This is a genomic window from Shewanella sp. CG12_big_fil_rev_8_21_14_0_65_47_15, assembly GCF_002783505.1.
In the GTDB taxonomy this organism is placed as follows: Bacteria; Pseudomonadota; Gammaproteobacteria; order Enterobacterales; family Shewanellaceae; genus Shewanella.
In genome coordinates, this window is the sequence record NZ_PFGL01000001.1 from 1 (window position 1) to 57,671 (window position 57,671).

Here is a 57,671-nt window from a genome sequence, read left to right on the forward strand (position 1 = left end):
ATTTTTGCATTTAATTCTAATTATCTACACTAGCCACACCATACCCACTTGTTACCCCCAGACTTATCCACAAAAGCTTATTTTTAAGGCGCTGCTGATCACTTTTATATGCTTATATAAGGTAAGAGGCTGTCCAATGGTGCTTAAATTTAGGAGGAATTGAACGAAGAGCTTAACTTGCACTCCAGAGTAATTGTCCGCAGTCGGTAAGATCATAGCCGCCGAGTAGCGCCGCCATTTGCCTTGCGTGCCCGCCCGCTAACATAGTAAAGAGTTGTTGTAGCTGTCGGCGAAAGTAAATGCTTTGCGGCATAACGAAATCGAATGACTCTTTTATGAGTGGCACGAAGCTTAAGCCACTCTCCAAAGCCACCGATTGACAACCAAAACCGATATCCGCATCACCTCTGGCAATATACCCCGCAAGTTCACGTTCACTATAGGCGGTGAGCACGACATTGAGCTGATCTAAACGCGCGCCCTGCTTTAATAACCAATGCTCTAAGTGTTGCTGACTCCCAGCCCCTCCCTGACGGCTCACCCAACGCCAAGGCATGCTGGCCACTTTATCTTCCTCTTGGCATCTGTGGTGCATATCGGCACGCATGATTAATCCTTGTTGACGGGAATAGCCGTGCACCATGATCCACTGTTGGTGGTTGTTATAACCTTTAAGCAATGCGGGATGGCGAATATTTCGATCCTCCATACTCCCCCAATGTAAAGTGCACACATCGGCATATCCCTTTGCCAGCAACTCTAAGCCAAGACGCGAGCCCGTTGCACTATAGCTAATGAGTTCACGACTACCGACCTGCGCCATTAAACGTGCAACTAGCATAGATAAGAGTGGATCATCACTGCCAGTGATCAATAAACGGTCGGTAAGCATGCCACTATGGCATGAATCCATTACCCAACGGTCAATCAATACCTTGGGAAATAGCCATTTACCGGTAATTTTAGTGGCGGGCAGGATCCTATCATTCGCCATGGCGTAGACTTTTTTCTCATTAAGATCTAAATACTCGGCCACCTGCTTCGCACTCATGTAGACCAATTCACTGGCAGAAGTCATCTTGTGTCCTTATCCTTCGATTCACTGTTAGTTCTATACCTATATTGCAGATCAGTTTGTTGAGCAGGTATTCGCATCAAACTCAAGATTCTCACTGCCGTGATAGACTAAAAAATGCCGTCCCTTAGCACGGGCGATAATGGTAATCCCTAATTGCTGCGCTAGCTCCAATCCCATTTGGGTGACACCACTGCGAGATAGCAAGACAGGAATCCCCATCTTAGCGACTTTAATCACCATCTCTGAGGTTAAGCGCCCAGTTGTGTAGAAAATTTTGTTATCACCGCGATCCTGCGCCAGCCACATATCACCCGCTAGTGTATCTACTGCATTGTGGCGACCTACATCCTCCACAAACGCTCTGATTTGGTCCGCTTCGCACAAGCCACAGCCATGCACAGCCCCAGCATTTTTATAGGTTTCATTATATTCATTGATATTTTTCAGCAGGCTGTACAGTGTGCTTTGCTTAAGCTGAGGAATTGGTAAGCGAATATCATCCAAGTCTTGCATAAAACTGCCGTAAACCGTGCCTTGACCACAACCTGAGGTCACTGTTTTTTCAGCGAGTTTCTCATCGAGATCGGCGGTTTGTTCACGGGTGATCACTGCCGCAGAACTCACATCCCAATCGACAATAACAGAGTCCAATAGGCTCACATCCGAAATAAAGCCTTGGTTCTTAAGATAACCTAATGCCAGTGACTCAGGTTTTGCACCTAGGGTCATCAGCGTGACTATCGGGCGCCAGTTCAAATAAACCGTAAGAGGCCGCTCACAGGCAACAAACTTATCCAGTATTTCCCCGGTTTCATCGACGGCTTTTACGGCAATAGTTAATGGCACTTCGGCCTGGGTTTTAACGAAAGTAAACTGACGCCTTGCTGGCAAATGGCCATTATCTGCATGTAACTGCTTGTCTAGGCTAGTGCTGTTATCAGAACTCATAGTGCTACCGCTTAACGAATGATGGCCAGAGCATAGCAATATTTGTACCTAGGTATAAAACTAGGGGTTAAATGCGTGATCTGCCGCAATTCAGGCTAAACACTTGGACGTTTATGTCCCAGACAAAATGACCAACTAGACAAAATGTCTCAAGCTTATGCTTATTTTGATGATCTACTTCAAACTAATACCCCATGTTTGCTGGCACCAATATTGCAGTGACCTTTTATCCTAGTTTGTTGGTGAAAACGATCCGCAATTTAATGGAGCGTTCGCCAACTCAGTTGAAACGGAGACACAATGCAACATACAACGAGTGTTTGGCCCATGTACGTTTCACTCCGAAAAGTAGAGAAACTGATTGGCCGCTGGACTTCAGTACAGTGGGAAATTGAGCACTTACTCCCAGCTACCCACGAAGCTCCCAAAGGCTCAACCTTAGTGTTACTTGAGCTGCATAAGGATGAGCGCGCTAGCTATCGCATCAATCTCGATATGGATAATGCCATGTTGTACTTAGTCTGCGATGAAAAGGCAGACGGTACTTGGGTGCCAGCTTTACTCTCTGCGGATCAAAACGTCGCGGCGGGATGTCTCGAGGGCAACACTCCCGTGATTAATATGCCCATGCCAGAGGCGATTGCCTGTTGGATAGAAGCTTTTATCACTCAGTATGGCGAAGTCGAAATTGCAGCCTATCGTCGTAAGCATGTCGATGGACGCAATAATCAAGGCCCGAGTCGCGATCCTTTGCGGAGTGATACATGACTGACACAGCACCTAAAGCCAGTGGTTTTTTGAGTCGTTGGACTCAGCGCCGTGAACAAGTTACCGCAGAGGAAGCCGCACTCTCGCTCAAACAACCACAGACAATCCTTTCTGCACCTCCCGTTGAGTCTGAGTCCGAAGTCGGGGCTAGCATCACAGCCGACACAGTTACAATACAACAACCATTGGACGAGCCAAACCGCATTCTAACGGCTGAAGATCTGCCTAATCCTGAAGAGATCGAAATTGGCGGTAGCTTTGCCAGCTTTATGGGGACCAATGTTGACCCTGCTGCAAAAACAGCAGCCCTGCGTGCACTATGGAAACAACCACATTTCAATGAGATAGATGGCCTTTTAGAGTATGCGCTCGACTACAGCAATCAGCCTAAGCTCAGCCCCGAAGTTTCAGCCGAATTGGCACAGAAAGTATTTCGTTATATCACCAAAGACAGCAATGAATCAGACGAAGAGTCGATCTTAGCCGAAAATGTGGCGTCAAACGTCCCAGAAAATGCAATGGAATCAAAAAACAGTGATGTCGAAACCGAATTAGCAACAGCTACGATTGCGGACAATTTGGATGGGGAGACTGATGACCTACCCCAAAATGCACCAGAGCCCTCAGCGCAAGTGCAAAAGCCAGTTGTTTAATGTCAGTTTAGCTAATTTTTATGTCCATAACTTTGGTATGTGAATTGCTGTGCTAAGGGATAAAACTTAGATAAAAGCAGAAAAGGCAATGACTTACTATCAAATTACCGCCTAAATCTGCAGTGATACAGCTAAAGGAACAGCCAAAGTACTGTTCAGGAACGCAATGTGAGCACTCATTTGATAACCAATCAAAACCAAGACGCACTCAAACAAGTGCGGCAACATGTGTTAGCACAGACACAGATTTTACAGAATCTGATCCCACCCACGGTGAGTTACGCCACCGAGGGTACTGTGCTCATTATCGGTCCAGAGGATCTTGCACGCCTAGCCGCGGACAAATTGTCCACTATGGCAAGTCGAGTGATTTTGGCTAACGAAGCGATTACCAGTCAGGATGAAGCCCACCTCGAACGCGTGATGGCGGCGGCAACCGCTGTCGAAAGCTACTACAACAAACTCATTGGCGTAAAAGGCTTTTTAGGCCAATTCCAAGTCAGTGTTGAACATCAAGATGGCGCGGCCGAACTCAGTTTAGTTGCCATTCGCAAACCCCATTTCGATATAGTGCTCGATTTGAGCAGCACAGCTTGCTTGAACTTAGAAATGCTGCCACCCGGTTATTTCTACGTAGGCCAAGACGCCGCGAAACTCGAAGATGCGCTTGCGCAAATTCCTGAATTAGTCGGCCAATTTGATAAACCGCGCTACGTGAAAATCAATGCCGATCTATGTGCCCACGATCGCAATGGCATTAATGGTTGTAATCGTTGCCTTAACTTCTGCCCAGCCGATGCGATCAGCAGTATCGCAAAGAAAATTGAAATCGACCCCTATCTTTGCCACGGCGCGGGCAGTTGTACCAGCGCTTGCCCAACGGGTGCTATCAGTTACGACTTACCGACGCCACAGGCTTTACACTCATACCTGAATAAAATCGTCAGCCGCTTCCGCGAGCAAGCCCAAACCGCACCGGTGATCTTGTTCCACGACAATGCCGTCGGCGCCGACTTTATTACCGCAGAGTTAGCCGGTGACATCATTCCCGTCGCCCTTGAAGAAATAACCGTTGCTAGCCTAGATCATTGGCTGTCGGTCCTCGCTTGGGGCGCGCGCCAAGTGTTAGTCCTCAACACCGACGCGACGGCACCAACCCTAACGCAAATGCTTAAAGGCGAACTTTCGTTAGCCAACAGTATTTTAGATGAGATGGGCCAGCCGCAACGTATCAGCCTTATCGATCCGAGCATGCTTAGTAATTTACATCCAATGCTCGATATCAGTTTAGATTGGCCCGTGATCGTGCCGGCTGCATTTGCCTCGACCACCAAACGCAACACACTATTTGAGGCGATAGACCACCTCAATAGCCAAGCGGGTGAAATCGATACTTGTCTGGGGCTCAGCAACATCCCCTTTGGCAAAGTCAGCGTCAATGTCGAGAAATGCACTCTCTGTATGTCCTGCGTGGCAATTTGCCCAACCATGGCATTACAGGATGGTGGCGACAAACCTGCGCTACACTTCATTGAACAAAACTGTGTGCAATGTGGTTTATGTGAGGCGGCCTGTCCTGAGAAAGTGATTAGCCTAACTCCGCAAATTAATTTTGATAAAGCTGCCCGTCAGCAACAACACACCCTGAAAGAAGAAGCTCCCTTCGAATGCATTCGCTGCGGCGCTCCTTTTGCGACCCAATCTATGGTGCATCGGATGCTGGATATGGTCGGTGCACACAGCGCATTTTCAGCCAATATCGAGCGCTTGAAGATGTGTGGCGACTGCCGGGTAAAAGACATGTTTGAAGACATTCTTCAAGATCCTGAAAAGCAACTGCGATAAGAGATCCGCTATGACCGAATCAGTAAGACAAGTTTCAGAAAACGATCAGTTGAGAGCCGATATCTATCAACTGTTAGCCGCCCTATTACGCCGCCATCCCAGCCCTGAATTGCTGCACTTTTTGGCTAATCTTGAAATCGATGCCAATGAAGACAACGAGATGACCAAGGCTTGGCTATCCCTGCAGCTCGCGGCGCAACAGTTCAGCAGTGAACAGCTAGAAGACGAATATTTTGCCCTATTCCTCGGCGTGGGTTGTGGTGAGATCTTGCCCTATGGCAGTTGGTTTATGACAGGCTCATTAATGGATAAACCCCTAGCGCTGCTGCGCCAAGACTTAATGCAATTGGGGTTTGAGCGCGAAGACAATGTCAAAGAACCCGAAGATCATGTTGCCGCCCTGTGTGAAGTCATGGGGACTCTGATTTTAGAAGCACCGAGTTATCGCCAACTCTCCTTTTACCAGCGCCATATCGGTAGTTGGATCGGCCGTTTCTGTGACAATTTAGCCAAGGCGCCAAGTGCGGCGTTTTACGCCACGGTTGCACAGCTGGCAAAAGCCTTTTTCGAGATGGAAGCCAGCGCGTTTGAGCAATTGAGTTTAGATATCCCCGTCAATTGCCCGGGCAGTGCCGACTTACAACCGGCCACAAGTGATTTAGAAAAACAAGTGGAATTCGTTAACTAGACCCGATAGCGCGCACTATGCGCTTTGGTTCCACTTGCCATGTTTTTGTACAAAGGTGAGCACATTCACCTTAGACAGAAGAAAGAAAGCCTAAGCTTTCGCAATAACCGAGGTGGTCACGCTTGTACCACCTTATCTAGTAACACAAGGAGACACTATGAAGAAGCAAGCTTCCGACATGGGCCGTCGCCAACTGCTTAAAGCATTGGCGCTGGGCAGTGCGGCGGGGGCGGTAGCCACTGTGAGCGGTCAGGCATTAGCCTCAACGCCAACGGTCGCCCCTACCGAACCTAAGAGCGAGAACTATCGCGAAACCGACCATATTCGTAGTTACTATGCGTCGCTTAAAAACTAACGAGAGGAGAGTATGTGATGCGATTAACCCGCAAAACAGACCAGGTTGTTGAGCCTAAAGCGCCCGCCCTAGGTCTTAATCGTCGCCAATTCTTAAAATCCGCAGGTCTTGCCACCGGTGGTATCGCCGCAGCATCTATGCTGGGCACAGGCATGATGCGTAAAGCAGAAGCTAAAGATATCCCCCACAATGCCCCAACTGAAGTCAAACGTACCATTTGCTCCCACTGCGCCGTGGGTTGTGGTATCTATGCTGAAGTGCAAAACGGCGTGTGGACAGGACAAGAACCCGCATTCGATCATCCCTTCAACCAAGGTGGGCACTGTGCCAAAGGTGCGGCGCTACGTGAACATGGCCACGGTGAAAAACGCCTGAAATACCCGATGAAGTTAGAGGGCGGTAAATGGAAAAAGATCTCTTGGGATCAAGCGATTACTGAAGTCGGCGATAAGATGGCAGCGATTCGTCAAGAGTCTGGTCCTGATTCAGTCTACTTTATGGGTAGTGCCAAGTTTTCTAACGAACAAGCCTATTTATATCGCAAATTAGCGGCACTGTGGGGCACGAACAACGTCGACCACTCAGCCCGTATTTGTCACTCTACCACGGTAGCCGGTGTTGCTAACACTTGGGGTTACGGTGCGCAAACTAACTCAATCAACGATATTCGCAACTCAAAGTGCATCATGTTTATTGGGTCAAATCCAAGTGAAGCACACCCAGTTGCCATGCAACATATTTTGATTGGTAAAGAACGCGGCGCTAAAATCATCGTTGTCGATCCCCGTTTCACCCGTACTGCGGCTAAATCCGACGAGTACGTGCATATTCGCCCCGGCACAGATATTCCCTTCATTTATGGCCTGTTATGGCACATATTTGAAAATGGCTGGGAAGATAAAGAGTTTATCAAGCACCGCGTCTATGGCATGGATCGTATCCGCGAAGAAGCCAAAAAATACACCCCAGAAGAGGTTGAACTGGTTGCAGGCGTGCCTAAGGCACAAATGTACCGCATCGCCAAGATGATGGCCGAAACCAAACCCGGCACTATCGTTTGGTGTATGGGTGGTACTCAACACCACGTGGGTAATGCTAACACCCGTTCATACTGTATTCTACAGTTAGCCCTTGGCAACATGGGGGTTTCTGGTGGTGGCACTAACATCTTCCGTGGCCACGATAACGTGCAAGGCGCAACCGACTTTGGCTTGTTATTCGATAACTTACCCGGTTACTACGGTTTAACGACGGGCGCTTGGGCACACTGGTCAAATGTATGGGACTTAGATCCTAAATGGGTGGCGAGTCGTTTCGACCAAGGCGAATACTTAGGTCAAAAACCACAAACCTCAACGGGTATTCCTTGTTCGCGCTGGCACGATGGCGTGTTAGAAGATAAATCAAAGATAGCGCAAAAAGACAACATTCGTCTGGCGTTCTTCTGGGGACAATCGGTCAACACTGAGACCCGTGGCCGCGAAGTGCGTGAAGCGTTAAACAAGATGGATACCGTTGTCGTTGTCGATCCTTTCCCAACCATGGCAGGTGTGATGCACCAACGTCAGGACGGTGTGTATCTGCTACCCGCCGCGACCCAGTTTGAAACCTACGGTTCGGTTTCTGCCACTAACCGCTCTGTACAATGGCGCTCCAAAGTCATCGAGCCACTGTTTGAGTCCCTGCCAGACCACGTAATTATGTACAAACTCGCGAAGAAGGTTGGGATAGATCAAGAGCTGTTTAAACATATCAAAGTCAATGGTGAAGAACCTTTAATTGAAGATATCACCCGTGAATTTAACACAGGTATGTGGACTATCGGTTATACGGGGCAAAGCCCTGAGCGTTTGAAAATGCACCAAGAAAACTGGGGTACTTTTGATGCTGACAGCTTAGAAGCTCCCGGCGGCCCAGCCAAAGGTGAAACCTACGGTTTACCTTGGCCATGTTGGGGCACGCCAGAGATGAAACATCCTGGCACCCAAATCCTGTACGATCAATCAAAACACGTGAAAGACGGTGGCGGTAACTTCCGCGCCCGTTACGGTGTTGAGCACGATGGCGTCAACATTCTTGCCGAGGGAACTTACTCCAAGGGCAGTGAAATTCAAGATGGTTACCCTGAGTTTTCCGCCGACATGCTCAAGCAACTCGGTTGGTGGGATGAACTCACAGATGCAGAGAAACAACGCGCCGAAGGCAAAAACTGGAAAACTGATATTTCCGGTGGCATCCAGCGCGTGGCGATCAAGCATGGCTGCATTCCATTTGGTAATGCGAAAGCCCGTTGTATCGTTTGGACTTTCCCAGATGATATCCCGAAACATCGTGAACCACTCTACACGCCTCGTCGTGACTTAGTCGCCAAGTACCCAACCTATGAAGACCGTATGGTTGCGCGTTTACCAACACTGTATAAGTCTATTCAAGACAAGGACTTTGCTAAAGACTTCCCTCTGGCGCTCACATCGGGCCGCCTAGTGGAGTACGAAGGCGGTGGCGAAGAAACCCGTTCTAACCCTTGGCTTGCAGAGCTGCAGCAGGAAATGTTCATCGAGATGAACCCGGCTGACGCTGCAGACCGTGGTATTCGTGACGGTGACAATGTCTTTGTTCATGGCCCTGAGGGCGCCAAAATCACGGTTAAGGCTATGGTCACACCGCGCGTTATTGCCGGTGAATGCTTTATGCCATACCACTTTGCTGGGATGTTTGAAGGTGAAAGTCTCGCGAAAAACTATCCTGAAGGTACAGTGCCTTACGTGGTAGGAGAATCGGCAAACACCATTTTAACCTATGGCTACGATGTTGTGACTCAGATGCAAGAAACTAAGTCCAGCCTCTGCCAAATCAGCAAAGCCTAACCTACTTGATGAGGAGATAAGCCATTATGGCAGTCATGAAATTTCTATGTGACACCAAACGCTGCATCGAGTGTAACGGTTGCGTCACTGCATGTAAAAACGAAAACGACTCCGCTCTCGAGTGGGGTATCCAACGTCGCCGCGTGGTGACGATTAACGATGGTCAACCCGGTGAAGCCTCGATTTCAGTGGCATGTATGCACTGTACCGATGCTCCTTGTATGGCCGTATGTCCGGCAGATTGTTTCTACCGCACCGACGATGGCATAGTGCTGCACAACAAAGATACCTGTATCGGTTGTGGCTATTGCTTCTATGCTTGTCCGTTTGGTGCACCACAATTTCCGAAAAAGACCGCCTTTGGTAGTCGCGGCAAAATGGATAAGTGTACTTTCTGTGCCGGTGGCCCAGAGGAAACCTTCTCCGAAGCCGAGCATAAAAAATACGGCGCCAACCGTATTGCCGAAGGCAAGCTACCTATGTGTGCAGAGCTTTGTGCAACCAAAGCGCTGCTTGCGGGTGATGCGGAAGTGGTATCAAACATTTACCGTCAACGTACGGCCTCTCGAGGCAATCCTAACGTGATTTGGGGCTACAACCCCAAAACAGGTGAGATTAACTAAGCAGAGCGAGGGTTAGGGAGTGATCCCTAACCTCTGGCAAGGAGTGACAATGTTAAACAAACAGTTCAACAAATCACTGCGTAGTCTGTTTGCTCTGATGGTACTCGTGATGGGATTGGGTCTAGGTTCAGTAATGAGCGCAAGCCCAGTGTACGCAAGCGATCAGCAATCGAGTCAACAACAGGCGAAAGCGCAAACCAGTGATGCCGATCTTTGGCGCGCGGTAAAAGCAGGCGATGCCGGCTATACCACGGCCAAAGGCGTAGAAACTGGGGTGTTGATTAATGTTGCCGGCAACCAAGGTAAAGAACTGAGAAATCAGTACATCACCCCGATTATGGCCTTAGCCGTTACGGGCGTTTTCGGTGCTTTCTTATTGTTTTACCTGGTTAATGGTCCCTCAAGACTCAGCCACGGCTTCTCGGGTAAGATGGTTGCGCGTTGGTCAAAGGCGGATCTGTGGATCCACTGGATCATGGCAATCAGTTGCCTAGCGCTAATGTTTACTGGCTTAACCATTATGCTCGGTAAACATGTAGTGCAGCCAATGTTAGGGCCCGATCTTTGGGCGCCATTGATCTACGGCAGCAAAACTATCCACGATTGGGCGGGTCCCATCTTTATCGCGGCTTGGATTGTCTGCGTGGTGAAATGGATGCCACTACAAACCTTCAAGATGTACGATCTTAAATGGTTTTTAGTGGTCGGGGGCTATATCAACTTTGGTCCCTTCAAAGGTAAGCACCCCGACAGTGGTTTTGCCAACGCGGGTGAGAAAATGTGGTTCTGGACATTGACCCTATTCGGGTTATTTATCAGTGTCTCTGGCATCATGTTAGTACTACCAGGCCTCGACTTACCCCGTGAAGCTTCTATGGGTGCACTGCTGATCCACGCGATCAGCGCCGTTATCCTAATTGCCTTTACTATTGTGCATATCTGGATGGCGACCGTGCTCAGCGAAGGCGGCATGGAGTGCATGAAGTCAGGCTATTGTGATGAAAACTGGGCAATCCAGCACCACAATCTCTGGTATGACGAAATCAAAGAGAATGGCAGTCTGCGTTATAAAGACTAACTAAAGCGTGATGCTTTAATCCGATAAAAACACCTCGCACTGCGGGGTGTTTTTTTATGGTAGAAGATCAACAGAAACAAAGAATTAACATTAGTACAAATAACCCCGCTATCTCCTGCGCCCATACAGCTATACAAACTATGAGCAAGTTAACGCTTTTGCATTACAGGCCGCCATTTCAGGGTCGCAAACTGTTCTAGATCAATTCCGCCCCAATCCTTTCCCATTATAGTGCCGGCACGCGCGATGATTAACGGCAAACAAGATGATTTCATTATCTTTTCCACCTCTAATCTTCACTTTTTGATAACAAGTTATATCCCTCGGAAAGCCGCGCCATCCCAAGAACCATAACCCCTATTTCAGGAGTCAGCATGAAGCAACAACCTAGCGATTTATCTCGCCGTTCTTTGCTTAAAGCGCTCACAGTTGGCAGCGTTGCCGGCGCCGCCATTGCCGCAACTGGCATGAGCGCAGCCCAAGCCAGCGAGAGCAGCAAGGTAACAACCAAAGAGCCTAAGGGTTACCACGAAACTGCGCACATTATCAGCTATTACGATAGCCTGCGTAGCTAATCTAGGAGAAGTCAGCGATGAAGTTAACTCGCAAGTCCGATGTCGCCACAGTGGCCGACAAACCGACGTTAGGCATTAGCCGTCGTCAATTTATGAAGCAAGCAGGTATTGCCACCGGTGGTATCGCAGCCGCTTCTCTGATGGGCACAGGCATGATGCGCCGCGCAGAAGCCAAAGATGTGCCACACGACGCGCCAATCGAAGTTAAACGTACGATTTGTAGTGCCTGCGCCGTCGGTTGTGGTCTGTATGCCGAAGTGCAAAATGGCGTGTGGACGGGTCAAGAACCCGCATTCGATCACCCATTCAATGCCGGCGGTCACTGCGCTAAGGGTGCTGCACTGCGTGAGCATGGCCACGGTGAAAAACGCCTGAAATACCCAATGAAATTGGTTGATGGCAAGTGGAAAAAAATCTCTTGGGAAGATGCGATTAACGAAGTGGGCGACCAAATGCTCAACATTCGTAAAGAATCCGGCCCAGACTCAGTGTACTTCATGGGTAGCGCTAAGTTCTCTAACGAAGGCTGCTATATGTACCGCAAACTGGCGGCCATGTGGGGTACAAACAACATCGACCACTCGGCTCGTATTTGTCACTCTACCACGGTAGCCGGTGTTGCTAACACTTGGGGTTACGGTGCGCAAACTAACTCATTCAACGACATTCAGAATGCCAATGCTATCTTCCTGATCGGGGCCAACCCAGCGGAAGCACATCCAGTTTCTATGCAACATATTCTGATCGCCAAAGAGAAAAACAACGCGAAAATCATCGTCGTTGATCCCCGTTTCTCCCGCACTGCGGCGCACTCAGATCTGCACTGCGCGATCCGCCCAGGTACCGACATTCCCTTTATCTACGGTATGTTATGGCATATTTTCGAAAACGGTTGGGAAGATAAGACCTTTATCCAACAGCGCGTATTCGAGATGGAAACTATCCGTGAAGAAGCGAAAAAATTCCCACCTAAAGAAGTGGCGAATATCACTGGTGTGAGTGAAGCCGATGTTTATCAAGCGGCTAAACTGATGGCTGAAAACCGTCCAGGTACCGTTATTTGGTGTATGGGTGGTACTCAACACCACGTCGGTAACGCGAACACCCGCGCTTACTGTATTTTGCAATTAGCCCTAGGCAACATGGGCGTTTCTGGCGGCGGTACTAACATTTTCCGTGGTCACGATAACGTACAGGGCGCGACTGACTTAGGTCTGTTATTCGACAACCTGCCAGGCTACTACGGTTTAACCTCTGCCGCTTGGACTCACTGGACCCATGTGTGGGATCTGGATATGGAGTGGGTGAAGAGCCGTTTCGATCAAAACGCCTATTTAGGCAAAGATCCTATGACTACACCCGGTATTCCTTGTTCTCGCTGGCACGATGGCGTGTTAGAAGACAAGAGCAAACTGGCACAGAAAGACAATATCCGTATGGCCTTCTTCTGGGGTCAATCGGTCAACACTGAAACCCGTCAACGTGAAGTGCGTGATGCCTTAGACAAGATGGACACAGTTGTGGTTGTCGACCCATTCCCAACGATGGCGGGTGTGATGCACCGTCGTAAGAATGGCGTGTATCTGTTACCTGCTGCGACTCAGTTTGAAACTCAAGGTTCAGTGTCTAACTCAGGCCGTTCTATCCAATGGCGTGAGCAGGTTATCCAACCTTTATTCGAGTCAAAAACCGACATCGAAATCATGTACCGTTTAGCGCAAAAACTCGGTATCGCCGAGCAATACACTAAACGTATCGCCAAAGAAAACGGCTTACCCGTTATCGAAGACATCACCCGCGAAATCAACCGCGGCATGTGGACTATCGGTATGACAGGCCAAAGCCCAGAGCGTATCAAGCTGCACACCCAAAACTGGGGCACTTTCAGCAATAAGACGCTCGAGGCCGCTGGCGGCCCAGCGAAGGGTGAAACCTATGGTTTACCTTGGCCATGTTGGGGTACACCTGAGGCGAAACACCCTGGAACCCAAATTCTGTATAACCAATCCAAACACGTTAAAGACGGTGGTGGTAACTTCCGTGCTCGTTATGGTGTTGAATACAATGGTAAAAACCTGCTGGCTGAAGGCTCTTTCTCTAAAGGTGCCGAGATCCAAGACGGTTACCCAGAATTTACCGACAAGCTGCTCAAGCAACTCGGTTGGTGGGATGATCTGACTGCGGCAGAAAAAGCCGAAGCCGAAGGCCGCAACTGGAAGACCGACTTATCAGGCGGTATCGTGCGCGTGGCAATCAAACACGGCTGTATTCCCTTTGGTAACGCCAAAGCCCGTTGTATCGTTTGGACTTTCCCTGATCAAGTACCAGTTCACCGCGAGCCGTTATACACAGCACGTCGTGACTTAGTATCCAAGTACCCAACCTACGACGATATGCAGGTACACCGTCTGCCAACACTGTACAAGTCTATCCAAGACAAAGACTTAAGCGGCAAATACCCACTGGTACTGACCTCTGGTCGTTTAGTGGAATACGAAGGTGGTGGTGAAGAATCTCGTTCTAACCCATGGCTGGCTGAGCTTCAACAGGAAATGTTTGTTGAAATAAGCCCAGCGGATGCTGCCGACCGCGGTATTCGCAACGGCGAGTTTGTGTGGTTAGAGGGCGCCGAAGGTGGCCGCATTAAAGTACAAGCTCTGGTAACGCCACGGGTTAAACCGGGTGTGACCTTTATGCCATACCACTTTGCGGGTGTGATGCACGGTGAAAGCTTAGCGCCTAACTACCCTGAGGGCACAGTGCCTTACGTTATCGGTGAATCCGCTAACACGGCACTGACCTATGGTTATGATCCTGTGACTCAGATGCAGGAAACCAAAGCGTCGCTCTGTCAGATCGTTAAAGCATAAGTGCAGCTTAAGCTAGGAGAATTGCCACTATGGCTACAATGAAATTTTTGTGTGATACCAAGCGCTGCATCGAATGTAACGGCTGTGTCACCGCATGTAAAAACGAAAACGACTCCGCTCTCGAGTGGGGTATCCAACGCCGCCGCGTGGTGACTATCAACGATGGTCAACCCGGTGAAGCCTCAATCTCTGTCGCCTGTATGCATTGCTCCGACGCGCCATGTATGGCGGTTTGCCCAGCAAACTGCTTCTACAAAACCGAAGACGGCATAGTGCTACACAACAAAGATGCCTGTATTGGTTGCGGTTACTGCTTGTACGCCTGTCCATTTGGCGCACCACAGTTCCCGAAAAAAGGTGCCTTTGGTAGCCGCGGTAAGATGGATAAATGTACCTTCTGTGCCGGCGGCCCAGAAGAAAACCACTCAGAGGCAGAGCGCCAGAAGTACGGTTCAAACCGTATTGCCGAAGGCAAACTGCCAATGTGCGCAGAACTCTGTGCGACTAAGGCCCTGTTAGCGGGTGATGCAGAAGTGGTTTCTAGCATCTTCCGTGAGCGTGTGGCTTACCGTGGCGCTAAAAACGCGGCTTGGAATTAATTCAGGTCACAGGATCTGTCCACAGACTTAGCTTGGCGCCTGCTAGCAGGCGCCACTAAGCGAGAGAGGATGTATGATGAACAAATGGTTCAAACACATAGGTTTAGCCATAGCACTGCTGTTTAGTGCCGTGTGTCTAGCCAATGGTGGTGATGAACAGGCGCTCCAACCTCAAGCCTCTGATGCCCAAATTTGGGCACAGCTGAAGGACGGCGCCACGGGATACACTACCTCCCAAAGCGAGTTCCACGCACAGCCGATCAATACCTATGATCTGCGTGTGCTGAAGCTGCGTAGCGACTGGTTGGCGCCGGCCTTAATGGCGGCGTTATTCGGCATGATCATTATCTTTGTCTTATTTATCAAGGTGAACGGCATCTCCAAGCTACACCATGGTTTTTCGGGCAAACTAGTGCATCGCTGGTCAAAGTTTGACGTTTCAATCCACTGGTTAGGCGCGATCCCGTGCTTAATGTTGATTTTAACGGGCTTAACCTTATTAGCGGGTCGTTTCTTCTTCCAACCTTGGTTAGGCGAAGGCATCTGGGAAGCCATCGTTTATGGCGCTAAGCAAATCCACGATGTGATGGCGATTCCGTTTATGCTCGGCTGGGCATTGATGACAGTGTTATGGACGAAGAACCAGCTGCCAAAAATGTACGATGTGAAGTGGTTCCTGGTTGTCGGTGGTTACATCAACTTTGGTCCCTTCAAAGGTAAGCACCCTGACGCAGGTTTTGCTAACGCTGGTGAGAAAATGTGGTTCTGGGCCTTTGCCCTGTTTGGATTAGTGATTTCAGCCTCGGGCATGTTGTTACTGTTCCCAAATCTTTTCGAACCAAGCCGTACCTTAAGCTTGATCGCACTGGTACTGCACTCAGTGAGCGCTATCGTGATCTGCGCTTTCTCTATCGTGCACATCTTCATGGCAACCGTGATGTCAGAAGGCGGTATGGAGTGTATGGTGTCTGGTTATTGTGATGAAAACTGGGCAAGCCAACATCACAACCTGTGGTTTGACGAAATCAAAGCCAACGGCACTTTGAAATATAAAGAGTAAAAGTCGCTAAAAACAAAAAACCTCCACAGCATGCTGTGGAGGTTTTTTTATGGGTAAAATAAGTGTGTTAAATCGTGCGGTTAGAAGCGATACATCACAGAGACACCGATATTTCTTGGGTCGATAATCGCCGCATAGCCATCGGTATAAGTACTGCTTGGGGGTTCATTCACTGTCATGGCTTGTTCATCAAATAGGTTATTTACAAAGCCGCTGATTCTCCAGCTATCGGTTTGGTAATCGAGGCTTAAGCGGGCAACAACATAATCGCCAGCCACCCGTGATTCGGTATTATTGATATCCGCAAAATATTCGCCAACATAATGGCCTGAAAAACCAAAGGAAAACGCATCACCCAACCAATATTTTAAGCCCGCATTGGCGGTCACATGCGGCGCTGAGTTCAGCTGATTACCGATAATGTCACCATAGCTTGGATCCGCCTCTTTGATTTCGCTATCGAGCAAACCTACGCCCGAAATGAACTGCAGGTTTTCGGTGAGCATGGCGCTAAATTCAGCCTCAATACCGTAACTGACGGCTTTATCGATATTAGTGATTTTACGTGCGCTGTTAGACGCTTGATAACCATCAAAATCGTTGTAGAAGAGGTTGGCACTTAAGTTAACATCGCCATTGGCAAATGAACTGCGACTACTGAGTTCATAGGTATTGACGTACTCTTCGTCGTAGTAGTAATACTCACTTTCGGCTAACGACAGTGCACCGCCGCCCGAGTTATAACCACGACGCACGCTGGCCGCTAAGGTCGTATTCTCATTGAGAGCATATTGTAAAACCAATTTAGGCAAGGTCACTGTGCTAGCGTCATCGAGTTTCTCTTCAAGCTGGCTGCCTCGGTATAGCATAGTGAAATTACGCAACTGCTCTTCGCGCATCACGCGCCCGCCCACAGTAAGCCAAAGTGACTCGGCGAGGCCATAGGTCACTTCACCGTATACCGACATTGACTTACTACTATCATCACCACTGTAGACTGAGCTGCCGGTGCTCCCAAAATCTTGGCTACGCTTGAAATAGGCTAGCCCAACAAAACCGTTGAAATCCTTATCTTTTAGGCCAAAGCTGTATTTGCCGTCAACAGTGTAACTCTCGTCGTTCATATCCACATATTGCTGGGCAGTGACGAGCGCCTCATAGGATTCAAAGCCCCAGTCATAATCCATATAGGCGACGATAAGATCTAAGGCTCGCCCTTCCCCGAGGTCATAATCCGCTTTCACTGAGTGGGTCGTGGATTTAGTCTCGATATAACGCTGGAAAATAGGCTTGTAAGCCCAGGGATCATCGCCGGTAAAATAGTTACGCCCAGAGTCACCTTTCTCATCATTGTATGAAAAGCTGTAGAGCACTTTTAGGTCCTCAATCGCACTCGGCTGCCACAGGAATTTGCCGCGCCAGCGATTGGTGATCAGTTCATTTTGGTCAAAGGTGGCGGGATTGGTTTCATATTCAAAACCTTTATTGTAGGTTTCACCCGTCACATTTTGCCCACTCACCCTAAATGCCAATTCATCATCGAGGATCGGACCCGAGAGCATAACGGCGCTATCGATAAAGTTATCTTGATCGCGATAACCAACCCGGGCCGCTCCTTGCCAATCGAAGGTCGGATCTTCGGTTTTAATAAACACAGTACCGCCAATGCTGTTACGACCATTGATGGTGGACTGCGGACCACGGAACACTTCAATTTGTTGAATATCCCATAGGCCAGTGTCACCGGTGAGATCGGCAACAAAAGGCTCGGCAACACCATCCACCAGTGTAGACACCCGTGCTCGAGCACCACCGGTAAAAGAGTTAAATCCAGAGGCTGAACCATTACCTGAAACACCCCGAATATCGGGTACAGACCCCGAGAGCACCACCACGTTCGGCACCTCAGATAAGGCATCCGAGGTAGACTGGTACTGGCCGCTATCGAGTGCATCCTTATCAATCACAGATACCGAGGAGGTAGTATCCTTTAAACTGCGCTCAATTTTTTCACCATAAACAGTAATTCTTTCAATTGGTTCGCTAGATTCAGCATCCACTGCGGCATAGGCCGATGAAATGGCTAAACTCGACATAATTGCGGCAATTATATTTTTCTTAAACGCCCTGTGTTCCATGAAAGTCCTCGAACTCGCTGTGATTGATAGAAAGGTGTTAATTAAAAGTGCCGCCAATTTATATTAAAACAACCTTAACATCAATTAAGAATCGTTATCATTTACATTGGTATTTGTGTTGTGTGATATAAGTCAAATTCATACACAGTTGTAAAATTAAACGAAGTAAAAACAGCTAAATAAAAGCTGCTTTACATGTTGATGGTGGGCAATTGCCCTTCTGATCACATGGAGAGGGAATGGTAGAAAACATAGGCGCTAACAGCTTAAGCATCAGTATGCAGCCTTACGGTCTAGTTTTGTCGGCTAAGAGATGCTTTGGCTAATATCAACGGCTCTCTTTCTTCTCTAAACTGGCCCAATACCCTGCTAGTATGGCGCCGGATAGATTATGCCAAATCGAGAAAATCGCGCCGGGGACGGCGGAGAGTGGGCTAAAAAACTTAATACATAAAGCGGTAGCGAGGCCGGAGTTTTGCAGCCCCACCTCAATTGAAATGGTTTTACACACTGTATGGTTAAAGCCCAGCAAGCGACAGCACATATAACCTAGGACGAGTCCCAAGCCATTATGTAAAAATACCGCGAGTAAAATCACAGGCCCAACTTGGGCAAATTGCCCAGCATTTAAGGCCACAATAATGCTGATGGCCAGCACAATCGCCACTATCGAAATCAGCGGTAACGCCGGAGCAAGTTTAGCCACCTGCGGCTTAAAGAAGTGATTCAACACTAGGCCCACAGTCACAGGGATAAGCACAATTTTAACTAGGCTGACTAACATATCCATTAAAGGAATGGCGACCATCTCACCAATTAACAGCTCAATAATCAACGGCGTGAGGACAACACCCGTCAGGGTCGAAAGCGCCGTCATAGTGATAGATAAGGCCACATCGCCCTTGGCCAAATAGCAGATCACATTCGATGCCGTGCCGCCCGCCACGCTCCCCACCAGCACCATGCCGATAGTCAGTTCCCTATCGAGCCCCAACAGTAAACTGATGGCTAAGGCGCCTAAGGGCATCAGGGTAAATTGCAAAATCAAGCCTGTGATTACGGCTCGTTTCTGTTTGAATGCATTAGCAAAATCCCGTAAATTTAAGGTCAATCCCATGGATAGCATGATGACTATCAGCAATGGCACTATGCTGGTTTTAAATGTGCTAAACCAAGCGGGCATAAGATATGCGGTTCCCGCCCCGAGCAGGGCGAATAACGGAAAAAAGCGGTGGATATTTACCAAGGGGTGAGTCCTTTTATCAAACCATTGCCGCAGGGATAATGACAGCCTGACTCCCTATGCACAAGCCAAAGTACCCATAGGTAAAAGGTTACTTTCACAATGTCATGTTTTCGCGTGGCCAGCTCAATTAATCGCTCAAATTCAATTAGAAACCCTCAAAAAACCTCTGCAAATATGCATCCACATTCACTAAAACATGATCTGCTTAACAAAAAGGCCGTGATTTCCTTGTTAGGAAACCGTAACTTATAACCAGTTCACGTTTTGCTTTTTACATACGAGATAATCTAATTGCGCTAGGTGGTCGTGAATTACCTAAAGCAATTTCGGTGTTTACGGTTAGCACTCTCAGATAGGAATCGTTATGTCTTCAGTTATTCAAACGCTCAGCGGCGCGCTCGCAACGCCTTATCAAGCGAATATTACCGTCCCTAACTGGATGCTCGGCTCGATGGAACGGGTCATGCAATACTATGTCGATAAGAATCTTCGCCTCGATACGCTTTCCGCAGAAATGATGCCCGCGCCCGTAGAAGGCAAAAAGTACATGTTGTACGCCCATATCCCCTTCTGCCATACCCTGTGCTCCTACTGCACCTTCCACCGTTTTATGTTCAAGGAGGACAAGGCGCGCGCCTATTTTATCTCCCTGCGTAAAGAGATGGAGATGGTCAAAGCCCTCGGCTATGACTTTGAATCTATGTATATTGGTGGTGGCACCACCACAGTATTAGAAGACGAACTCGCCCGAACTATTGAGCATGCCAAAACCTTATTCCCAAGCATTAAAGAAGTCTCCTGCGAGTCTGATCCACAGCATTTAGACAGTCCAGGCTTTAAGCAACTCAAGGGTCTAGTGGATCGCATGTCCATCGGCGTACAAAGCTTTAACGACGATATTTTAAAGATGACCGATCGGCTGGAAAAATTCGGCACCGGCCAGCAAACCTTTGACAAGATCATGACAGCCAAAGAGCTGTTCCCCATTATCAATGTCGATTTGATTTTTGGCTTCCGCGGACAAACCGAAGCAGTGATCCAGCACGATTTAGATATGGCCTCGCGTTTAGATCCAAGACAAATCACCACCTATCCGCTGATGATCACCCATCAAACCCGTAAGAGTGTTAAGGGTAAGCTGGCAGCACCGCAGGCGGATATGGCCAACCAGTATCGCCAGATTTTGAACAGTCTAAATGGCCAATATAATCAGTTATCTGCATGGGCATTTGGCAAGGCTAACGATGAAGGCTTCGACGAATATGTGATCGACTATGATGAGTATTTAGGGGTCGGATCAGGCTCATTTAGCTTCTTAAATGACACGCTTTATGTGAACACTTTCTCACTGCGTAAATACCAAGATCGGATCGCCGCGGGCAAGATGGGCGTTGAGCAACAAAAGAACTACAACAAAAAGGATGTGATGCAATATCGCTTCCTGCTGGGGATGTTCTCGGGCCGCCTATCACGCAAGTATTTCCGCGAGACCTTTGGGGTCAATCTAGACTGGGCCTTGTTCAAGGAAATGACCTCGATGAAGCTGATTGGCGCCATCAAAAACGACCCAACCGATCCCGACAATCTGATCATCACAGATAACGGTAAGATGATGGGGCTGTTGATGATGAAGGAGTTTTACGCCGGTATGGATAACGTGCGTGCCCAGTTACGTAAACCACTCAAACCCTGTGATATGTAAGCATAAGTTAAACCACTAAAGGCCCATGATGGGCCTTTTTGTTAGCGCCATTTCAGGCTATTCTTGCCACAACTCATGCATGAGCCAATCACCCAGTAATAAAGGAGTATTCGTTATGGGTTTTACTGATCAAGAAAGACAAGCACTACTGGCCGTGAAGGGCGTTGGCCCTACCGTAATTAAACGCTTTGAAGAAATCGGCATCAGCTCACTCGCGCAGTTAGCCGAGCATGAAGTCGAGGATATCGCCAACTTAGTCGCCAGCATGCTGCGCACGACGTGCTGGAAGAATAGCCCGCAGGCGCGCAATGCTATTGCCGCAGCCATTGAGCTTGCTCGCCGCGCCTAGCCTTTTATTGCTACCCTTTGAATCCCAGCAAAAGCAGTTCACGCCAAAGCAAAATTTCAGCATCCTCTTTATCCGTAAACCGGATGACTAAGTGATCTTGAGTGCTACCGCAATGGGCGCAGGGAGTATGACATCCTGACAAGCTCAGGTTAGGAGCCGTTAGCTTGCACAACCTCAGTTGAAATCATCCATCACCTATTCCGCATTCATTTCTGTATCAAGCTGGAGTATGCTGTTCTATCCATTTGATTAAACAGTAGTAACTCAATGCAAGATGTGGCCTTAGTGTTAGAGGGCGGTGGCCTGAGGGCAATTTATACCGCCGGCGTATTAGACGCTTTTTTGCAGCAGCAACTGTACTTCCCCTATGTGATTGGCGTGTCGGCGGGGGCGATTTATCCCGCTTCTTATGTCTCACGCCAGTTTGGCCGCAATTTAAAAATCCAGCAGCAATATCTGCGGGATAAACGCTACATGGGGCTTCGTTATTTGTTAGCCACGGGTAACTACGTCAATACCGATTTTACCTATAAGCGCATGGCCTATGAGTTACTGCCTTTTGATTTTAAAACCTTTTTAACCAGCGGAACCGAGTTTAAGGTCGGGGCATTTAACTGCCAAACAGGACAAACCGATTACTTTGGCATGGCAGATTTTCAGGAGCACGACAAATTGCTCAACGTGCTTATCGCCTCCTCTAGCCTGCCTTTTATGTCTAAACCCAGCGTGATTAACCAACACCATTACCTCGATGGCGGCATCGGCGAACCGATACCGTTAGCGCAATCACGCAAAGATGGTTACGCACGCCAAGTGGTGATCTTGACTCAAGATCAGCATTACCAAAAATCTGCGATGAAAATGAATTGGTTAGCCCGTAAAGTCTATAAACGCTACCCCGCAGTTGCCCATGCGTTAAGTGAGCGTCACCGAGTTTATAATCAAGCATTAACCGAGTTAGACCAAGCTGTTGCAGCGAATAATACCTTTGTGATCTGCCCTGCTGCGCCGCTTAATCTCTCGCGACTTGACCGCAATATCGATAAAGTGACCGTCGTATATCACCAAGGGTTAGCCGATGGACAGGCGATTTTGCCCAAGTTACAAGCTTGGCTAAACACTGGCGCAGAAGTTAGTTAGGGAGCGAGGCATGGACTCCGTTAATAATCAGCTCCCGTCACCATTTATGACTTAAATGCAGCCGCATCGCAACGGCTGTCACGCTCTGCTCTGCGAGGAGGATTCCTGTAAAGGCAGTAAGTTTAAGCCTAAGCGTTTTAACATTTACCCCCTCGCTTTTAAGGGATTCCACCTCAGGTTTTGCGGTAATTTCATCAGCAACAGAGACAGTAAAATCACTAAAATCCCCGCCCATTGGCGCATATCTAAGGTTTCACCCACAATCAATACGCCTAATGATACGGCAACCACGGGATTGACTAAAGCCACCATCCCCATGATTTCTGGCCCTAAATTTCGCATTGACCAGAGCCAAGCCCAATAGGCCACCGCGGTATTGGCTGTTACTAGCCAAATTAACGATGGAACCACATCCATACTCGGTATCTGTGGCGGCCCCGCCATAAACCAAGCCAGCGGGATCAACATCAATCCCCCCAAGAGTAATTGCCAGGCGGTGAGCACTAAAAAGTCGCCCACATCCCAGCGCTGCATCCAGCGGGAAGAAAAGGCAATCAGAGTCGTCGCACTGAGCATACACAGGACACCAATCGGGTCGAGATCCGCCGAGGGATTCAGCAATAAAATCACTCCACCGAGGCCCATTAAACCGAGCAGTAGCCACTTCATCCCCGGGCGTTTTTTATCAATCAGCCAAGCGAGGATCAAAAAGATTAATGGCAATGTCGCCCCCAGCGTACCCGCGACGGCGCCGGGTAGTCGATAGGCGCCAATAAACAGCAGCGCGAAGAAGGCGCCAATATTACAAAACGCCAGCAAGCTTAATTTAGACCATGCCAGCGTCGGTAAACGTGGGCGCAGCATCAGCAACAATATCCCAGCAGGCAGCGCGCGCCAAACCGCCACCCAGTAGGGCGACATATCCTGTAAGTAAAGACTCACCAGTGCATAGGTGGTCCCCCAAAACACCGGGGCGAGTAATGCAATCACAAACGTCATAATGACTTCTTAAAAAGTATCTTGATATTAAGATATATTACTTTGAGAGAATAAAACAGGCAAGTGCTGAGATAAGGTTAATACGGAGAAAAGAAAAATGGACTGGCGTTTATGCCGCTTTAGCTATGCGCACGCAGAGCTGCGCTTAAGTCTTGTTTGCCGTATAATCGGGCGTCATTTTTCACAGGCGGGCCAGCATGTTCCATATCGCACTCTATGAGCCAGAAATCGCACCTAACACGGGTAATATCATTCGCCTTTGCGCAAACAACGGCAGCCAACTGCATCTGATTGAACCATTAGGCTTTGATCTAGAAGAGAAAAAACTGCGTCGTGCTGGTTTAGATTATGCCGACTTAACCAATGTGACTCGCCATAAAGACTTCGATGCCTTCCTCGAAGCCATGGCAGGCAAACGCATTATGGCCTGTACCACTAAGGGCAGTCGCCCTCACACTGAACTCAGTTTTGCCAAGGATGATGTGCTGTTATTTGGCCCTGAAACCCGCGGCTTACCGATGGCGATTATCGAGTCGATCCCGACTGAACAGAGACTGCGTATTCCAATGGCGGCCACCAGCCGAAGTTTGAATCTGTCAAATGCGGTGGCAATTATCAGCTACGAAGCATGGCGTCAGCTCGGGTTTGAAGGCGCGGTTTAATGCGTAGTGATGCTTAAGTGGATTAGGCTGGACTTAACCAGCCAATTTTTCAATCACTAAGCCATCAACTCCGAAAGTTTTTAAAGTTGGACGGTTTTAAAGTTGGACACCCAACCTTAATAGCGCGGTAGTTAACCTTCGACTATGCTTTGGTTAAGCATTAAACAAGGAGGTTTGTATGCCGCGCCCTCGCAGAACTCAGATAAGCCTTGAAGACACTCCCTATTACCATTGCTATAGTCGCGTGGTGCGGCGAGCGTTTTTATGTGGTGATGATACCTATTCGGGTAAAAACTATGACCATCGCCGTGCTTGGGTAGAGTCATTATTATTTGAACTTGAAGCGGTTTTCGCGATTGATGTCGCGGCCTTTGCCGTAATGTCCAATCATCTACATGTGGTGCTACGAGTCGATATCGAGACTGCAAACCGTTGGACAGACCGCGAAGTGCTTGAGCAGTGGCATAAGCTATTTAAAGGTGATGAATTAACACACAAATTCGCCAAAGGTGAGTTAATTGAGGCCCATGAGGTCAACCGATTAAAGCATTCAATTGCCATTTATCGCAGTCGATTATGTGATATTTCATGGTTTATGCGCTGCCTCAACGAACCGATTGCAAGACAAGCAAATCAAGAAGATAACTGCACAGGTCGCTTCTGGGAGGGGCGGTTCAAATCCCAAGCCCTACTCGATGAATCCGCCGTGTTAGCCTGTATGACCTACGTTGATTTGAATCCGATTAGAGCGCAACTGGCTGATACACTAGAACAATCCGACCATACCAGCATTCAACTACGCATTCGGGCTGCATTAAAAGGTGAGCAGCCCAGCAATCTCCTTCCTTTTATTGGGAACGAGTGCGACAACCAACCCAATGGCATTACGTTTTCATTAATGGATTACCTTCAATTGGTAGATGATACAGGCCGAATTATTCGCAACGATAAACGTGGATGCATCAGCAAAAGTAGCGCCAAGATACTGAACAGATTAAATATCCCCCATGACAATTGGCTTAAACTGACCACAGATTTTGGCAAGTTATTTCATGGCCCAGTAGGAACCTTGCAAGAACTGACAGATTACTGCGAACATCTCGAAAAGCGACGACGGCACTTTGCTAAATGCTGCCAGCACTTTCACAGCAACTGACAACGGCTTATAACATTCCGAAAGCCGTCCTTTACAAAAACTCCCAATCACTATGGGACGAATTACCTCGTCTGAAAGACACCCTTTTTTAAGGAATTAGCGCAATTTATTGTCTTACATGCAGTCCCTACGACTGTTGATGGTTCTTACTTAAGCCATTTTGACTCGGACAAGTTGTAGGCAAACAGAAAGTGCATTATGTTATTAATTTAAAATGGGTGGCTGGATTTATTATGGTCGCTGGATTTATTATGGTCATGCCATCGATGCCTGCCGCGCCTCATATGATGTTCTTGTTCATCAGCTCGCAAATTTGCTAGCGGCTTCCTTCAGACCAATCCTCGCGGATAAGCCCTTGCCATTCGCTAGTAGTTAACGTTTAATAACAGGATGTTATTGAACGGTGACCTTCCTACAGAGGACTTTCACCTCATTAGTTCATGCCCATGCTGGGCGTACACAATCGGCTGCACAGCGACTGGCTTTCCGCCGCTTTGCGGCTCCAAACCGGCGCGTGAGCTGGGCGTTATAAGTCATTGAGGTGTTATTTGAGTAATCGAGCGTTTGAGAGAAATTACACCTTAATCACTTTGATACCAGTATTGATGCCAGGTTTTATTCTTTATTGTCTGATTCAAGGAAATATAGATAAGGCATTAATACTTTTGGGTATTTTTTGCTTTTCTCTGTATTGTTATTCGCGTAGTTTAAAGATCATTCACACGGTAGAGGGTTTCATCTCTAGGATGGTGTGGTGCTGTATTTTGTTATCAGTAACGTTAGTTATCGTAGCTATATCTCCCGAAGCTAAAAACGCATTTGCAGGGGCTGTTCTATTTTTGTATGTCCCGAGTTTGCTTATTAGTATTTTTGTGCTCAACAGGAGTCGGCCAGCCAAAGAGCTTAAGAAAAAGCTGAAAATTATTTATAACAAGTACTGACTAAAAATGCTTGTCTTTGAGTATCACTACCACGCTCAGAATTGAATTGCATGGGTATCCAGTTAAGGTTGTACTACATAATCAAAACTGCCCGTTCGGGTATAAATGAGTCGGCTTAATGAGATGGCGCGATGGGCGTCATTTCTATCCCGCGAAATAGCTGATAGCGGTCAATATCGTCGTCCAAATATTGGATATTTTGCGTCCACTGCCATGCCCCTTGGGACGATTTTGCCTCGAACAACAATTGAATCAAGGCAGAGCGAGCATTCACGACTCCCTCGCCCAACAGGGAATAATCCCCATTTTGTTGATATAAACTAAAGAGTTGCTGCTTTTCCTGCGAGACTCCATCGTAATAGGTCAATAGCACTTGCTCGCCCTGCTCCCTAAACCACCAAGTCTCGCTGTAGGGAGCACGCGTGCCGACACTCACAGAGAGGATCAACTGGCGCTGATCATGGGAGCAAAAGCCATTCACTATGACTTGCCTAGGGGGTTCCCCCGCCTTGGCAGCATCTCCCGCCCATTGACCGACAAACTTTGGGCAAAACTCGTTAAAGCTGACCTTAGCGGCTAAGGTCGAAAAGGAAACCAAGCCGATAAGTCCAATGACTATCCCTAAGCCGATGATGAATCGCCGATAACTTTGCTTAAATCCCATTTATCCCCCCATAACCGTCCACTAAACAACGGTATAAGTCCGCTTACTATGGCCAAAAAACAAAAGGTCTGCAATGCAGACCTTTTTAATGGGTTAACTTAAGCCAAAGCCTAAGCTAACACCTTAGTGTTAAATGACTTGGCCTATTGGCCAAATCCCGTGGCTTTAATATCGACGGTTTGCACTTTGCCATACTTAGCGGCGATTGGCGCAACCTTACTGGCGTTGCCAATCAGCACAAATTGCAAGTCCTTCTGCGGGAAGTAAGTTTTCACTAACCTTTGGGTTTCTTCTAAGGTTAAGCCATCCACTTTTGCTTGGAACTCATTGATAAACTTATCATCGAAGCCGTAGAGATACATGCCAGATAAGAGTCCTGCCAATTGGCCTGAGGTTTCAAACTTAGGCGGGAACTGACCTTTAACATAGGCCTTAGCCGAATCAAGGGTGGCTTGATCTACGCCTTTCTCCCATAAACGAGCATAGGTTTTCAGTGCTAGATCAATCGCTTCTTGAGTGGTTTCCGTCTTAGTGAAAGTGCTAATAGTAAACACACCCGAATCGGTATAAGGACTAAAACCTGAGCGTGCGCCATAGGTTAAACCAGCATTTACCCGCAGTTCGTCGTTCAGCCAAGAGGTAAAACGACCACCTAAAATGGTATTCACTACTGTCAGCCCCACATAGTCTGGGTTATCACGACTAATGCCTAAACCACCGATCACAAAGGTGGTTTCGATTGCATCGGGTTTATCCACCAGCAGGACTTTGGCCTCGGTCAACTGAGGTAAACCTTGGTTTAAGTCAGGCTGCACTAACTTTTCGCTGCCTTTCCACTGGCCAAAAGTCTGGGTTAGCTTGGCCTTCATCGCCGCGACATCAAAATCACCTACAACGGTAATAGCCGTATTGGCGGGTTGATAGTAGCTCTTATGGAAGGCTCGCAGCTGCGACACTGTCACTTGCTCAAGGGAATCGCTGTTGCCAGAAGCCGCATTACCATAGGGATGGGCACCAAATACCAGCTTATCGAAGTAGCGACCAATCACCGCCCGTGGGCTTTCTTTATCTTGCTGCAACCCTGCAATAGAGCGTTGCTTAAGCTTATCGAACTCGGCGGCATCAAAGTCTGGGGTTAACATCGCGGCACTAAATAAACCCAGCATCACATCGGTATCTTTCGCCATAAAATCGGCGGCAAGATAACTGCCTTCTTTATCGGCTTCGGCACCTAAACTTGCGCCGAGAAAATCCACTTGCTGCTCGATATCCGCCTTAGATTTACCACCCGCACCGAGGAGCAAACCTTCGGCGGTCATCTGCGCTACACCTGCGGTAGTGTCATTGACTGCGCCAGCACGTACCACGGCATTTAAGGTGATTAACGGCACTTCGCGCTGGGGCATTAAGTACAGAGTTAAACCGTTATCTAATACAAACTTATCGTAACTTGGCATCACAAAGCTGCCAGTTTCGACACGTTTTGGCGCCGATGTCGTAGCACAACCCGCTAAGGCTAAACTTGTGCCTAGGGCTAATGCGGCCATTAACTTAGAAGGTTTGCCGAGTGATACCGCCATGAGTGATTTCATTGCAGCTGATTTCACTACTGTTGATTTCACTACGGTTGATTTCATTGCTATCGATTTCATTGAGAGGACTCCTCGGTTGCCGCCAGCACAGCCACAGTGCGATTCGATTTACGTAAATAAGTTTGGGCAACTCGTTGAATATCTGCGCTCGTCACCTTGTTATAGGCTTCAGGCGCATTAAATAGCTTGTCGTAACTGCCAAAATACATCTCATAGGTGCCTATGGTGTTGGCCTTACCATTAATGGTTTCCATCGCACGATAAAAATCCATCAACTTGATATTTTTGACTTTATCCAGTTCTTGCTGGGTCACGCCACTCGTCGCAATCGCATCGATTTGCTCAATCAGCGCGCGCTCCAACGTCGAGGCTTTCACCTCAGGCGTGGCAACGCCCATCACATAGAAGAGGTTAGGATCGACCGACATCGGCATATAGGTTTGCGCTTCTAAAGCAACTTGCTTATCCACCAACGCTTGATATAAACGCGAGCTATTACCTTGGCTTAGAATCGAACTTAATAAATCCAGCGCATAAAAATCCGCGTGAGTCGCCGCCGGAATATGGTACGCCAGCATCACATTCGGTGTGCTGACCGAGGCCTTTTGCACAAAAGTACGGCGCTCGCCCTTTTGCTCAGGCTCAACGGTACGAATCGCTTTAGGCGGAGTTTGTGCCGGAATAGGCGCAAAGTACTTGTCTGCCAAGGCTTTTACTTGGGCAAGTTTTACATCGCCGGCAATTACGACCACGGCATTGTTCGGCGCGTAATAGGTTTTATGGTACTGGACTAAATCTTCCAGCGACCAAGCGGCGATATCCGACTCGTGGCCGATCACCGACCAAGAATAAGGATGGGCTAAAAAGGCCACACCTTTGATTTCACCTTCGAGGGCATTCCAGTTAGAGTTTTCTAAACCTGTGGAGCGCTCCGACTGCACTACGCCACGCTCGCTTTCCACCATTTCGGGGTTGATATCTAAGTTAGCGATACGGTCGGCCTCAAGGTCGAACATAGTTTCGAGCGCATTGGCGGGGAACCAATCGGTATAAACCGTCATGTCTTCAGTGGTATAGGCGTTGTTCGCACCACCTGCGGCTTCCATAGTGCGGTCGAACATTTTTGGACCGTACTTTTTCGAACCGTTAAACATCATGTGTTCGAAAAAGTGCGAAATACCGGTAATGCCGGGGACTTCGTTACGTGAACCGACTTTCCAAAATAAATACATGTTGGCATTGGGAATTGAGGCATCTTCTAGCACCATGATTTTCATGCCGTTATCTAGCGTGAAACTCTTAATGTCTTCTGCCGTGGTGGCCTGTGCTTGGCTTAGGGGATTAAAAAGTCCCATGGCCAACACCAGAGCCGATAGCGTGCGCTTCATCTTGTTCGCTCCTTGCTGTAAAAATTCACATATGAGGGCATAATGATTAACAAATCAAGCGCTGGATGCTTATCCAGCGCCGATTTTTTGTAAGCTCAAGTTATACCGAAAAGCCGACGGAATAACGCAGCTTAAGTTTATTGGCCATTAAGTGCAGTCAAAGCCACTTTAGTCATGGCCTCAACCCCGACTTTTAGCGCACTTTCATCCACATAAAATGCCGGTGAATGGTTGCTGGCCGCGGCTTCTGGATCAGTGCCCTTTGGCGTCACCCCAAGGAAGAAAAACATCCCCGGAGTTTCTAAGGCGTAATAAGAAAAGTCTTCGGCACCTGTGATTAACCCGGGTTCAATCAGCATCTTATCGCCCACAACACTGGCAAGCACTGGACGCATACTGGCGACTAACTCGGGATTATTAACCACCACGGGATAACCAGGATGGATCTCTGTAGTCGCGGTTGCACCTAAGGTTTTCGCAGATAATTCCGCGATTTCAGCTAAACGTACTTTGATATCGGCACGCATAGGCTGGTCAAAGGTGCGAATCGTGCCTATCAGCTCGACTTCATCGGGAATAATGTTAGAGCGAATACCACCATTAACCGCGCCAAAGCTCACCACGGCAGGGGCTTTAGTGATATCCACCTGACGGCTGACGATCGTTTGTACGTTAGTGATAATTTGCGCCGCAGCGACAATTGGATCGACCCCATTCCAAGGGCGCGAGCCATGGGTTTGGCGGCCTTTCACTTTGATGGTAAAGGAATCTTCACTCGCCATCGCCGGGCCACTGCGCAGGCCAATCATACCGCTTGGCATACTCGAGGTCACATGCATACCAAACACTTGATCAGGCTTACGTTTCGCAAATAATCCTTCTTTTAGCATTAACTTAGCACCGCCCTCTTCCCCCTCTGGCGCACCTTCTTCGGCGGGTTGGAAGATAAACATCACATCGCCCGCGAGGTTGTCTTTCACTTTGACTAAGTTCTCGGCCACACCCATCAACATAGCCACATGGGTATCGTGGCCACAGGCATGCATCACCCCCACCTTTTGATCGCGGTAAGTGTCGGTCGCCTTAGAGGCAAAGGGCAAATCGACCACCTCAGTCACAGGTAAAGCATCCATATCCGCCCGAATTGCAATCAAGGGACCAGACTTGCCACCTTTCAACTTTCCGCCCTTTAAGATTGCCACCACGCCCGTATGCGCCACACCCGTTTGTACTTCTAAACCTAATGATTTCAGATGCTTTTCAACAATCTTGCTGGTGCGAAACTCACGATTAGATAACTCCGGGTGTTGATGTAAATCGCGGCGCCAGTCGATCACCTTTTGCTCCACACCCGCCGCAAACTTAGCCGCATCCGGCATAGCACTGGTCGCCGCTTGCGCCGAACTCAAACCCGCGCCCATAAAGCTCAAGGCTAAAGCCGAAGCGAGTAATGTCTTGGAAAAACGGGATTGGTTTGCAGAAAAGTTAAGCCCAAATGATCTTGGGATCGATGATGTTGAGATAGCAGATTTTGAAATAGCCGATTTTGAAATAGATAGTTTTGATACAAAAAGTGATACAGCAGGTGATACTGAAGGTACAGTCATAGCGATAGCCTATTGTTGTTTTTATAAGCTACCTAAACTACACGGACATGGATGAATTGTTAATAGATTTAATGATGAGGGTAAAAGAGACAGTGCTTTATTGGAGACTGTCTCTAGTCGTCATTCCCGCAATACTTCTGAGCGGGAATCCAATTTAAACCATCATTCCCGCAATACTTGTGGGCGGGAATCCAGCTTAAACCGTCATTCCCGCAACGCTTCTGAGCGGGAATCCAGCGTTTAGAGATCTTAAGCTTTAAACATGGGAAGAATTGGACTGGTGGTTCACTGGCAAAGAAGGCTGTGACGATATTATATACTTCGAAAATAGTTACTTACAATTATGCATTTGCGATTAAGCACCGCCATTACAGTGACACGCAACCAGTCCGTCCATGGATGCTCGAACGTGGCATCTGCTGTATAGGACATACGAATGTCGCGATCACATGGATGTGAATAAGCGACCATGCCACGGACGGTCACCTCCATGGCAGCGCTTAATACCGTTAATCCCTGCGTATATCTGAAAGCCCGCATTTTCCGGCCTTGCGAGCACAGCTAATCACCATAATTGAATCAGTTCTCTAGAGCTTTGATTCATCTTAAGGGAAAACCGCCTCAGAATAGCCGCGAATAGTGTAATAGCACGGGTAGTATGGTGTAGAGTGATTCATGGGCGAGTTTTTGGACAATATCGTGTTAGATCATCACCTATTACTGGTTAAATTTGAATAAACATTTCTATGCGGTAACGCCGCCATGCACTCCTTTTGTAGTCAAGAATAGTGGTCCGTTTATTGTCTGCTGGTGGTTTTTAATGGTTTACCTTATTGCTATTTAGCATACATGATTAACTTGAAGAATTGGCTTAAGCGCATAAAAAATGGACCTGCGAAATCAAACTTGCGGCACTTGGATATAAAGGCTTGGTGGTATTAGGAGAGCCTAAGTGTTCATATCTCAGGCTTGAACAGATTATATAATGCTTGTTTTACTGTTACTAATACAGAAAGCAATAGACCTATAAAAACCTATAAGAATCAATGAATTGTTATAAGCAATATATTAATTACCATTTATACTTTAATTGAAAGGTTAAAACTTTACTTTATCTATTCGTACGAAAAAATAAACTAGCAATAATATTGGAAATACTACTAATGAGGTATTTATAAAGTTGCTAGATATTTGATTCATAAATAATATCTTATATGTGGCAGCATACATGAAAGATACAAATGCAACCAAGCGATAATTACATGAAAAATCAAATAACTCTCCACAGTGATAACACTTTGCCTCTTTACTAATAACCAGATTATATAATGAAATGTTCTTCTTGCAATACGGGCAATGTTTTAATATTTGCATAAACTAGACCTCGACAGCGGCTAACTTCAGCCTACTCTAGCAGACTGAAGTTAATACTAAAAACTTTTAGTTTTCATTTCTATGAAAATTTGGATCACCTGGATAAGTAATACCACCATTGCCACCTAAGCCACCTGAGCCAATTGTACCACTGGAGCCACCTACAACACCAACTGTACCGCCAGCCATACCTGCGCTACCATGTCCAGTCGAACCACTGCCACCACTATTAGTTTGTGTTTGCAAAGTGGCTAACTTCTTAAACTCTTCCGCTGTATATGTTTTTCCATCACGAATAACCTTGAGAATATTACCGTTTTTAAAAATTAAAATATCCCCAGGCCTAATCAATGGCGTAAAATGAGCATCCCAGTTAATAGCTAATGCAACACTAGCACCTGCAACTCCTACCAGTCCTGCTTTATTAGTCACAATAGCTAACTGCGCGAAGCCAGTCGCTTCTGTTGAAAATAGTGTGAGCCCTAAATACCCCATTCCGGTACTGGCAGCTATTGTGCCAATCTCCCATGTGGCGGCAAATAAATATGCAGCTTGTAATTTCAACGCAACATTCTGAAAGTTATAGTCAAATTGTGATACTTGGTATTGGTGGCTAAAATTTTGCACTATATCTAACAGCTGTGCTGTTTTAGGATCCTTCCTCCATTCAGTGCATTCATCATCTGAATAGCAATTCAGTGGCGAATCTTTGAAATAACCTGCTGGAATTTGTTGAATTTGATATTTCGATTTATAATTAATAAATTGATAGTAGGTTATAGTGTTTACAGTTAAATCATCATCTTTTATTATAAAAGTATCGGAATTTTTAAAATTTATATAACCTTGCTGCACTGTAACAAAAACATTTATACGTTCGTAAGGATCACAACCACCATAACATCTTATTGTATACGTAGTTTGACTATTTGGTACGTAATTTGTTGCTATTGGACCATCTTCACCTGGCTCAGTCATCCCTTTTGCTGGAAAAGCGTTAAACGAAAAACTCGTCAAAGCTATAATTGCAGATGCTATTAATCCTTTATTACCTTTATTCATTCCACCCCATCCATTAGAATAATATTTTCCATACAATCAAAGTCTGAATTATATATTAAATCTACAACAACAAACAGGCAGCAAATTTTAAATACATGTTAAAAAATGTAACAGTTGATTTCATTTTAATTAAAGAATATTAAGAGATCAGTTTATTTAACAATCATAATCGTTATAAACTATACAAATTAAAATATTAGAATTCACTTCAAATCGGGGGAATTGCCACAAAAGCAATGTGAATAATTTATATGAGTTATTACATATAGTAAGTGAAGCTATAGAATGTATTTTAAGTTGCTTATCTTCGAGTCGTCGCAAGTTTTGGTGCAAAAGTGCGTTAGCCCGAAGCCATCGCAAAATGGCAGGATTGTATGCGCGAACCAGACTAGGAAAATCTGATTCACAAATTTTACGATCATGTATTTCAATCGCGTCCTAAAGACATTTTATAAAAACCTTCAGATCATACATTTTCATTGATAAATGCCTTGAAAACATCGGACTGACGGCTCTCTATTAAACAAGGTCAAGACGCTATGTATCATTGGTAAAATAGACCAATTTACCTTGTCTATTTTGAAACAATGCCATAGTCAGCACGAAAGGATTTTAACCCTCGGCTTGAAAATTGTAGGGCACGGGTGTCGAGGGCTCTCTCTGCCCAGCCTCTAGCCAAAATATCCTTAAGGATCCATTGACCTAGAACACCCGCAAGATGACTGCGGCGTTCACTCCAATCGAGGCATGACTTACACAAAGGGCGGCGAGATTGACGACTTTTCGGCACATAACTTAAACCATCTATTTCCCCATCCGTGATGCCCAGCAACGAGAGATCCACACCACGTTTAGCAAAAAAGGTCATCCCTGCGGCGGTGATGTTTGTGTCGCTCCCCTCATGGGCGATCAAATTCTGCCGACTTAAGCTGTCGTAAAGCGCAACCCCCAATTCACCCGCGAGATGATCATAACAAACGCGAGCCAGTCTCAATCTAGGGTCCGCTGGTCCATGGATTACCTTAGGGCTCGCAATGGCCGCACTTATGTTGAGCAGACTTTCCAACAGTTCGGCCACTTGGCGACTCTGCAGCTGAAAATACTTATGCCTCCCCTGCTTACGCACGAGCAATAGTTCGCCTTCAACCAACTTAGTTAAATGGCTGCTGGCAGTCTGCGGAGTGATATCTGCTTCAAGAGCCAGTTCTGTCGCCGTCAATGCCTGTCCACCCATAAGAGCAATCAACATACGTGAGCGGGCGGCGTCACCAATCAAGTTGGCAATAAAGGCAATGTTAGGTTCCATGCTTGTAATCTCATTCGGGGACAGTTCGATAACCATCGAAGCATTAAGTTTTCAGGTAATTACAATGCAACTAAAACCTCTAGCACACAAGCCAATGGCGCCAAACACGATGAAAATTACCTGTTTTATCGAATACAAAATAGACCCGTTCAAATTGGAACAATTTGCCCAATATGCTGAAAACTGGGGCGATATTATTCCAGCCTACGGCGGCGAACTCCTTGGCTACTTTCTGCCACACGAAGGCACCAATGACACTGCATATGGTCTCATTAGTTTCGATAGTCTGGCCCACTATGAACGCTATAGAGACAAACTGAAAACAGAAGCCGCAGGCAAGGCAAATTTTCAGCTGGCCAAGCAAGGAGAATTTATTTTGAGTGAAAAACGCAGTTTCCTAAAGCCGATAGCAAAGACCTATCAAAGAGCTGCGGAGACAACACTATGATGGTCGTTATTTTTGAAGTTGTGCCGAATCCCGGCTGCCAAGAAAGGTATTTAGAGATAGCCGCCGACCTGAAATCGACCCTGAGTAACATTGAAGGATTTATTTCAATCGAACGGTTTCAGAATATGGTCAATCCCGAACGCTTATTATCGCTGTCATTCTGGGAGAATGAGGCTGCGGTACAGGCTTGGCGACAACAGATATATCACCGCGAGGCACAAACTCAAGGACGCGAACAATTATTCGCCGATTATCGCCTGCGGGTTGCCGAAGTTGTTCGTGACTATGGCATGTTCGACCGTGCTCAGGCACCAGGAGCAACTGATATGCTGCGACTCGAGTAGCGGACCACGCTAGCATCCAGTCTTAGCGGTAAAGGACATGATTTTAGTTAAACCGCTACGACTGCATTAATTTACTTTCTGCATCTCTTTATAAAAGAATACGACGTCCTTATCGATGATTTCGAGTCGCCAGCCATAGTGCTGGGCGAGCCATTCGAAGGTCGCTTCGGCGTAAAAATTGATATGAGTTGGGTCATTTTTATAGTGCCAACTGGCAAATGCGGTTTGATTTTGTACCCGCTTGGTCATCACTGCCAAAATGCCCTTGGGTTTTAATAGGCTATCGAGTTGGGCAAGCAAACCTGCGGCATCGCTTACGTGCTCTATCACTTCTGTTAAGGTAATAAAGTCGTATTGGCGGGCTAAAATTTCGGGGTTATTGGCGTAATAAAGGTCGTAGTTCTCTATCCGATAGCCACGCGCCTTTGCCATAAGACTCAATGCCTTGCCTTCACCGCAGCCAAAATCGAGCCCCACTGCTAATGGGCTAACACGACCGAGTAGCGGCTCTAGTGTGCGGTTCAAAAATGTTTGATAGCCCAGATCATCGGCATAATTCTCATGCTTATCGTATTCGGCTTTTTCTGCCTCGGCCGAGAGATAAAACTCGGGAGACACGCTAACCAATTGGCAGGTTTGGCATTGATGGTAATCGCGTTTTTTATCTTGATGATAAGCGAGTAATTCAGTGCCATGGCATAAGGGGCAAATATTCAACAACAATTCCTAGTGGTGATCCTGATGGTAATAGTAGTCACGCAAATAACAGCCAAACAAGTTCCCATTAAACGGCGGGTCAGTGGCCGAGGCTGTCACTCAGGTTTAGGGATTTTACGCTCTTTTGCGGCGGCTTCTTTCGCCTCACGTAAATATTTTTGCTCACGGGTTTCCCTTTCGTCGAACTGTTTTTGAGCCTTCAGCTTTTGCTTTGCTTCCCAATCCGTGGTTTGCGATTTTTGTTTAATTCTCTCTTCTCGCTCGTTTGTCTCTTTAGCCGCTTGGCGCGCCTTTTCTAATTGGGCTTGCTCTAGCTGTTGGGAGTCGGTACGCGCCTTATCGGCCTTTTGCTCTAAGGTTAGCCGTGGTTTTTGTGCATCTGCCGCACTCGCAATGGGAGTGATGGCACTCAAACACGGCACGATAAAGGCGATTATTTTAACTATATGTCCCATTTCCTTGCTCCTTGTCCTAGATCGTATCTGGGCTCACAATGGGTCAAACATAGCATAAAATTTTATAAAACTAGGGTTACTCAGCATGATTTGCATCGAAAATAACAGATGGGATTAGTCTTAAACTTCCGTTTTTATTTATATATTTGAGTGAAACCTCGATTCGGTTTATTTTTAACCCGGTATGAATGGTGTACTATTTAGGTTAATTTCGATATAAACGAAAGACCTAGGGAAATAGGATGTGACCTTATTTGCGTCACCAGGGAGTATCCTAAATGATTAGATGGCAAAACTTGCTCGATAAACTCAGTACAGATGACCCCGTATTGCAAGAAAGGCTATCTCTTTGGCGCGCACATCCCCATCAAGAGCCCCTAGCCCTTATTCAAGGCTTTAGTTTTATTAGCGCCAATCGCGCGACACTCACATATTTTGGCACCGAATATGATGCCTTTGTGAATGCAACTCCCTATGATTTTTCGCCTAGGATCCAATCATCTGGTCGCAACAGCGTTGAATCGGCAAGGGAAATGATCCTCGAAGCCATTGCAGGCAATCATGTGGAATTCAATTGGCTGCACCTGAATCAACAGGGTAATGAGCTGCCAACGAGGATCAATCTGTATCGCTGCTATCTGCAACAACAAGCCGTGATCCTCGTTGAATTACAGGCCCTTAATCGCCGAAATCAAATACGGGAATCCATCTCCGATGGTTTTGCCCATATTCCCAAAGAAATTCTGTCGACCACGTTAGAAGAAAGTGCGGAAGCGGTTTATATCACAGATGCGGACAATAAGGTTCTCGCCGTAAATAAAGCCATGTGCCGCATCTGTGGTTATAGCGCTGAACAACTGATTAATAAAACACCCGATTTTTTAGAGGCACGCCGCCTAAATTTAGGGGAAGAAACCGAGTGCCAAATCGCCTTAAGACAGAGGGGATCATGGCAAGGTGAAACCATAAAAAGACGGTCCGATGGGAGCACTTTCCCAGCATGGCAGAGCAGCCGAAAAATAGTGACGGATGATGGAGCACTGTTCCACGTTAATATCTTTAGTGATATCAGCACTAAGAAGCTATTGGAAACCCAACTCACTACCCGTGCCATGTATGACACTTTGACTGGGCTACCGAATCGTTTTCATCTGAAACAGATCCTCAATGGCGCCCTTGAAAATCTCAAGAAAGATCCCCTCTCCTTAGGGGCGCTGATGTTTTTAGACCTTAATGGTTTTAAGAATATCAATGACAGCTTTGGCCATTCTATGGGGGATAGAGTGCTACAGCTAGTGGCGGCTAGGCTTGAGGCGGGTTGCATTGACAAGGCCGATATCGCACGTATGGGTGGCGACGAGTTCACCTTAGTGCTGCAGGATTGCAGTTGTAAGGATGAAATCCAGCTGTTTGCAGAGCAAATTTTGAGTTTATTTGACAGCCCCTTCGAAATTGAGGGCCAAAAGTTTTTCCTTGGCACTAGTATTGGTATCGCGCTTTTCCCCACCCACAGTGACCAAGCGGGACAACTGATTAGCCTCGCCGATACCGCCATGTATTGTGCTAAGAAGAGCCAGCCACACTTAGTGTTTTATGATAAAGCCATGAGCCAGGCTGCCGAGTTAAAATTAAAACTCATCAACAGCTTAAGGCACGCACATAGTTTAAAACAATTCACTCTCGCCTATCAGGCCATAGTCGATTTGCATACTAACCAACCCGTGGGGGCCGAAGCCCTGCTGCGCTGGCAAAAATCACCGACCGAACACTTTGATGCGGCAGAATTTGTACCACTGTTAGAAGAAACGGGCTTAATTGTCGGCATAGGCCAATGGGCACTCGAAGAGGCCTGCCAGCAGGCGGCATTGTGGCGGGCCCAGTATCAGTCCGATTTTAGAATTTCAGTCAACGTCTCGCCCCTGCAGTTAGAACATGTGGATTTTGTGGGCCAAGTGACCACGGCCCTAACAATGTCGGCGTTACCCGCAAATGCATTAATTTTAGAAGTCACCGAATCGGCACTGCTACGTCAACCCGAGTTGGCACGGCACACCCTAAAACGCATCAAAGCCTTAGGAGTCAGTATTGCCATCGATGATTTTGGAACCGGCTTATCCTCACTCAGTCGCCTAGGAACATTACCTATCGATAGCGTGAAAATTGATGCCGAGTTTGCCCTCAGATTAAGTGATATTTCGGGGCAAAAACTCTGCCATGCCATAGTGCAACTCGCCCAAGCGCTCGGCATTAACTTTGTAGCAGAAGGGATTGAAACACAAAGACAAAAGGATATTATCACCGATATGGGGCAAGGCTGTGCACAGGGCTTTTTATTCGGTTACCCCACCTCGGTGGAGCAATTCACCCAGACGTTTTTGGCTGAAAAACATATCGCCTAACACCCTAATAAATCGACTCATACATAGGCTAACTCATAGTCTCGATAGCCTTGCCAGCACACCATAAATATGGAATTACTCCCCTGCAAAGCAATTGGCTGGCAAAGCTATCTCATCATTTGCACTGCAAATGAATCGCAGCTATTAAACCGCGTTTTGTCCTAAGTTAGCGTGATCTGAATAAGATTTTAACTATTTTAATGCGTATGGAATGCTAAAAATGTGAGGAGTGAAAACCACTTGCCTATTTTGATGTTAGGTAGCGCAACTGCACATCGGGCGGCATTGCCTTAATCCGTAAATCCACCATCAGCTCAAACACCTCTATCAGGGGCTGAATATCGAGTCCGGCATCCAAGGCACTGAGCATATAAGCACTCGCCTCTTGAGTAGATAGACTATCGCTACGACTCGATTTGCGGATCTTATATCTCGACTCGTAACCTTCGGCTAAATGCACCGCCGGATATTGAGCCAACCAAGGGTTTAACTGCAATATTTTAAATGCCTTACGCCAGGTTCCATCGATTAATAACAGCACGCAATCGGCGGGGATAGGCTGAGTTTCAACACTCACACTCTGCTGCGAAGGATAGACAAGGTAAATCGGCTTATCACATCGAGCCAGTTCACTTTGCAATACGGCAAAATCGTCTTGTGTTTCACCAACATAAACCTGTGTATCGGGTACCACTAAGCTTAATACCCTAACGCTATTCTTTTTATGTTCCACCTCCGAGGGATGCTGCAATATCAAGAGTTGAGTCTGTGGATAGATAGGCTGCACATGGGCACACAGGCAAGTATCGAGTGGATAACGGCAAGTGGGACAATAGTGGCGGGTCAAAGCAGCATCTCAATAAAACATTTAAGAGGCAGTATAGCATCTCAACGGACGCTTCTAAAAAATGCCCGTAGCTAAGGTCAAATAAGCTACGGGCAAAGGGTGTCCTGTAGGTTAGCCGTATTATTAATGCTCCGCGGCTAACTGTTCTTGATGCCAGTGATCGAATCGGCTTAACGCCATCATGGAAAGTAATCCAATAGAGAAAACCCCCATCACTAACGCCACTGCATAGGGCGCAGTTAAATCCGTCTGTTGTACCAATCCTGCGAGAATAGAAGCGCCACTCATCTGAATAAAACCCAACATGGCCGCGGCCGTGCCCGCACGCTCACCGAAAGCCGACAATGCCATGCTAGTCGCCGGGCCGAGTAAAAAAGCAAAGCCGATACATAACAGCATCATAGGTAACATAAAGGCAAAGGCGGCAGCCATACCCGAGCTAGGGCCAAGCAATTGAGCGGCAATAATCAATGTCGCCGAGAACACCAGTAACCATAGTGCGAGGATCGCAGTTGGACGATTGCCTAACTTACGGATCACCACTGGCGCGGCAAAACAGGCAACAACATTGACGATTGCATTTAGACCAAACAGGCCGCTAAATGCCAGTTCAGACACCCCTAAATGGCCAATCAGCCATACGGGCGAGTAGGACACATAACTTAAAATCGCCGCCATGGCTGACATACAGGCAAAGGCATAAAATAGAAAATGAGTGTTACTCAGCACTGGCTTATAGCGCCCCCAGCGGTATAAAGGCCCAGTCGTTACAGTGTTAGCAGGACGAGTCTCGGGTAAACGATAGCCAACGACTAACATCATTAAAATGGCATAAAGGGTCATAAACACGAAGGTTGAGCGCCAGCCAAATTGCATGGCTAACAGTCCACCTAAGGTAGGGGCGAGTGCCGGGATCACGCAGATGGCACCATTTAAGTAACTGTAAATCTTGGCGCCTTCCTTTTGAGAATAACAATCACGCACCGCACTAAATACCACTATCGAAGTGGAACAGGCGGCTAGACCTTGCAGCACACGGGCAATTTGCAGCCAATGAAATTCGATGGCAGCGGCGGCCAATAAACTACTTGCACCATAGAGCAGCACCCCAAAAAGTGCGACGGGACGACGGCCATAACGGTCCGCCAGAGGGCCGATCAGCACTTGGCCTAACCCCATAGCAAATAAAAACAATACTAGTGTTGACTGTACTTCACTGGCTGATACGGCAAATTCTGTCGCCATAGTTGGCATAGAAGGTAGATAGATATCAATGGCTAACGGACTTAATAGCACCATAGACATCAGGATAGGTAACAGATTGCGCCGCATAAATATTCTCAATTAAACAGGAAAGCTATTTCAGTGGGCGCTATTTTAAATAACTCAAGGTATGAATAGAAATGGTATAATTTCCAAAGTGAATTTCCCCTGAGGAATATCTATGAATCTCGATAACTTAGCCCGAATCGATCTTAACTTGCTGGTCATACTGAAAGTGCTGCTCGAAGAGCAAAGCGTGACTCGCGCGGCAAGCCGCTTACATATCAGCCAGTCGGCGTTGAGTAAGAGTCTGAATCGATTGAGAGAAACCTTAGATGATCCTCTTTTTCAACGCACGGCACACGGCTTAAAACCCACGGCGCACGCCCTCAATCTGGGGCAAAAACTGCCTAATATTTTGCAGGATCTGTATCAATTAACCCAGCCACCCACTTTTAATCCTACCAGCAGCAATCGGCAATTTTCTTTTGCTATGGTGGAAAGCGCCTATGAAACCTTAATCCCTTACTTTATTGGGCCATTGCTTAATAGTGCGCCCAACATCAAGCTGGATTCCTATGTTTGGACCGAAAAATCCATGCAGGATTTACAGCAGGGGCAAATTGACTTTGGTATTTCCGGCAGAGACTTACATCCGCTGGCCGATCCGCGGATGGACAAATTACCCGAAGGTATTGCCTGCCAGACATTATTCACCGATGAACAAGTATGTCTGGTGCGTGAAGATCATCCGCTGATGGCTGCATTCACCTCAGCCCAATGGAATCTCCCCCTTTACCTCGATATGGCCCATGTACAAGTCCGCTGTGAGGGCAGCGATTGGTGGGCCTTGGATTACTTTCTCGCCGACCTTGGCCACAGACGCAAAATCAGCACCACAGTGCCCGACTTTTACGGCGCGGCCAGTGTGTGTGCCCACAGCGATTTGATTTTTACCTTGCCTTCGAGTTTTGCCCGCCACGCCTGTCAGCTTTATCCACTCAAGCTACTGCCCTTGCCCTTCGAGTTTATGCCTATGGCCTATGTGTTGTTATGGCACCAAAGAAATGATGAAGATCAGGGGCATAAATGGATTAGAGAAACCATTTGCCAGAGTGTAGCTAAGTTATTTACTCCCGCAGAAATGCTTTAAAACACCAAATAACCACCAATAAAAAGCCCGATAAAGCAAAGGCAGTATCGGGCTCTTATTAAAGTGAAGCACTACAAATAGTGGCTACAGAATAAAGGTGGCGACCTGTGCATTCAGATCGTTGGCACGCTCTTTTAACCCCCTCGCCTGGGCTAAATCCGCCATAGCAGATTCAGTGTTCTCATCGGTCACATCTTTAATCGCTACGGTATTTTGCGTGATCTCCCCGGTGACCTGAGTTTGTTCTTCTGCGGCTGTGGCTATTTGCCCCGCCATATCGGAAATCACATTCACCGCTTGGGTAATTTCTTCTAATGCCTGCGCCGCGGCATTGGCATCTTCGACACTGTGACCCGCTAACGCTTGACTGCTTTCCATCAGACTGACGGCTCTTGCCGTCGTACGTTGCAAGGTTTCAATTGTGGTATGCACTTCTTGGGTCGAATCTTGAGTTCGGCGCGACAATACCCGCACCTCATCGGCCACCACAGCAAAACCACGCCCTTGCTCACCGGCACGGGCAGCTTCAATCGCGGCATTGAGGGCTAACAGGTTTGTCTGTTCGGCAATCCCTTGAATAGTCGCTAAAATGCTGGAAATAGACTGGGCGTGACGACTTAAATCTTCAATCACCTCCGTCGCTTGAGCGACCTCATCCGCAAGGAAATTAATTGAGCTACGGGTTTTATTGACTAACTCTTTCCCCTGTAAACTGCTCGCGGCGGATTGCTGCGCCGCCGTCGCCGTGTTTTCGGCATTGGCGGCAATTTCATTGGTGGCACTCGCCATTTCCGTTACCGCCGTAGCCACCATAGCCACTTCCTGCTGCTGGCGTTGCAACTCGGCAACCGATGTTTGTGTCGTCGCTAGGCTGCGCTCGGCATCGGCATCTAACTCGGCCGCTAAATGACGAATATGGCTGATTAGTTGGTGCTGACTGCCCACAAAACGATTGAAGCTGCCGGCCAGTACACCCACTTCATCTTGGGTATCAATTTCAATGCGTTGGGTTAAATCACCGTTACCATCGGCGATACGAGCAAGGGCTTGTGATACTCGGCTCAATGGCCCGAGTAACATACCCACTAACCAGGAAATGGCTAACACACTCAACAGCAACACCAGTGCCGAGAGACCAAGTTGAGTGAGTAACAGGTTAGTCAATGGCGCTTCAAGGGTTTCCCTATCGAGCACTAAGACCAACTCCCAATCCGTATTGGGAATATCGACACTCCAGACGAGCTTGTCGCGGCCTTCATTCTCAAAATACATAGGTAATAATGCGCCAGTCTTACGGCTCTGTTCTGGCAAGTTTCGATTAAGCTCATTATCTATTTCACCTATAGATCTCATTGTCTTAGCATGATCCTTATAGGCGATAACTGTGCCATCTTTGTGCATCATAATGGCGTAACCGTTAGCGGGGAGCGTCATGCGATTCACGCTTTCCACTAGGCTTGCAATCGATAAATCACCACCGACAACCCCCTGCGAAGTCGCCTTAGCCATAGTGACGACTAAGATGTTATAGGCCACATCCATATAGGGTTTAGTGAGGATAAGGCTGCCTTCATTCATGGCCTGTTTGTACCAAGGGCGGGTTCGAGGATCATAACCCGTGCGATCAATGCTCGGATCCGAGTCCAACATTTGCCCGGTTTGCATTCCATAATAGGTCAGTTGAAAACGCCCTGAAGCCTGCGCCTGTTGCAATACGCTTAAGCTATCGCCTTCGATTTTGTTGGCCAGCGCTTCGACTATGTCCTGACGTCCGGCTAACCAATCCTGAATACGCTGTGCCTGTTGATCTCCTAGACGCTGAACTTGCTCTAAGCTGCTTTGCAGCAATAACGCTTTTTGGCTGGAGTAGCTTTGCCATGACAACAAACCAATCACGAGTGAAAGGGCTATCACGACTGAAATCAGGATCTTTTGTTTAAGCGAGTATGAGTTCATATGGGCGTCTATTGTTAACAAAGCACAAAATCAAGGATGGTGGTATAGATTGCTGAGCGTCGACAGTTAATGGTAATAAACTTACATTACTAACGAAAACCCATCAAAAAATTGGTCAAATTTTCGCACATTTTATATAACAAACAAAGCAATGCCGATAACCAAGATAATAAATAATTACACAAAAACAGAATATTAACTTACAAATTCGCAAGCTAAACACAGAGATCACCGGGAATTTACATTCATACTGCTATCACAACAAAAAGTCTCGATTGGCGTAAAAGAACGTAAATTAACCAATATTAACGTGACCGAATCCGTTTATTTATTGCACACTGACTCTCTATTGCTTTGGTCGTGTTGACGTTTCACGCTGATACTAGCGCCGCTTGGCGGAACTTATAGAGCGACATTCAACATACAGTCGCTGTCGTAACTGAAACATCAAACCGCCCTGATAAGGAGTTCCTATGATTTATCAACAGTTCCAACAGAGCCCGATGCAAACCCGAATTTCTGGCCCACGGGCCTGGTTAGCCATGGCTGTCAGTGTCAGCCTTATTTGCTTATCACTGTTTTTATTGCCATTTGTATTGTTATTTGGGGCTATTACCCTAGGTTGTATAGTGCTGTTTAGCCGCATTTATGTGGCGCGCCACTTAGCCCAATTGAATCGAGCGGCAGCCCAAGCTAGGGCAGCGCAAACGACAGGATCACAACATGATGATTCGATGCAGTTAGTGCGAGAACCCCATGCAACGCATTATCGGGGTCGTACTTTTGAGCATCAAGAGGATGAGCGTTAAGCATTTATGGTTAAGTGCTAGTGTTAAGCGCTATAGGGTAAGCAGGTCCTTGGCGCGTTTTAGGCTGTGGATCTCTGCACTATCGCGCGTCACCTCGAGTACTTTATCGATCTGCAATGCCAATGATTGCCACAGAGGCTGGATAATATCCGCCTCTTTTTGATTGGCATGGCGCCGAGCCAAATTGAGCAAGGCTGCCGCACCCACCACATCTATGCGACCTAAAATACCATCGGCTAGGGCCATGCTCAGCTCGATCATCGCGGGCACACTGTGACCATATTTGATCACCTCGCGTAAATAATGCTCCGCTTGGGTAAGATCGCTATCGAAAGCATTGTCATCGTGGAGCATATGCTGGGCGCGGGAGAACATAGCATCCAATTGCCCCTGCTCGGCGGCCTCGGCCATCCAATGCTCACTGGCGATAGCATCCCGTTGACATCCCTCGCCATTAGCCAGCATAAGCGCTAAATGGTATTGGGCATGGGGGTAACTTGCCTGCGCAGCTTTACTAATAAAATGATAGGCTTGGGCAAGATCATTTTGTTGATAATGCAGCACGCCTAAATTGGCCATCGCCTCGGTTTGTTCGCCATCCGCCGCTAGCTGTAAAAAGTGTTTCGCTTGGGCTAAATCCGGCTTAAATGATTCGCTACCTACGAGGTAGAAATACCCCAGCAATGCCATGGCATTAACAACACCCGCTGCGGCCGCTGCTGCTATCGCAGCTTCACCTTTAATCGTATCGGCTTCCCCCTGATAACCGTGGATTAAACTCACCCCATGCTCATAGAGGGCTTCCATATGTGTTGGGGCTGCAAGGGCAAACCAATAGGCGGCCTTTGCAAAGGTATCACTGGCTTTTTGGGCGACTTCCTTCACAACCGAGCTATCGTTTTCAGTACCGTAGTACTGATCGACGAGGGCAAGCTCTTGCTCCTTAAGCATTAATGCTTTGGTTTTAAAAGAGATCCCCACAAGATACTGCGCCTTGGGATCATCTTCCATCACAGCGCGGTAGCAGAGTTCTTTTACTGTGACTGAATCACTGGATTCATACCGATACTCCGGCGCTTCACGGCCAGTCGCCTTAGGGTACAAGTGCTCCACCAAGGCCAACACGTCCTTAATGGCTTTTTGGGCTAAGGCGAGTAATTGCTCTTGGGTAAGATGGTATTTTTCAGGGTGGGCACCACGGTTGCCATCGGCACGCAGGCGATGCAAAGCACGGGTCGTTTTAACATCGATAAGGCGTTTTTGGTTTAACTGCTCGATGCGGTCATAGAGATTAGGACTAGAAAATTCGCCCCCCTTCCCTTGCCCCAGCAAGGCGGTGAGCTTATGGGTAAAACTACGGATATGCAGCAGTGACTGAGTTGGCACATCCCGCACATAGTTTTTCGCACTGAGGTAATCATCTAGGAGAGGGGCCGAAAAACCTTGGATAAACTCACTATCCAATATCACAACCTGAGTCCCCATACATGTTTACCTCAATCCGATGTATTAAATCCGTATCATTCTGCGAGGGGCTTTTTAGACACCATATACAGGCGAAATAATGCCAAGTTGACGAATAAGCCAATGAAAGACATGAAGGTATCCGCCAACATTTGCACAGGTAAACCACCTAAGGCTGCGAGCCCTGATAATTGGCTACCAATCACAGAAAGCGGCAAATACAACATCAGTAATGCGATTGTTTTCAGTACGATAGGGCCACTAAAGCTAAAACTCGCCTTAATCGCTTCTAGGGGCGTTAAGCGTTCGACCACCACCATAAAGTTCACATAGGCTAAACGGGCGAAGAGGTAAAAGCTGATCACTAACCCCACCAGCCACATAGGGCCAAAAGCCGCGAACAACATTACTGGCGCTAAAATTGCGAGTCCCGAAAAAACCCCTGCCAGCAAGAGCGGTGGCACAAAAGGTAAACTCGCCTTTAACACTAAGCCCGCCGAAGGATTATGGCCCTGGGAACGCAGTTCGAGGTATAGGGTTAAGGCGGCGATTAACACTGAAAAAGTCAGCAATAGCAGCATCATAGCTATCATATGTGGTGCGCCAAATTGCGGGTTTTCCAGATCGACTTTGCTCATCTCGGCGCCTAACCACAACTGGATCCCAACTTGGATCAGCAGCAAGGGCACCGTCAACATGGCAAGCTGCACGAGATGGTTACGGAAAAAATTATAGGCTTCGGTCAAAATTGCGGATAGTGACATGCGACTTTCCAAAATAATTGAAATAAATGAACACTGTGAATTGCCGCTAAGAATACCCAAAATCCCTTAGCAATGCACAGAAGAAATCGCGAGTGTGGCCCTTAAATCACAGAAAACTACTGCAACAAAAGTCGTAAAGCCGTTAAACTGTCCCCCTTATTGCGCGCAAAACCCCAAAGGATGGCCTCATATGAAACAGACTCTCACTCTTTCAATTCTGCTTAGCAGTTGCATTTTAGCCGCGCCTACGAGTGCCGGATGGTTAGATAATCTTACTGGTTCTCAAACAAAAACCCAGGCAGCCACCAGCACTGTCACCCAATCGAATGAGCTGGTCGGCACTGTGATGTCACAGCTAGGCTTAAATCAAACCCAGGCAGAAGGGGGATTAGGCAGTTTATTGGGGTTAGCCCAATCTAGCTTAGGCACGAGTGATTACTCAACCTTAGCCGCCAGTATTCCTAATGCCGATAGTCTCTTGACTGCGGCCCCTAAGCTGGATGGCAACTCAGGCGTCTCTGGCCTGTTATCTAAGGCTGGCGATCTGGGCTCATCATTACAAGGTGGTGCTATGGTGTTAGATGCCTTTGAAAAACTTGGTATTTCGAAAGAATTGGCGGTACCAATGATCGATATTGCTAAGTCCTACCTTGAAACCAATGGCGCTGAAGGCACCTCAGATCTATTAATGAAAGGCTTAAATTCACTGCTGTAATTCAGTCTTAACTCACCCTAAGCGATACTAGGTTTAGGGTGAACTTTCCCCGCCTAATCGACTCTACTTTATATTCCCTCAGTATGAGAACCGCCAAATATGATCGCGAAATTAAGACGATTTATTCAATCACATACCCAGGCGATAACGCCCGAAGACAAGGCACATCAACTGAGGCTAGCTGCGGCGAGTATGTTGTTAGAAGTGGTGTTTGCCGATGATACCTTAGCACCTGAAGAGACTGCGCTATTACCCAAACTGCTCACCGAAACACTTTCGATGTCAGAGCAGGATGCTAAGGCGCTGATCGATGAAGCCAAGCATGTGCAAGGCAATGCAACATCATTGTTTGAATTTACCAATGCGATTAATACCGAGTTTAGCCTAGAGCAAAAACAACAACTTTTACTCGCCATGTGGCAACTCGCCTATGCCGATGGACAGCTGTCCCACTACGAAGACCAAATCATTCGTCGCACTGCAGATTTGCTATACCTCAAACACAGTGAGCTAATCCAAATGCGCAATCAGGCAATAGCAGCGGCGCATGTCAGAATTGCTAAATAATCACTCCTAATAGTGTTCCATCACAGCGGATCCTAGGCTCACCAACACTGGATCTCACAAGCCGTCTTCCTGAACTCCGTCGCGTCAAGGCATGAGACTTTTGGCTAAATTGTAAATAAATATTTCTTAAATTAAGTAAAGAGTGATATTGATACAAAGCCGTTAACTCACTGTAAGGAAGCACTATGAAGCCAAATTCACTACTTAATCGTACTGGTATCATCTCCGTTAGCGCCCTAATCACATTAGGCTTGTTTGTCTTTATGGCGCAGCTCATTCACAACCCTATCACCACGACGGGACAAGCCACGGATGCGCCACAAATAAACATACTCATGGCGGAACGCACTGCGGTTCCGCCAAAAGAGAACCGCAAACCCGAGCCACCTAAGCCCATTCCTGCGAGGGAGCGTATTAACAATCCCGGGACTGAAAGTGAACCGACACCTTTCACAACTGCAACCCCCACTCCTGAGATGCCCACACAAACAACACTGTTCACTCAGTCAACCATGACGGCCGAGGCTTTGCCCGTTGTACAAGTATCCCCCCGCTATCCCATAGATGCAGCACAGAGTGGAAAGGAGGGCTATGTGGTTGTGGGATTTGATATCACAGCCGATGGCACCGTGAGTAATGTGCGGGTTTTAGAGGCGAACCCTAAGCGAGTCTTTGATAAGGCGGCATTATCTGCGGTACAAAACTGGAAATACAAACCTAAGTTTGATTCGGGTAAGGCCGTGCCCCAACTCAATCAACAAGTGCAGTTGGATTTTAAATTAGATCAAAAGATTTAGGGCTAATGATCAAACCACCCAGTATTATCCGCAATACTGGGCAATTTATCTCCTTCATAGATCAATCTATTCTGGCATAACTAAGCTTTGTTTACGGCTAAGATGGCTCTTCTGCCACCAGAGGAAAGGGGCCACCAGCAATATCAGCACAAACACATAGGCCATACTCGCGCCGAGGGCGATACCCAGCGCTAAACAAAAGCCACACCCCAGCACCACTAATGGTAAATTCTGCCTTGGTAATAATTTTGCCGCGGCTAACATCGCCATTAAATAGATGATAACAAAAACCCCATTGCTCCAAGCGATCAAATGCTCTAATTCTTGCCCCGTCAGATAGGTCAGCACTATCACGCTCGCCATCACACTCAGCAATGCCGCTAGGGCCCTAATCGGCACTCCATGGGCATTTTTAACGGCAAAACAGCGGGGTAAAATGCCTTCACGGCTAAAGCTCCAGACCAAGCGTGCCGCACTTGCCGCATAGACGTTAACCGTCGCAAGGCCGCTTGCAATGCCTAAAACTCCTATCACTTGGGCGCCGTATCCCCCTAATAACGCATCGAATACACCAATCATGGCGACACTCTTCTCGGTTGGCACGAGCAAGAGTAGCAATGTGCAAGCGACATAAATCACCCCCACCAGCACAGTGCCCATCATCATCGCGGGGATCATATCCTGCTGCGGGCGACGAAAATCGTCGGCAAGGTGTGTCATGGCTTCTATACCGAGAAAACTCCAGAAAGCGATACCCGCGGCAATCATCACAGTCGGTATTTCAGGCATACCATGGCGGGTAATGGAGGTGAGTAGCCCCTGCTGGAAACTGCTCGCGCCGAACAATATCACTACCACGGCAACAATACAGAGAGTTAAGGCAAACTGCAGCTTAGCCGACACTTGGATCCCACGAAGATTAAGCAGAAATAGCCCCAGTATCACTAGGATTTCGGCGCCGACCTGGGACCAGCCTTCGAGGGGGATAAGCGCATTAACAAATTGAAATGTCATCAAAATGGCAGCCGGAGCCCCCATAGGAACTACCAGTAAAAAAATTAACCCTATGGTACGGCCCGCGGTGCGGCCAAAGGCTTTTTCGACAAAGTAAGCGGGCCCAGCAGCATGGGGGAATACACTGGCTAAACGTCCAAATACCAGTGCAACGGGAATAATGGCTAACGTCAGCAATAACCATGCGACAAGTGCACCCGAGTGGGCCTTCTCGATAGTCATCTGCGGTAAAATAAACACTCCTGTGCCCAGCAAAGTGGTGGCCATTAAGCCCGCGCCTTGCCAACGCCCTATAGTTCCGCTATTTGGATTCATCTGCTAATATTCTGTGGTTTTAGAGCCATCAGTATAGTGAAATTTTGCCCCACAATCTGCCGTCATTTTCAGCGTTCTTGGTATTCAATACAGGCAAAATGCCGGATAATTAGCGTATTTCCGTCATATTGACTGTGACGCCTAAAAAATCCGCAGGGTTAGCCAATACTCTGACTTTATAACCCTATGGATTTTAAGATGTTAACCTACGCCCTCGCCACCCTAGGAGCCTAACTTGGATAAGTTCGATACCGCTATTGTTAACAGCTTACGTCAAGATGCACGCCAAAGCGTGTCGCGCATTGCCGAACAAGTCAATCTGTCCCGCAGCGCCGTTGCCGAGCGGATCAAAAAACTGGAGCAAACTGGGGTGATACGGGGCTACCAAGTATTACTCAGCGAATCTCAAAAAGAAGGTGTTTCTGCATATTTTGAGATCCAACACCAATGCCCACGTTGCGCCGATGTGGTGCCCGTATTTCAGGCTATTCCAGAGGTGATCACTTGTCGTGGGATTTCTGGGGAGATGGATTTGCTCGTCTATGTCCACGCACCCTCGATGCGACGCTTGCACGAGATCCGTGAATATATTGACACCCATACGGATATCATCAAGATAAAAACCCATGTGGTGATGAGCGAGTGGATCAATAATTTGGGGGAGTAAAGCTAAATCGAGTCGCCCCCAAACAAGAAACGCCACCCCTAAGGAATAAAGGTGGCGAGGCCCTTGTGGAGGCAGGGCAAAATACCTAAGTGTCAAATGTGGCCTCCTTTCCCAGCGACCTCCCTGTTACAGCGGACAGTGACAAGATAATCAACCCTCAATAACTCAGCCAATGCTATTGAGAGTGCTATCTCACAGCGTTTCCTTAGACACTGCTTTTCACTACCCACCGATATCCTACACACTCGTATTCATTTGCTTGTAAACACTTTTCCTCTTTTTTTAGGCGACCGTCATCTGGCCGGTGTAGAGGATAAAGTTCCGTAAAAGTAACACACCTATCAGACTCAAACACGCGGTTCCCGCCACATAGGCCCATTTACGCTTCGAGGTTGCCGTCATAAACAAGTTCATCGCAAGCGGCCCAGACAAACCAAGACCCACTATGCCTATCCAGAATATCCAGCCCCAGAAGCCATATCCTATGGCATTGAAGGTGGCTAGTTTACTTTGGCCGCCGGATAGCACCAGCCCCATAAAGAAGGTGAAAATCAGCACTATTTCTACCAAAATCAGCGGGATTTCTACTCTATGGATAAAGTGGACCTCCTTAGCGTTGGGGTTACCATTGAGTAGCACACCGCCCAGTAGGGATGATGCCGCCCCCGAAGACAGCCCCGATGCCAAAAACAGCAGTGGCAACACAGGGTTTTTCAACATAGGGTAACCAGGAAGGGCCGACAGCAGGAATCCCGTATACGCCCCTAACGCGAGGGAAAAGATCACCAATAGCCCTGTTATGGTTGCCTCAAAGCGGGCTAAAAACGCCGTTAGCTTAAGCACTATTGGGAAGCGATTCTCACACCAAGCATCGATAGGTTTGCGGAAAATAAGACCGATCCACATAAACATAAACACTTGGTAAATCAGTAGAATAAGCACACCCATCGACATCACAGACGTTGGATTATAAAACACCAAAATCTTCCAGAAATCGAATGGCTTAGTCAAATCCAGTACGAGAATGCCAAGCCCAGCCATCACGGCCACGGGTGCAACAATGCAAGCCGCCTGCACAAAGCCAGACTGATAGGCATTATGTTTAAGCACAAAATGTTTGAGTAATACCGCAAAGAACATGGCACCCGCGGATGCACCTGCTAAAAACAGGTAAATCGCAATCGGCCAATGCCAGACTAAAGTATCAAAATGTAGGGCGCTCATATTGTCACCTCCCCTGATTTAGCCACGATTCGGAACAACTTAGGCCGAGTACCGAGATCTACCTTAGCGCGTTGGGTCGGATTGGCCTTAAGCACTTGCACCACCTCAGAGGTCGGATCCTTTAGATTGCCAAACACTAATGCCTTAGTCGGACAGGCTGCCACACAGGCGGGTTGTTTCCCCTGGGCAAGGTTAGTCTCACGGCAGAAGTCACACTTATCCGCCGCATGGGTGACGGGATTGATAAAGCGAACTTTGTATGGGCAGGCCGCAATACAATATTGGCAACCCACACATTTCCATGAGTCCACAGAAACAATCCCCGTTTCCTTATCGATAAAGGCGGCACCGGTCGGGCACACATTGACACAGGGCGCATCCTCACAGTGTTGGCAGGATTTACGGCTGAAATGGTAATACTGATCAGGGTATTCACCAAAGGGACCAGTTTGCTCTATCTTGACCCGTGAAACACCCTCTGGCACATGGTTAGTTTCGCGGCATGCCACCTCACAGGCTCGACAACCAATGCACTTAGTTTCATCGTGGATGAGCGCATATTTCACATTGGGCTGCGCCTTCACTTCACCCGTAGCATTCACTGTGGCGAGCAGTGTTGCACCAGAAGCGCCGGCTAATAAGGCACAAGTGCCTTTTAGAAATCTTCTTTTTGAATTTTCCATAACCTTACTCCTGCTGGCCTGTATGGCAATTGCGGCACAGCTCACTGCGAACTTTTGGCGTCATATCGGCCATAGGTTCAGTTGGACTATGTAATTTATGGCAGGCAGCACAGGGCACCTTTTTAGCATGTACATTATGTGTCCAATCTGCATCACTGAGTTTTTTCTTGGTGTGACACTTTTGACACACCCCAAGCTGTACTGGGAGTTCTGACCCATCTTGCATACCAAAGACCACGAGGTCATTGGGTTTTTTAGGGTGGTCACCCTTTTCTCCATGACAGCTGGAACAGGTCATTTTCATCGCATCTTGGCCGTGATGCCCTAACATTTGACCGTTACGCTTATGACACTTCATACAAGTATCACTGTTGATTTGATTGGCTGGCTCAGCACTCGTTGCGGCAAAACTCAACAGTAATGCTGCAAGACCTAAGCGTAACGACCACAGCCATTGTCTTGTCGACATAGGAAGTCCTCACATTTGTCTATAGGGGGAAGTAGAGGGGAGAGTCAGGGTTCGGAATCCTCCGAACCCGACGGTCGCGATCAGACGGCTAACGCTTGCTTTAGACTTTGAGGATCCCACTGTTTGTGCTGATTCATTTCAATAAAACCAATATTGAACTTGCTAAACAGTTTCTTCAGTGGTGAGTTGGTCTCTTTGCCAAAATCACTGATCACCATTTTCACTTCTGATGAGTCGTGGTCAATCAACACATAGTCGAGTCGACATTCATGACTTAAATCAGCATCATGCTGGTCCATGTCAAATACAGTGTCTAATGGGACATTACAGCAAACATCGTATTTACCTTCGACAACAGTCTTTAGTGATTTAAAAAAGTTGAAACTTTGCTTATCAAATAACACTGGTTTAAGTTTCATTTCATGATGTGCTTCATCAGGATCTGCTCTAAAAAACTTAATGCAAGTCATGACAAACATAACAAACACGAAAGGTACAGCAACGAATAGTACGAAGTACATAAACGCATAGCTGAGAATGACTGAAGTATTCATATACGCCTCCAAAAACTAATTTATATTTTTGTTATCTCCTTTAAAGCAACTTCAGTATTATTGGTAATCACTTTTATTTTTTTGACATCCGTCACACTTGCAAATAGCAATTTAAACATAAACAATAGGTTAAGACTTAAGACACATTGCTACTTAACGCAAATCTTAAATGCACATATTGATATCTGTTAATCCTAAGAATGAAATTCACATAGTTAAATATTAGAAAGAGAAATTTCAAATTAGCCTAAAACAACTTTTAAAATATAAAAAACAAAAATTAAAACATCAGATTCCAGACGGATAAATATAAGATCCTAAACTTGGGATATGATTCACATTACCCTCATTATTTAACACTATACTTAGTTGCAAATTAACGTATTCACTCAATATTAAGGAATATAAAAAATGCATATTAGCAACATGGATTGCCTCGATATTCTGAGTTTGAAAATACTTGTTTCATTATATGAAAATAAGTCTGCAACCTATGTATCTAAGGCACTTGACATCCCAGCCCCTAAAATAAGCCGCAGCCTTAAAAATCTGCGGGAAGTCTTTGGTGATGAATTATTTATTCGGCGCAAATACGGCTTATTCCCAAATGAGTTTGCAACCCATTTATATCCAATCGCAAAAGAAACCATTGAGTGCACAGATAAATTTCAGAAAGTACGCGCCGCCAATACCCGCCAGGTAAAAACCCATGTTGAAATTGCCGCGCCGGGATTAATCGCCTATGCCTTCCCTAAGGCTCTGATGCAGGCGATTAAAGAAGAACAGAAACAAATGCATATCAACATTACCCCTTGGTCAATGCATACCACCCAGGACATTATCAATGGCGACACTACCTTAGGCATTTGCTGTAACAAGAGTACCGCCGACGTTGCCGCCTTTGGCGATAAACTGCTGACAACCACGTTGCACCACATGGATAAGGTTTACCTTATCGCTAGCCGTAATCACCCGATCTTTAAACGGGAAATTACCCTAGAGACCATTGCAGAGTATCCCTATGTGAATACCGATTTTGGTAGTCCAAGTGCTAAACCCAGCCCATACCAAGAGTTTTGCATCAATAATGGCATCAAACTCAATACTGAAATTACCATTACCAGTATTTCAAGTTTGTTTGAATACCTAGGGGAAAGCCAAACGATATCCCTATTACCCTATAGAGTTGTCTATGAAATGGTGAGTGACATCCCTGAATTACACACCTGCCAATTGTCGCAACTCGAGGCGGAACGCCTATACGCCAATACAGAGGTGCCAACTATTTTCCTTGTCCAAAAGAACCTACCCAATAAGGTCAATGATGATCTGACGTGGCTAAGTGGGCAGATTAAGAAAATCGTCGATAACATCATCTAGCTAAACCTTAGGTTGTAGCGACTCATCACACTCGAGGTGACAGGCATACCTTGCCTTAGCTTAGGCTCCACCTCACATCCTATGTGCCTGAGATTTGTTAACCCAAGCATACATCTTAGGGCATAAACGCGTTACACTAAGCCCATCTTTATCCTGATAGATTTAGCTATGCGGACCGAAAATACAGCCACACTCAATCTTATTTGGGGCGCACTTATTCTTGAGGAACTGGCACGGCTAGGGGTGCAGCATATATGCATGGCACCCGGCTCCCGCTCAACACCATTAACCCTCGCAGCGGCAAAACAAACCAAGCTTAAACGCCATTTACATTTCGATGAACGTGGACTCGGCTTTATGGCTTTGGGTCTGGCAAAGGCCAGCCGTGCCCCGGTTGCCATCATTACCACCTCTGGCACTGCGGTGGCAAACCTGTATCCCGCGATTGTTGAAGCTTGGCTGACCCATGTGCCTTTAATCGTCTTAAGTGGCGATCGGCCGCCCGAGTTACTGGATTGCGGGGCCAATCAGGCTATAGTCCAACCGGGTATTTTCGCTAATTACGCCAAGCAAGTGAATTTGCCCACACCGGATGCCCATATTGCACCACAGGCCCTATTAACGACAGTGGATGAAGCCGTCGCCAATCAAACTCGCCCAGTGCACTTTAACTGCATGTACCGTGAGCCTTTGTACCCGAGTGAGCTAAATGCGATGCTCCTCGATGCCGACTCGCCCTATCTCAGGCCATTACACACTTGGCTACAATTGGCGCGCCCTTACACTCAATATGGCAAATGCCGTCAAGTCAGCAGCCCGAGTGACGATGCCATTATGCGCTTTGTCCATGGCAAGGGGGTTATCGTCGCGGGCACATTAACCCCCGAGCAGGATCCTGAGCAGTTGATTGCACTATCGCAGAAAATCGGTTGGCCTTTGCTCACCGATGCACAATCACAACTGCGCCAACATCCCGCCGTCATTGGCAATATCGATCAATTGCTGCAGCATCCTAAGGCGCGCAATTTATTGCAGGAAGCGGATCGCGTACTGGTGTTCGGTGGCCGCTTACTGTCTAAGCGCTTGATCAGCTATCTGGCCGAGCAAAATTGGCACAGTTACTGGCAAGTTTTACCCGAGCAGGACAGGCTAGATCCCAGCCACAATGCTAAACATATTTGGCATGCCAATGCGGCACAATTTGCCATATTAAACTGGTATCGCTCCTCCTCGGCAAACTGGGCGAATACGTTAATCACCTATAATGATGAATTACATAACTTATTTATCCGCAATATCGATCAAGGGGAATTTGGTGAAGCCCAGGTGGTGCG

The 57,671-nt window shown here is 47.2% G+C and carries 52 protein-coding genes (1 of these 52 running past the window's edge); 29 read left to right on the forward strand and 23 right to left on the reverse strand.

Annotated features, from left to right (window positions below; translation table 11 throughout):
- Positions 1-172: 172 nt before the first annotated feature.
- Together COW15_RS00005 and COW15_RS00010 are read right to left on the reverse strand one after the other, a co-directional pair.
- Positions 173-1,078, reverse strand: coding sequence for a helix-turn-helix transcriptional regulator (locus tag COW15_RS00005; RefSeq protein WP_198781407.1), 906 nt, complete (start codon positions 1,076-1,078; stop codon positions 173-175).
- 51 nt (positions 1,079-1,129) lie between these two features.
- Positions 1,130-2,026 carry a formate dehydrogenase accessory sulfurtransferase FdhD gene (locus COW15_RS00010; RefSeq protein WP_293628586.1) on the reverse strand — a complete coding sequence of 299 codons (897 nt, stop codon included), beginning with the start codon at positions 2,024-2,026 and terminating at the stop codon, positions 1,130-1,132.
- 300 nt (positions 2,027-2,326) lie between these two features.
- Between COW15_RS00010 and COW15_RS00015 the strand changes: the two genes are divergently transcribed.
- From COW15_RS00015 to COW15_RS00070, 12 genes are all read left to right on the forward strand, one after another.
- The gene (locus COW15_RS00015; RefSeq protein WP_293628587.1) at positions 2,327-2,794 is read left to right on the forward strand and encodes a DUF3305 domain-containing protein; all 468 of its coding nucleotides are present in this window, start codon (positions 2,327-2,329) and stop codon (positions 2,792-2,794) included.
- Positions 2,791-3,447 carry a DUF3306 domain-containing protein gene (locus tag COW15_RS00020; protein ID WP_293628588.1) on the forward strand — a complete coding sequence of 219 codons (657 nt, stop codon included), beginning with the start codon at positions 2,791-2,793 and terminating at the stop codon, positions 3,445-3,447. Before COW15_RS00015 ends, COW15_RS00020 begins: the two co-directional genes overlap by 4 nt.
- Before the next feature lie 183 nt (positions 3,448-3,630).
- Positions 3,631-5,292, forward strand: coding sequence for a 4Fe-4S binding protein (locus COW15_RS00025; protein ID WP_293628929.1), 1,662 nt, complete (start codon positions 3,631-3,633; stop codon positions 5,290-5,292).
- Positions 5,293-5,302: 10 nt separating this feature from the next.
- Positions 5,303-5,980, forward strand: coding sequence for a molecular chaperone TorD family protein (locus COW15_RS00030; protein ID WP_293628589.1), 678 nt, complete (start codon positions 5,303-5,305; stop codon positions 5,978-5,980).
- Positions 5,981-6,137: 157 nt separating this feature from the next.
- Entirely contained in the window at positions 6,138-6,335 is a 198-nt protein-coding gene (locus tag COW15_RS00035) for a twin-arginine translocation signal domain-containing protein (protein WP_293628590.1), read from the forward strand.
- Between the two features lie 17 nt (positions 6,336-6,352).
- Entirely contained in the window at positions 6,353-9,202 is a 2,850-nt protein-coding gene (locus COW15_RS00040; RefSeq protein ID WP_293628591.1) for a molybdopterin-dependent oxidoreductase, read from the forward strand.
- Between the two features lie 26 nt (positions 9,203-9,228).
- Complete coding sequence (gene fdh3B, locus COW15_RS00045; protein WP_293628592.1) at positions 9,229-9,825, forward strand: formate dehydrogenase FDH3 subunit beta; 597 nt, start codon at positions 9,229-9,231, stop codon at positions 9,823-9,825.
- A gap of 49 nt (positions 9,826-9,874) precedes the next feature.
- Complete coding sequence (locus tag COW15_RS00050; protein WP_293628593.1) at positions 9,875-10,903, forward strand: formate dehydrogenase subunit gamma; 1,029 nt, start codon at positions 9,875-9,877, stop codon at positions 10,901-10,903.
- Positions 10,904-11,277: 374 nt separating this feature from the next.
- Positions 11,278-11,478, forward strand: coding sequence for a twin-arginine translocation signal domain-containing protein (locus COW15_RS00055; RefSeq protein WP_011624444.1), 201 nt, complete (start codon positions 11,278-11,280; stop codon positions 11,476-11,478).
- Positions 11,479-11,495: 17 nt separating this feature from the next.
- Positions 11,496-14,348: a molybdopterin-dependent oxidoreductase gene (locus COW15_RS00060; RefSeq protein ID WP_293628594.1), complete on the forward strand. Its 2,853-nt coding sequence runs from the start codon at positions 11,496-11,498 to the stop codon at positions 14,346-14,348.
- Positions 14,349-14,377: 29 nt separating this feature from the next.
- Complete coding sequence (gene fdh3B, locus COW15_RS00065) at positions 14,378-14,947, forward strand: formate dehydrogenase FDH3 subunit beta (RefSeq protein ID WP_011624446.1); 570 nt, start codon at positions 14,378-14,380, stop codon at positions 14,945-14,947.
- Between the two features lie 76 nt (positions 14,948-15,023).
- The gene (locus tag COW15_RS00070) at positions 15,024-16,007 is read left to right on the forward strand and encodes a formate dehydrogenase subunit gamma (RefSeq protein ID WP_293628595.1); all 984 of its coding nucleotides are present in this window, start codon (positions 15,024-15,026) and stop codon (positions 16,005-16,007) included.
- Between the two features lie 80 nt (positions 16,008-16,087).
- Here the strand turns inward: COW15_RS00070 and COW15_RS00075 are convergent, their stop codons facing one another.
- Together COW15_RS00075 and COW15_RS00080 are read right to left on the reverse strand one after the other, a co-directional pair.
- The gene (locus COW15_RS00075; RefSeq protein ID WP_293628596.1) at positions 16,088-18,145 is read right to left on the reverse strand and encodes a TonB-dependent receptor; all 2,058 of its coding nucleotides are present in this window, start codon (positions 18,143-18,145) and stop codon (positions 16,088-16,090) included.
- A 328-nt stretch (positions 18,146-18,473) separates the two neighbouring features.
- On the reverse strand, positions 18,474-19,391 hold the full coding sequence (locus tag COW15_RS00080; protein ID WP_293628597.1) for a bile acid:sodium symporter family protein: 918 nt from the start codon (positions 19,389-19,391) through the stop codon (positions 18,474-18,476).
- Between the two features lie 364 nt (positions 19,392-19,755).
- On the opposite strand from COW15_RS00080, the gene COW15_RS00085 reads away from it, so the two are divergent.
- The 3 genes from COW15_RS00085 to COW15_RS00095 all read left to right on the forward strand — a co-directional run bounded on the left by COW15_RS00085 (position 19,756) and on the right by COW15_RS00095 (position 22,582).
- Positions 19,756-21,093, forward strand: coding sequence for a coproporphyrinogen III oxidase family protein (locus tag COW15_RS00085; RefSeq protein WP_293628598.1), 1,338 nt, complete (start codon positions 19,756-19,758; stop codon positions 21,091-21,093).
- Between the two features lie 115 nt (positions 21,094-21,208).
- On the forward strand, positions 21,209-21,442 hold the full coding sequence (locus tag COW15_RS00090) for a helix-hairpin-helix domain-containing protein (RefSeq protein ID WP_293628599.1): 234 nt from the start codon (positions 21,209-21,211) through the stop codon (positions 21,440-21,442).
- A gap of 267 nt (positions 21,443-21,709) precedes the next feature.
- Positions 21,710-22,582, forward strand: coding sequence for a patatin family protein (locus COW15_RS00095; protein WP_293628600.1), 873 nt, complete (start codon positions 21,710-21,712; stop codon positions 22,580-22,582).
- A 144-nt stretch (positions 22,583-22,726) separates the two neighbouring features.
- On the opposite strand, the gene COW15_RS00100 is transcribed toward COW15_RS00095, so the two are convergent.
- The gene (locus COW15_RS00100; protein ID WP_293628601.1) at positions 22,727-23,581 is read right to left on the reverse strand and encodes an EamA family transporter; all 855 of its coding nucleotides are present in this window, start codon (positions 23,579-23,581) and stop codon (positions 22,727-22,729) included.
- 197 nt (positions 23,582-23,778) lie between these two features.
- Here COW15_RS00100 and trmL point away from each other — a divergent pair, with 197 nt between their 5' ends.
- Together trmL and COW15_RS00110 are read left to right on the forward strand one after the other, a co-directional pair.
- Positions 23,779-24,243 (forward strand): tRNA (uridine(34)/cytosine(34)/5-carboxymethylaminomethyluridine(34)-2'-O)-methyltransferase TrmL, encoded by a 465-nt coding sequence (gene trmL / locus COW15_RS00105; RefSeq protein WP_293628602.1) that lies wholly within the window; start codon positions 23,779-23,781, stop codon positions 24,241-24,243.
- A gap of 178 nt (positions 24,244-24,421) precedes the next feature.
- The gene (locus tag COW15_RS00110; protein WP_293628603.1) at positions 24,422-25,399 is read left to right on the forward strand and encodes a transposase; all 978 of its coding nucleotides are present in this window, start codon (positions 24,422-24,424) and stop codon (positions 25,397-25,399) included.
- Between the two features lie 1,056 nt (positions 25,400-26,455).
- Here the strand turns inward: COW15_RS00110 and COW15_RS00115 are convergent.
- The 4 genes from COW15_RS00115 to COW15_RS00130 form a co-directional block, all read right to left on the reverse strand.
- Positions 26,456-27,004 carry a hypothetical protein gene (locus COW15_RS00115; protein ID WP_293628604.1) on the reverse strand — a complete coding sequence of 183 codons (549 nt, stop codon included), beginning with the start codon at positions 27,002-27,004 and terminating at the stop codon, positions 26,456-26,458.
- Positions 27,005-27,147: 143 nt separating this feature from the next.
- Positions 27,148-28,641, reverse strand: a complete 1,494-nt coding sequence (locus COW15_RS00120; protein WP_293628931.1) for a pitrilysin family protein — start codon at positions 28,639-28,641, stop codon at positions 27,148-27,150.
- Positions 28,642-28,652: 11 nt separating this feature from the next.
- Complete coding sequence (locus COW15_RS00125) at positions 28,653-29,984, reverse strand: pitrilysin family protein (protein ID WP_293628605.1); 1,332 nt, start codon at positions 29,982-29,984, stop codon at positions 28,653-28,655.
- 137 nt (positions 29,985-30,121) lie between these two features.
- Entirely contained in the window at positions 30,122-31,405 is a 1,284-nt protein-coding gene (locus COW15_RS00130) for an amidohydrolase (protein WP_293628932.1), read from the reverse strand.
- Positions 31,406-31,439: 34 nt separating this feature from the next.
- Between COW15_RS00130 and COW15_RS00135 the strand changes: the two genes are divergently transcribed.
- On the forward strand, positions 31,440-31,646 hold the full coding sequence (locus tag COW15_RS00135; RefSeq protein ID WP_293628606.1) for a hypothetical protein: 207 nt from the start codon (positions 31,440-31,442) through the stop codon (positions 31,644-31,646).
- Positions 31,647-33,031: 1,385 nt separating this feature from the next.
- Here the strand turns inward: COW15_RS00135 and COW15_RS00140 are convergent.
- Together COW15_RS00140 and COW15_RS00145 are read right to left on the reverse strand one after the other, a co-directional pair.
- Positions 33,032-34,027 (reverse strand): hypothetical protein, encoded by a 996-nt coding sequence (locus tag COW15_RS00140; RefSeq protein ID WP_293628607.1) that lies wholly within the window; start codon positions 34,025-34,027, stop codon positions 33,032-33,034.
- 574 nt (positions 34,028-34,601) lie between these two features.
- Positions 34,602-35,333, reverse strand: coding sequence for a winged helix-turn-helix domain-containing protein (locus tag COW15_RS00145; protein WP_293628608.1), 732 nt, complete (start codon positions 35,331-35,333; stop codon positions 34,602-34,604).
- Positions 35,334-35,397: 64 nt separating this feature from the next.
- On the opposite strand from COW15_RS00145, the gene COW15_RS00150 reads away from it, so the two are divergent.
- A complete protein-coding gene (locus COW15_RS00150) occupies positions 35,398-35,781 on the forward strand; it encodes an NIPSNAP family protein (RefSeq protein WP_293628609.1) in 384 nt (127 codons plus the stop codon).
- Complete coding sequence (locus COW15_RS00155; protein ID WP_293628610.1) at positions 35,778-36,125, forward strand: antibiotic biosynthesis monooxygenase; 348 nt, start codon at positions 35,778-35,780, stop codon at positions 36,123-36,125. Before COW15_RS00150 ends, COW15_RS00155 begins: the two co-directional genes overlap by 4 nt.
- Positions 36,126-36,191: 66 nt before the next feature.
- Here COW15_RS00155 and COW15_RS00160 read toward each other — a convergent pair whose 3' ends face one another.
- Positions 36,192-36,842 (reverse strand): methyltransferase domain-containing protein, encoded by a 651-nt coding sequence (locus COW15_RS00160; RefSeq protein ID WP_293628611.1) that lies wholly within the window; start codon positions 36,840-36,842, stop codon positions 36,192-36,194.
- A 95-nt stretch (positions 36,843-36,937) separates the two neighbouring features.
- Complete coding sequence (locus COW15_RS00165) at positions 36,938-37,297, reverse strand: hypothetical protein (RefSeq protein ID WP_293628612.1); 360 nt, start codon at positions 37,295-37,297, stop codon at positions 36,938-36,940.
- Between the two features lie 278 nt (positions 37,298-37,575).
- On the opposite strand from COW15_RS00165, the gene COW15_RS00170 reads away from it, so the two are divergent.
- Positions 37,576-39,696, forward strand: a complete 2,121-nt coding sequence (locus COW15_RS00170; protein WP_293628613.1) for an EAL domain-containing protein — start codon at positions 37,576-37,578, stop codon at positions 39,694-39,696.
- 244 nt (positions 39,697-39,940) lie between these two features.
- Here the strand turns inward: COW15_RS00170 and COW15_RS00175 are convergent, their stop codons facing one another.
- Both COW15_RS00175 and COW15_RS00180 read right to left on the reverse strand, forming a co-directional pair.
- On the reverse strand, positions 39,941-40,543 hold the full coding sequence (locus COW15_RS00175) for a tRNA-uridine aminocarboxypropyltransferase (protein ID WP_293628614.1): 603 nt from the start codon (positions 40,541-40,543) through the stop codon (positions 39,941-39,943).
- A 123-nt stretch (positions 40,544-40,666) separates the two neighbouring features.
- The gene (locus COW15_RS00180) at positions 40,667-41,875 is read right to left on the reverse strand and encodes a multidrug effflux MFS transporter (protein WP_293628615.1); all 1,209 of its coding nucleotides are present in this window, start codon (positions 41,873-41,875) and stop codon (positions 40,667-40,669) included.
- Between the two features lie 112 nt (positions 41,876-41,987).
- Here COW15_RS00180 and COW15_RS00185 point away from each other — a divergent pair, with 112 nt between their 5' ends.
- Complete coding sequence (locus tag COW15_RS00185) at positions 41,988-42,959, forward strand: LysR family transcriptional regulator (RefSeq protein ID WP_293628616.1); 972 nt, start codon at positions 41,988-41,990, stop codon at positions 42,957-42,959.
- A gap of 84 nt (positions 42,960-43,043) precedes the next feature.
- On the opposite strand, the gene COW15_RS00190 is transcribed toward COW15_RS00185, so the two are convergent.
- On the reverse strand, positions 43,044-44,915 hold the full coding sequence (locus COW15_RS00190; RefSeq protein ID WP_293628617.1) for a methyl-accepting chemotaxis protein: 1,872 nt from the start codon (positions 44,913-44,915) through the stop codon (positions 43,044-43,046).
- A 473-nt stretch (positions 44,916-45,388) separates the two neighbouring features.
- Between COW15_RS00190 and COW15_RS00195 the strand changes: the two genes are divergently transcribed.
- Complete coding sequence (locus COW15_RS00195) at positions 45,389-45,724, forward strand: hypothetical protein (RefSeq protein WP_293628618.1); 336 nt, start codon at positions 45,389-45,391, stop codon at positions 45,722-45,724.
- A 30-nt stretch (positions 45,725-45,754) separates the two neighbouring features.
- On the opposite strand, the gene COW15_RS00200 is transcribed toward COW15_RS00195, so the two are convergent.
- Together COW15_RS00200 and COW15_RS00205 are read right to left on the reverse strand one after the other, a co-directional pair.
- A complete protein-coding gene (locus COW15_RS00200; RefSeq protein ID WP_293628619.1) occupies positions 45,755-47,209 on the reverse strand; it encodes a DUF4145 domain-containing protein in 1,455 nt (484 codons plus the stop codon).
- 35 nt (positions 47,210-47,244) lie between these two features.
- Positions 47,245-47,952, reverse strand: a complete 708-nt coding sequence (locus tag COW15_RS00205; protein ID WP_293628620.1) for a hypothetical protein — start codon at positions 47,950-47,952, stop codon at positions 47,245-47,247.
- A gap of 190 nt (positions 47,953-48,142) precedes the next feature.
- On the opposite strand from COW15_RS00205, the gene COW15_RS00210 reads away from it, so the two are divergent.
- From COW15_RS00210 to COW15_RS00220, 3 genes are all read left to right on the forward strand, one after another.
- Positions 48,143-48,667: a DUF2780 domain-containing protein gene (locus tag COW15_RS00210; protein WP_293628621.1), complete on the forward strand. Its 525-nt coding sequence runs from the start codon at positions 48,143-48,145 to the stop codon at positions 48,665-48,667.
- Between the two features lie 99 nt (positions 48,668-48,766).
- Positions 48,767-49,234, forward strand: a complete 468-nt coding sequence (locus tag COW15_RS00215) for a TerB family tellurite resistance protein (RefSeq protein WP_293628622.1) — start codon at positions 48,767-48,769, stop codon at positions 49,232-49,234.
- Between the two features lie 185 nt (positions 49,235-49,419).
- The gene (locus tag COW15_RS00220; protein WP_293628623.1) at positions 49,420-50,031 is read left to right on the forward strand and encodes an energy transducer TonB; all 612 of its coding nucleotides are present in this window, start codon (positions 49,420-49,422) and stop codon (positions 50,029-50,031) included.
- Between the two features lie 66 nt (positions 50,032-50,097).
- Here the strand turns inward: COW15_RS00220 and yjeH are convergent, their stop codons facing one another.
- A complete protein-coding gene (gene yjeH, locus COW15_RS00225; RefSeq protein ID WP_293628624.1) occupies positions 50,098-51,360 on the reverse strand; it encodes an L-methionine/branched-chain amino acid transporter in 1,263 nt (420 codons plus the stop codon).
- A 235-nt stretch (positions 51,361-51,595) separates the two neighbouring features.
- On the opposite strand from yjeH, the gene COW15_RS00230 reads away from it, so the two are divergent.
- The gene (locus COW15_RS00230) at positions 51,596-52,027 is read left to right on the forward strand and encodes an Lrp/AsnC family transcriptional regulator (protein ID WP_293628626.1); all 432 of its coding nucleotides are present in this window, start codon (positions 51,596-51,598) and stop codon (positions 52,025-52,027) included.
- Positions 52,028-52,309: 282 nt separating this feature from the next.
- Here the strand turns inward: COW15_RS00230 and nrfD are convergent, their stop codons facing one another.
- The 4 genes from nrfD to COW15_RS00250 all read right to left on the reverse strand — a co-directional run bounded on the left by nrfD (position 52,310) and on the right by COW15_RS00250 (position 54,957).
- On the reverse strand, positions 52,310-53,251 hold the full coding sequence (gene nrfD, locus COW15_RS00235; protein ID WP_198781447.1) for a cytochrome c nitrite reductase subunit NrfD: 942 nt from the start codon (positions 53,249-53,251) through the stop codon (positions 52,310-52,312).
- A complete protein-coding gene (locus tag COW15_RS00240; protein ID WP_293628627.1) occupies positions 53,248-53,934 on the reverse strand; it encodes a 4Fe-4S dicluster domain-containing protein in 687 nt (228 codons plus the stop codon). The genes nrfD and COW15_RS00240 overlap by 4 nt, the downstream gene beginning before the upstream one ends.
- Before the next feature lie 4 nt (positions 53,935-53,938).
- Positions 53,939-54,403 (reverse strand): nitrite reductase, encoded by a 465-nt coding sequence (locus tag COW15_RS00245; RefSeq protein WP_293628628.1) that lies wholly within the window; start codon positions 54,401-54,403, stop codon positions 53,939-53,941.
- Between the two features lie 80 nt (positions 54,404-54,483).
- Positions 54,484-54,957 (reverse strand): hypothetical protein, encoded by a 474-nt coding sequence (locus tag COW15_RS00250; protein ID WP_293628629.1) that lies wholly within the window; start codon positions 54,955-54,957, stop codon positions 54,484-54,486.
- Between the two features lie 411 nt (positions 54,958-55,368).
- Between COW15_RS00250 and COW15_RS00255 the strand changes: the two genes are divergently transcribed.
- Together COW15_RS00255 and menD are read left to right on the forward strand one after the other, a co-directional pair.
- The gene (locus tag COW15_RS00255) at positions 55,369-56,337 is read left to right on the forward strand and encodes a LysR family transcriptional regulator (protein WP_293628630.1); all 969 of its coding nucleotides are present in this window, start codon (positions 55,369-55,371) and stop codon (positions 56,335-56,337) included.
- A 168-nt stretch (positions 56,338-56,505) separates the two neighbouring features.
- A protein-coding gene (gene menD / locus COW15_RS00260) for a 2-succinyl-5-enolpyruvyl-6-hydroxy-3-cyclohexene-1-carboxylic-acid synthase (RefSeq protein WP_293628632.1) crosses the window boundary here: on the forward strand, positions 56,506-57,671 show its 5' portion. It continues 556 nt past the right edge of the window; only the first 1,166 of its 1,722 coding nucleotides appear in the window; the start codon lies at positions 56,506-56,508; the stop codon falls past the right edge of the window.

Bases quoted from the DNA above. Each gene is read 5' to 3' on its own strand.
- COW15_RS00005 (WP_198781407.1), bottom strand. From the start codon at position 1,078: ATGACTTCTGCCAGTGAATTGGTCTACATGAGTGCGAAGCAGGTGGCC.
- COW15_RS00010 (WP_293628586.1), bottom strand. From the start codon at position 2,026: ATGAGTTCTGATAACAGCACTAGCCTAGACAAGCAGTTACATGCAGAT.
- COW15_RS00015 (WP_293628587.1), top strand. From the start codon at position 2,327: ATGCAACATACAACGAGTGTTTGGCCCATGTACGTTTCACTCCGAAAA.
- COW15_RS00020 (WP_293628588.1), top strand. From the start codon at position 2,791: ATGACTGACACAGCACCTAAAGCCAGTGGTTTTTTGAGTCGTTGGACT.
- COW15_RS00030 (WP_293628589.1), top strand. From the start codon at position 5,303: ATGACCGAATCAGTAAGACAAGTTTCAGAAAACGATCAGTTGAGAGCC.
- COW15_RS00035 (WP_293628590.1), top strand. From the start codon at position 6,138: ATGAAGAAGCAAGCTTCCGACATGGGCCGTCGCCAACTGCTTAAAGCA.
- COW15_RS00040 (WP_293628591.1), top strand. From the start codon at position 6,353: ATGCGATTAACCCGCAAAACAGACCAGGTTGTTGAGCCTAAAGCGCCC.
- fdh3B (WP_293628592.1), top strand. From the start codon at position 9,229: ATGGCAGTCATGAAATTTCTATGTGACACCAAACGCTGCATCGAGTGT.
- COW15_RS00050 (WP_293628593.1), top strand. From the start codon at position 9,875: ATGTTAAACAAACAGTTCAACAAATCACTGCGTAGTCTGTTTGCTCTG.
- COW15_RS00055 (WP_011624444.1), top strand. From the start codon at position 11,278: ATGAAGCAACAACCTAGCGATTTATCTCGCCGTTCTTTGCTTAAAGCG.
- COW15_RS00060 (WP_293628594.1), top strand. From the start codon at position 11,496: ATGAAGTTAACTCGCAAGTCCGATGTCGCCACAGTGGCCGACAAACCG.
- fdh3B (WP_011624446.1), top strand. From the start codon at position 14,378: ATGGCTACAATGAAATTTTTGTGTGATACCAAGCGCTGCATCGAATGT.
- COW15_RS00070 (WP_293628595.1), top strand. From the start codon at position 15,024: ATGAACAAATGGTTCAAACACATAGGTTTAGCCATAGCACTGCTGTTT.
- COW15_RS00075 (WP_293628596.1), bottom strand. From the start codon at position 18,145: ATGGAACACAGGGCGTTTAAGAAAAATATAATTGCCGCAATTATGTCG.
- COW15_RS00085 (WP_293628598.1), top strand. From the start codon at position 19,756: ATGTCTTCAGTTATTCAAACGCTCAGCGGCGCGCTCGCAACGCCTTAT.
- COW15_RS00090 (WP_293628599.1), top strand. From the start codon at position 21,209: ATGGGTTTTACTGATCAAGAAAGACAAGCACTACTGGCCGTGAAGGGC.
- COW15_RS00095 (WP_293628600.1), top strand. From the start codon at position 21,710: ATGCAAGATGTGGCCTTAGTGTTAGAGGGCGGTGGCCTGAGGGCAATT.
- COW15_RS00100 (WP_293628601.1), bottom strand. From the start codon at position 23,581: ATGACGTTTGTGATTGCATTACTCGCCCCGGTGTTTTGGGGGACCACC.
- trmL (WP_293628602.1), top strand. From the start codon at position 23,779: ATGTTCCATATCGCACTCTATGAGCCAGAAATCGCACCTAACACGGGT.
- COW15_RS00110 (WP_293628603.1), top strand. From the start codon at position 24,422: ATGCCGCGCCCTCGCAGAACTCAGATAAGCCTTGAAGACACTCCCTAT.
- COW15_RS00115 (WP_293628604.1), bottom strand. From the start codon at position 27,004: ATGGGATTTAAGCAAAGTTATCGGCGATTCATCATCGGCTTAGGGATA.
- COW15_RS00120 (WP_293628931.1), bottom strand. From the start codon at position 28,641: ATGAAATCAACCGTAGTGAAATCAACAGTAGTGAAATCAGCTGCAATG.
- COW15_RS00125 (WP_293628605.1), bottom strand. From the start codon at position 29,984: ATGAAGCGCACGCTATCGGCTCTGGTGTTGGCCATGGGACTTTTTAAT.
- COW15_RS00130 (WP_293628932.1), bottom strand. From the start codon at position 31,405: ATGGGCGCGGGTTTGAGTTCGGCGCAAGCGGCGACCAGTGCTATGCCG.
- COW15_RS00140 (WP_293628607.1), bottom strand. From the start codon at position 34,027: ATGAATAAAGGTAATAAAGGATTAATAGCATCTGCAATTATAGCTTTG.
- COW15_RS00145 (WP_293628608.1), bottom strand. From the start codon at position 35,333: ATGGAACCTAACATTGCCTTTATTGCCAACTTGATTGGTGACGCCGCC.
- COW15_RS00150 (WP_293628609.1), top strand. From the start codon at position 35,398: ATGCAACTAAAACCTCTAGCACACAAGCCAATGGCGCCAAACACGATG.
- COW15_RS00155 (WP_293628610.1), top strand. From the start codon at position 35,778: ATGATGGTCGTTATTTTTGAAGTTGTGCCGAATCCCGGCTGCCAAGAA.
- COW15_RS00165 (WP_293628612.1), bottom strand. From the start codon at position 37,297: ATGGGACATATAGTTAAAATAATCGCCTTTATCGTGCCGTGTTTGAGT.
- COW15_RS00170 (WP_293628613.1), top strand. From the start codon at position 37,576: ATGATTAGATGGCAAAACTTGCTCGATAAACTCAGTACAGATGACCCC.
- COW15_RS00180 (WP_293628615.1), bottom strand. From the start codon at position 41,875: ATGCGGCGCAATCTGTTACCTATCCTGATGTCTATGGTGCTATTAAGT.
- COW15_RS00185 (WP_293628616.1), top strand. From the start codon at position 41,988: ATGAATCTCGATAACTTAGCCCGAATCGATCTTAACTTGCTGGTCATA.
- COW15_RS00190 (WP_293628617.1), bottom strand. From the start codon at position 44,915: ATGAACTCATACTCGCTTAAACAAAAGATCCTGATTTCAGTCGTGATA.
- COW15_RS00195 (WP_293628618.1), top strand. From the start codon at position 45,389: ATGATTTATCAACAGTTCCAACAGAGCCCGATGCAAACCCGAATTTCT.
- COW15_RS00200 (WP_293628619.1), bottom strand. From the start codon at position 47,209: ATGGGGACTCAGGTTGTGATATTGGATAGTGAGTTTATCCAAGGTTTT.
- COW15_RS00205 (WP_293628620.1), bottom strand. From the start codon at position 47,952: ATGTCACTATCCGCAATTTTGACCGAAGCCTATAATTTTTTCCGTAAC.
- COW15_RS00210 (WP_293628621.1), top strand. From the start codon at position 48,143: ATGAAACAGACTCTCACTCTTTCAATTCTGCTTAGCAGTTGCATTTTA.
- COW15_RS00215 (WP_293628622.1), top strand. From the start codon at position 48,767: ATGATCGCGAAATTAAGACGATTTATTCAATCACATACCCAGGCGATA.
- COW15_RS00220 (WP_293628623.1), top strand. From the start codon at position 49,420: ATGAAGCCAAATTCACTACTTAATCGTACTGGTATCATCTCCGTTAGC.
- yjeH (WP_293628624.1), bottom strand. From the start codon at position 51,360: ATGAATCCAAATAGCGGAACTATAGGGCGTTGGCAAGGCGCGGGCTTA.
- nrfD (WP_198781447.1), bottom strand. From the start codon at position 53,251: ATGAGCGCCCTACATTTTGATACTTTAGTCTGGCATTGGCCGATTGCG.
- COW15_RS00240 (WP_293628627.1), bottom strand. From the start codon at position 53,934: ATGGAAAATTCAAAAAGAAGATTTCTAAAAGGCACTTGTGCCTTATTA.
- COW15_RS00245 (WP_293628628.1), bottom strand. From the start codon at position 54,403: ATGTCGACAAGACAATGGCTGTGGTCGTTACGCTTAGGTCTTGCAGCA.
- COW15_RS00250 (WP_293628629.1), bottom strand. From the start codon at position 54,957: ATGAATACTTCAGTCATTCTCAGCTATGCGTTTATGTACTTCGTACTA.
- COW15_RS00255 (WP_293628630.1), top strand. From the start codon at position 55,369: ATGCATATTAGCAACATGGATTGCCTCGATATTCTGAGTTTGAAAATA.